The organism is Dyadobacter chenhuakuii, assembly GCF_023821985.2.
Lineage (GTDB): Bacteria > Bacteroidota > Bacteroidia > Cytophagales > Spirosomataceae > Dyadobacter > Dyadobacter chenhuakuii.
The window spans coordinates 4,810,858-4,868,528 of the sequence record NZ_CP098805.1 but is presented as its reverse complement, the minus strand read 5'-3'; the positions used below and the strand labels follow the sequence as shown (position 1 = coordinate 4,868,528).

At 44.2% G+C, this 57,671-nt stretch carries 47 protein-coding genes and 1 tRNA gene (2 of these 48 only partly in view); 18 read left to right on the top strand and 30 right to left on the bottom strand.

Annotated elements, in window-relative coordinates:
• From NFI80_RS20330 to NFI80_RS20270, 13 genes are all read left to right on the top strand, one after another.
• Window positions 1-385 carry the 3' portion of a TolC family protein gene (locus tag NFI80_RS20330; RefSeq protein WP_233798968.1) on the top strand. 977 nt of this gene lie to the left of the window's left edge, so only the last 385 of its 1,362 coding nucleotides appear in the window; the start codon falls outside the window, past its left edge; the stop codon is at window positions 383-385.
• A 49-nt stretch (window positions 386-434) separates the two neighbouring features.
• The gene (locus NFI80_RS20325) at window positions 435-1,571 is read left to right on the top strand and encodes an efflux RND transporter periplasmic adaptor subunit (RefSeq protein ID WP_235166038.1); all 1,137 of its coding nucleotides are present in this window, start codon (window positions 435-437) and stop codon (window positions 1,569-1,571) included.
• 32 nt (window positions 1,572-1,603) lie between these two features.
• On the top strand, window positions 1,604-5,035 hold the full coding sequence (locus NFI80_RS20320; RefSeq protein WP_235166037.1) for an efflux RND transporter permease subunit: 3,432 nt from the start codon (window positions 1,604-1,606) through the stop codon (window positions 5,033-5,035).
• 185 nt (window positions 5,036-5,220) lie between these two features.
• A complete protein-coding gene (locus NFI80_RS20315; protein ID WP_235166035.1) occupies window positions 5,221-5,466 on the top strand; it encodes a GIY-YIG nuclease family protein in 246 nt (81 codons plus the stop codon).
• Between the two features lie 3 nt (window positions 5,467-5,469).
• A tRNA-Pro gene (locus NFI80_RS20310) sits at window positions 5,470-5,543 on the top strand.
• A 2,086-nt stretch (window positions 5,544-7,629) separates the two neighbouring features.
• The gene (locus tag NFI80_RS20305) at window positions 7,630-7,869 is read left to right on the top strand and encodes a hypothetical protein (protein WP_235166033.1); all 240 of its coding nucleotides are present in this window, start codon (window positions 7,630-7,632) and stop codon (window positions 7,867-7,869) included.
• Window positions 7,870-8,142: 273 nt separating this feature from the next.
• Window positions 8,143-8,331, top strand: coding sequence for a hypothetical protein (locus tag NFI80_RS20300; protein WP_235166032.1), 189 nt, complete (start codon window positions 8,143-8,145; stop codon window positions 8,329-8,331).
• A 15-nt stretch (window positions 8,332-8,346) separates the two neighbouring features.
• Window positions 8,347-8,847, top strand: a complete 501-nt coding sequence (locus tag NFI80_RS20295; protein ID WP_235166031.1) for a hypothetical protein — start codon at window positions 8,347-8,349, stop codon at window positions 8,845-8,847.
• A gap of 297 nt (window positions 8,848-9,144) precedes the next feature.
• Window positions 9,145-9,297, top strand: coding sequence for a hypothetical protein (locus tag NFI80_RS20290; protein WP_235166030.1), 153 nt, complete (start codon window positions 9,145-9,147; stop codon window positions 9,295-9,297).
• Window positions 9,298-9,399: 102 nt separating this feature from the next.
• A complete protein-coding gene (locus NFI80_RS20285) occupies window positions 9,400-9,963 on the top strand; it encodes a hypothetical protein (protein ID WP_235166029.1) in 564 nt (187 codons plus the stop codon).
• Window positions 9,956-10,186 (top strand): hypothetical protein, encoded by a 231-nt coding sequence (locus NFI80_RS20280; protein WP_235166028.1) that lies wholly within the window; start codon window positions 9,956-9,958, stop codon window positions 10,184-10,186. The genes NFI80_RS20285 and NFI80_RS20280 overlap by 8 nt, the downstream gene beginning before the upstream one ends.
• A 3-nt stretch (window positions 10,187-10,189) precedes the next feature.
• Window positions 10,190-10,615, top strand: a complete 426-nt coding sequence (locus NFI80_RS20275) for a protein-export chaperone SecB (protein ID WP_235166027.1) — start codon at window positions 10,190-10,192, stop codon at window positions 10,613-10,615.
• 104 nt (window positions 10,616-10,719) lie between these two features.
• Window positions 10,720-10,974: a hypothetical protein gene (locus tag NFI80_RS20270; protein WP_235166026.1), complete on the top strand. Its 255-nt coding sequence runs from the start codon at window positions 10,720-10,722 to the stop codon at window positions 10,972-10,974.
• Between the two features lie 228 nt (window positions 10,975-11,202).
• Here the strand turns inward: NFI80_RS20270 and NFI80_RS20265 are convergent, their stop codons facing one another.
• The 11 genes from NFI80_RS20265 to NFI80_RS20215 all read right to left on the bottom strand — a co-directional run bounded on the left by NFI80_RS20265 (window position 11,203) and on the right by NFI80_RS20215 (window position 25,527).
• Window positions 11,203-11,472 carry a hypothetical protein gene (locus NFI80_RS20265; RefSeq protein WP_235166024.1) on the bottom strand — a complete coding sequence of 90 codons (270 nt, stop codon included), beginning with the start codon at window positions 11,470-11,472 and terminating at the stop codon, window positions 11,203-11,205.
• A 429-nt stretch (window positions 11,473-11,901) separates the two neighbouring features.
• Window positions 11,902-15,702, bottom strand: a complete 3,801-nt coding sequence (locus tag NFI80_RS20260; RefSeq protein ID WP_235166023.1) for an nSTAND3 domain-containing NTPase — start codon at window positions 15,700-15,702, stop codon at window positions 11,902-11,904.
• Between the two features lie 245 nt (window positions 15,703-15,947).
• Entirely contained in the window at window positions 15,948-16,835 is an 888-nt protein-coding gene (locus NFI80_RS20255; RefSeq protein ID WP_235166021.1) for a hypothetical protein, read from the bottom strand.
• A gap of 1,660 nt (window positions 16,836-18,495) precedes the next feature.
• Window positions 18,496-19,080, bottom strand: a complete 585-nt coding sequence (locus NFI80_RS20250) for a hypothetical protein (protein WP_235166019.1) — start codon at window positions 19,078-19,080, stop codon at window positions 18,496-18,498.
• Window positions 19,077-20,012 carry a relaxase/mobilization nuclease domain-containing protein gene (locus tag NFI80_RS20245; protein ID WP_235166017.1) on the bottom strand — a complete coding sequence of 312 codons (936 nt, stop codon included), beginning with the start codon at window positions 20,010-20,012 and terminating at the stop codon, window positions 19,077-19,079. Before NFI80_RS20245 ends, NFI80_RS20250 begins: the two co-directional genes overlap by 4 nt.
• On the bottom strand, window positions 20,002-20,379 hold the full coding sequence (locus tag NFI80_RS20240; RefSeq protein ID WP_235166015.1) for a plasmid mobilization protein: 378 nt from the start codon (window positions 20,377-20,379) through the stop codon (window positions 20,002-20,004). The genes NFI80_RS20245 and NFI80_RS20240 overlap by 11 nt, the downstream gene beginning before the upstream one ends.
• 123 nt (window positions 20,380-20,502) lie before the next feature.
• Entirely contained in the window at window positions 20,503-21,432 is a 930-nt protein-coding gene (locus NFI80_RS20235) for a DUF8464 domain-containing protein (RefSeq protein WP_235166013.1), read from the bottom strand.
• 331 nt (window positions 21,433-21,763) lie between these two features.
• Window positions 21,764-22,855, bottom strand: coding sequence for a primase-helicase family protein (locus NFI80_RS20230; protein WP_235166011.1), 1,092 nt, complete (start codon window positions 22,853-22,855; stop codon window positions 21,764-21,766).
• On the bottom strand, window positions 22,845-23,144 hold the full coding sequence (locus NFI80_RS20225) for a helix-turn-helix domain-containing protein (RefSeq protein WP_235166010.1): 300 nt from the start codon (window positions 23,142-23,144) through the stop codon (window positions 22,845-22,847). The genes NFI80_RS20230 and NFI80_RS20225 overlap by 11 nt, the downstream gene beginning before the upstream one ends.
• A 72-nt stretch (window positions 23,145-23,216) precedes the next feature.
• Window positions 23,217-24,236, bottom strand: a complete 1,020-nt coding sequence (locus NFI80_RS20220) for a hypothetical protein (RefSeq protein WP_235166008.1) — start codon at window positions 24,234-24,236, stop codon at window positions 23,217-23,219.
• A gap of 52 nt (window positions 24,237-24,288) precedes the next feature.
• Window positions 24,289-25,527, bottom strand: a complete 1,239-nt coding sequence (locus NFI80_RS20215; protein ID WP_235166006.1) for a site-specific integrase — start codon at window positions 25,525-25,527, stop codon at window positions 24,289-24,291.
• A gap of 511 nt (window positions 25,528-26,038) precedes the next feature.
• Here NFI80_RS20215 and NFI80_RS20210 point away from each other — a divergent pair.
• A complete protein-coding gene (locus tag NFI80_RS20210) occupies window positions 26,039-27,487 on the top strand; it encodes a baeRF7 domain-containing protein (RefSeq protein WP_235166005.1) in 1,449 nt (482 codons plus the stop codon).
• Between the two features lie 102 nt (window positions 27,488-27,589).
• Here the strand turns inward: NFI80_RS20210 and NFI80_RS20205 are convergent, their stop codons facing one another.
• Window positions 27,590-27,973: a hypothetical protein gene (locus tag NFI80_RS20205; protein ID WP_235166003.1), complete on the bottom strand. Its 384-nt coding sequence runs from the start codon at window positions 27,971-27,973 to the stop codon at window positions 27,590-27,592.
• 42 nt (window positions 27,974-28,015) lie between these two features.
• On the bottom strand, window positions 28,016-31,441 hold the full coding sequence (locus tag NFI80_RS20200; RefSeq protein WP_374759699.1) for a ThuA domain-containing protein: 3,426 nt from the start codon (window positions 31,439-31,441) through the stop codon (window positions 28,016-28,018).
• A 148-nt stretch (window positions 31,442-31,589) separates the two neighbouring features.
• On the opposite strand from NFI80_RS20200, the gene NFI80_RS20195 reads away from it, so the two are divergent.
• Window positions 31,590-32,318, top strand: coding sequence for an NUDIX hydrolase (locus tag NFI80_RS20195; protein WP_255699631.1), 729 nt, complete (start codon window positions 31,590-31,592; stop codon window positions 32,316-32,318).
• 57 nt (window positions 32,319-32,375) lie between these two features.
• Here NFI80_RS20195 and NFI80_RS20190 read toward each other — a convergent pair whose 3' ends face one another.
• The 9 genes from NFI80_RS20190 to NFI80_RS20150 all read right to left on the bottom strand — a co-directional run bounded on the left by NFI80_RS20190 (window position 32,376) and on the right by NFI80_RS20150 (window position 46,382).
• A complete protein-coding gene (locus NFI80_RS20190) occupies window positions 32,376-33,842 on the bottom strand; it encodes a Gfo/Idh/MocA family protein (RefSeq protein WP_026631804.1) in 1,467 nt (488 codons plus the stop codon).
• A gap of 226 nt (window positions 33,843-34,068) precedes the next feature.
• Window positions 34,069-35,247: a dienelactone hydrolase family protein gene (locus tag NFI80_RS20185; RefSeq protein ID WP_235166001.1), complete on the bottom strand. Its 1,179-nt coding sequence runs from the start codon at window positions 35,245-35,247 to the stop codon at window positions 34,069-34,071.
• Between the two features lie 80 nt (window positions 35,248-35,327).
• Entirely contained in the window at window positions 35,328-37,103 is a 1,776-nt protein-coding gene (locus NFI80_RS20180; protein ID WP_235166000.1) for a RagB/SusD family nutrient uptake outer membrane protein, read from the bottom strand.
• An 18-nt stretch (window positions 37,104-37,121) separates the two neighbouring features.
• The gene (locus tag NFI80_RS20175; protein ID WP_235165999.1) at window positions 37,122-40,250 is read right to left on the bottom strand and encodes a SusC/RagA family TonB-linked outer membrane protein; all 3,129 of its coding nucleotides are present in this window, start codon (window positions 40,248-40,250) and stop codon (window positions 37,122-37,124) included.
• A 239-nt stretch (window positions 40,251-40,489) separates the two neighbouring features.
• A complete protein-coding gene (locus NFI80_RS20170) occupies window positions 40,490-41,527 on the bottom strand; it encodes an FAD:protein FMN transferase (protein WP_235165998.1) in 1,038 nt (345 codons plus the stop codon).
• Between the two features lie 3 nt (window positions 41,528-41,530).
• A complete protein-coding gene (locus tag NFI80_RS20165) occupies window positions 41,531-42,745 on the bottom strand; it encodes a Gfo/Idh/MocA family protein (RefSeq protein ID WP_235165996.1) in 1,215 nt (404 codons plus the stop codon).
• 116 nt (window positions 42,746-42,861) lie between these two features.
• Window positions 42,862-44,163, bottom strand: a complete 1,302-nt coding sequence (locus NFI80_RS20160) for an alpha/beta hydrolase family protein (protein ID WP_235161114.1) — start codon at window positions 44,161-44,163, stop codon at window positions 42,862-42,864.
• 12 nt (window positions 44,164-44,175) lie between these two features.
• The gene (locus NFI80_RS20155) at window positions 44,176-44,925 is read right to left on the bottom strand and encodes a glucosamine-6-phosphate deaminase (RefSeq protein ID WP_235161113.1); all 750 of its coding nucleotides are present in this window, start codon (window positions 44,923-44,925) and stop codon (window positions 44,176-44,178) included.
• Between the two features lie 41 nt (window positions 44,926-44,966).
• The gene (locus NFI80_RS20150) at window positions 44,967-46,382 is read right to left on the bottom strand and encodes a Gfo/Idh/MocA family protein (RefSeq protein ID WP_235161112.1); all 1,416 of its coding nucleotides are present in this window, start codon (window positions 46,380-46,382) and stop codon (window positions 44,967-44,969) included.
• A 128-nt stretch (window positions 46,383-46,510) separates the two neighbouring features.
• On the opposite strand from NFI80_RS20150, the gene NFI80_RS20145 reads away from it, so the two are divergent.
• A complete protein-coding gene (locus NFI80_RS20145; protein WP_235165994.1) occupies window positions 46,511-47,527 on the top strand; it encodes a LacI family DNA-binding transcriptional regulator in 1,017 nt (338 codons plus the stop codon).
• A 108-nt stretch (window positions 47,528-47,635) separates the two neighbouring features.
• Here the strand turns inward: NFI80_RS20145 and NFI80_RS20140 are convergent, their stop codons facing one another.
• Window positions 47,636-47,998, bottom strand: a complete 363-nt coding sequence (locus tag NFI80_RS20140) for a hypothetical protein (RefSeq protein ID WP_235165992.1) — start codon at window positions 47,996-47,998, stop codon at window positions 47,636-47,638.
• A gap of 125 nt (window positions 47,999-48,123) precedes the next feature.
• On the opposite strand from NFI80_RS20140, the gene NFI80_RS20135 reads away from it, so the two are divergent.
• The gene (locus NFI80_RS20135) at window positions 48,124-49,428 is read left to right on the top strand and encodes a YihY/virulence factor BrkB family protein (RefSeq protein ID WP_235165990.1); all 1,305 of its coding nucleotides are present in this window, start codon (window positions 48,124-48,126) and stop codon (window positions 49,426-49,428) included.
• A gap of 101 nt (window positions 49,429-49,529) precedes the next feature.
• Here NFI80_RS20135 and NFI80_RS20130 read toward each other — a convergent pair whose 3' ends face one another.
• Window positions 49,530-49,841 (bottom strand): hypothetical protein, encoded by a 312-nt coding sequence (locus NFI80_RS20130; protein WP_235161109.1) that lies wholly within the window; start codon window positions 49,839-49,841, stop codon window positions 49,530-49,532.
• 254 nt (window positions 49,842-50,095) lie between these two features.
• Between NFI80_RS20130 and NFI80_RS20125 the strand changes: the two genes are divergently transcribed.
• The gene (locus tag NFI80_RS20125) at window positions 50,096-50,347 is read left to right on the top strand and encodes a hypothetical protein (RefSeq protein WP_035361827.1); all 252 of its coding nucleotides are present in this window, start codon (window positions 50,096-50,098) and stop codon (window positions 50,345-50,347) included.
• Window positions 50,348-50,446: 99 nt separating this feature from the next.
• Here the strand turns inward: NFI80_RS20125 and NFI80_RS20120 are convergent, their stop codons facing one another.
• The 6 genes from NFI80_RS20120 to rpoC form a co-directional block, all read right to left on the bottom strand.
• The gene (locus NFI80_RS20120; protein ID WP_235165989.1) at window positions 50,447-50,842 is read right to left on the bottom strand and encodes a hypothetical protein; all 396 of its coding nucleotides are present in this window, start codon (window positions 50,840-50,842) and stop codon (window positions 50,447-50,449) included.
• Window positions 50,843-51,179: 337 nt separating this feature from the next.
• Window positions 51,180-52,145, bottom strand: coding sequence for an aldose epimerase family protein (locus NFI80_RS20115; protein ID WP_235165988.1), 966 nt, complete (start codon window positions 52,143-52,145; stop codon window positions 51,180-51,182).
• Window positions 52,146-52,154: 9 nt separating this feature from the next.
• Window positions 52,155-54,299, bottom strand: a complete 2,145-nt coding sequence (locus NFI80_RS20110; protein ID WP_235165987.1) for a xanthine dehydrogenase family protein molybdopterin-binding subunit — start codon at window positions 54,297-54,299, stop codon at window positions 52,155-52,157.
• A 2-nt stretch (window positions 54,300-54,301) separates the two neighbouring features.
• Entirely contained in the window at window positions 54,302-54,763 is a 462-nt protein-coding gene (locus tag NFI80_RS20105) for a (2Fe-2S)-binding protein (protein WP_233798992.1), read from the bottom strand.
• Between the two features lie 140 nt (window positions 54,764-54,903).
• Entirely contained in the window at window positions 54,904-55,233 is a 330-nt protein-coding gene (locus NFI80_RS20100; RefSeq protein ID WP_026631783.1) for a DUF3467 domain-containing protein, read from the bottom strand.
• 136 nt (window positions 55,234-55,369) lie between these two features.
• Window positions 55,370-57,671, bottom strand: partial view of a DNA-directed RNA polymerase subunit beta' gene (gene rpoC, locus NFI80_RS20095; protein WP_235165983.1) — the 3' portion only. 2,021 nt of this gene lie beyond the right edge of the window; the window shows 2,302 of its 4,323 coding nt (coding positions 2,022-4,323); its start codon lies beyond the right edge, outside the window; it ends in the stop codon at window positions 55,370-55,372.

Genomic DNA, 57,671 nt, shown 5'->3' with positions numbered 1-57,671 from the left:
GACCGTGAACCTGAACATTCCGATTTTTGATGGTTTTTCTAAAAGATACCAGATCAACCAGAAAAAGATCGCCATTGATAAGGTCAAAAACAGCCAGACACTGCTGAAACAGTCGATCGATCTGGAAAATAACCAGGCGAGCATTAACATTAAAAATGCATTTGCAACCCTGGAAACGCAGAAACGCAACCTGACGCTGGCGGAGGAAATTGTAAGGGTTTCAAAAATCAAATACAAAGAAGGCGTTGGGTCAAACATTGAGGTGATCAATGCGGAATCTTCCCTGAAAGAAGCGCAGACCAATTACTTCACCGCATTGTATGATCTGATGATCGCAAAAGTGGACCTGAGCAGAGCCAAAGGCGAACTTTATACTGAAAAATAAGCATCACATTAACACGAAACAAAACTTGAAACTGCTATTTACCTACATCATGAAACGACATATTTTAATTATTACAGCCATGACCGTCCTGCTTTCAGCATGCGGCGGAGGAGAAAAGAAAGAAGGCGTGGCAGGGAAAAAAGAAGAATTGGCCAAGCTGAAAGCGGAGCGTTCGGAAACTGAGAAAAAGATCAAGGCTCTGGAAATCGAGATCACAAAAATGGACCCGAACAAGGCAGCCGAGGCAAAGGTGAAACCCGTTAGCATTGATACATTGAATGCTGAAACATTCCGTCATTATGTAGAATTGCAGGGAACGGTTGATGCCAAAAATAATGTGCTGGTAACTCCGAAATCCGGTGGCGTGGTGGTTGCTATGAATGTTAAAGAAGGCGATTACGTGAAAGCCGGAGGCATTATTGGTAAAATCGACAACAGCATTCTGACGGAATCTATCGAGGAGTTGAAAACGCAAATGTCGCTTGCCAACACAATCTATGAAAAGCAGAAAAACCTTTGGGACCAGAAGATCGGAACGGAGATTCAATATCTGCAAGCCAAAAACAACAAAGAGGCTCTGGAAAGAAAGATGAGCACTTTGAATGCACAATTATCGCAGACCAACATTGTGTCGCCAATGGCCGGTGTTGTAGATATGGTCAATGTGAAAGTGGGAGAAATGGCTTCTCCGGGCGTAGGTGTGGTTAGGATTGTGAATCTGAGCAATCTGAAAGTAATCGCAAAAGTATCTGACACTTACGCTGCCAGCGTGAAAAAAGGCGATGAAGTGATCGTGAAATTTCCGGATTTGAAAAAGGAATATAAAGCCAGGATCACTTTCGTAAGCACGGCTGTGGACCCATTGTCGCGCACATTCACGATTGAAGCCAATCTGCCAACGAGCAAGGACATTAAGCCGAACATGATGGCGCAGGTGCAGATCAATGATGCGATCAGCAAGAATGCATTGGCGATTGATCAGAATTATGTTCAGAGCACGGAAAAAGGAAATGTTGTATATGTGGCTGTAACCGAAGGCAATAAGAAAGTAGCCAAGGCAAAAGAGGTGAAAACGGGATTGAGCTACAACGGAAAAGTTGAAATTCTTTCGGGCCTCACCGCGGGCGACCAGCTGATCACATTGGGTTACCAGGAAGTCTCCGACGGTCAGCCGATAAGCTATTAAGGGCTATTTATCTCATTCAACATTAGCTATTTATGAAATTCGAAGAATATAAGACCTTAGGCTTTACCAACTGGTGCGTAGAGAATCGGACGACGATTTACATCTTTACGTTCATCATTACGCTTGCCGGGTTTATGGTCTATAATAACCTGCCCAAAGAGCAGTTTCCGGATATCAAGATCCCGCAGATCTATATCAACACGATTTACTTCGGAACGGCGCCAGCGGATATTGAGAACACGATCAACAAACCCATCGAAAAGCAGCTGAAATCGCTGAATGGTGTTAAAAAGATCAAGTCGAATGCATTGCAGGATGTTTCTGTAATCCTGGTAGAATTTACGCCGGATGTGGCCGTGGAGGTCGCATTGCAGCGAGTCAGGGATGCGATTGACAAGGCTAAAACCGACTTGCCGCAAAACCTGGATTCGGGCCCCACGGCGCAGGATGTGAACTTCTCGGAGTTCCCGATCATGAACGTGAACATTGCGGGTAACTTCTCGCTGAAACAGTTGAAGCAATACGCAGAAGATTTGCAGGACGGAATTGAAGCATTGCCGGAAATTACGCGTGTGGATATTTTGGGTGCATTGAACCGTGAAATTCAGATCAATGTAAACCTGGACCGCATGAAATCATCCGGTCTGACATTCTTCGACGTGCAAAGTGCCATTCAGAGTGAAAATATCAACGTTTCGGGTGGTGAACTGAATGTTCAGGGTGTGCGCAGGACGCTTCGTGTAAAAGGGGAATATACCAATGTGGCGGATATGGCGAACATTCGCATCCGCACCGCAACCGGCGCAACCGTTCGACTGGGCGACGTAGCTGAGGTTTCCGACAACTTTGAAGAACAGCAGGATTTTGCACGTTTGGCCAACAAAACGGTAATTACGTTGAACGTTATCAAACGCTCCGGTGAAAACCTCGTGGACGCTGCCGACAAAATTGAAAATGTAATTGCCGACTTTAAAGAAAACCGCTTCCCTCCGGGATTGGATGTAAAAATCACAGCCGATCAATCCATTCAGACGCGCGCTGATCTGCATGACCTTATCAACACGGTTGTGCTTGGATTTATCTTCGTGGTAATGGTGCTTATGTTTTTCATGGGTGTACGTGACGCGATTTTCGTGGGACTTTCCGTACCGCTTTCTGCATTGGTTGCCTTTGTAATGATGCCGATCATCGGGCCGCTGGTAGGAACCGAATTTACATTGAATACAATCGTTCTTTTCGCCTTCCTGCTAGGGATCGGGCTTGTGGTGGATGATGCGATCGTGGTTATTGAAAACACGCACCGCTTGTTCAACAACCATAAAGACTGGACAATCCAGCAGGCAGTAAAAGCGGCGGCGGGTGAAGTGTTTATTCCCGTACTTTCCGGAACATTAACGACCATTGCGCCATTCTTCCCGCTGCTTTTCTGGACCGGCATAGTCGGGGAATTCATGAAATTCATGCCGCTGACGCTCATTATTACGCTCGGAGCGTCGCTGTTTGTGGCTTATGTAATGAACCCGGTTTTCGCCGTTTCGTTCATGGGCCGCCATGATGATGAGAAGGAAGCGCATGACACCAGCTTCAAGGGAATCCGTCGGCCATTGATTATCCTGGCAGTGGCAGCCATCATCGGTTATCTGATCGATCGCGGTGTGGGTAACTTCTTCGTATTTATCCTGATCCTTTGGATTTTCAATCATTATATTCTGACACCAAGAATCCTTGTTCCATTCCAGGACCGCTTATTACCAGCTTTGAAAAACAACTATCGTAAGCTGATCGACTGGCTGTTGCGCGGATGGAGACCGGTTGTCGCGATTGCAGTTGTATTCGGACTTTTGATCTTCACATTTGTCCTGACCGGCATTGTGCAGCCCAAAGTACTTTTCTTCCCAAGCGGTGACCCGGATTATGTGTATGTGTACAATAAAATGCCAATAGGCACTGATGCGCGTGTGACGGATTCTGTGACCAAGATCATTGAAAAGAAGGTTTTTGATGTTTTGGAAAAAGAAAAAGCCATGGATATGGTGAACTCGGTAATTGCCAACGTGGGTAAAAACGCCGGTGACCCTTACAACCCAGACCGCGCCGCAACCCCGCACAAATCGAAAGTTACCGTAGCATTCGTTTATGGAACGGAACGCGGCGGACGTTCATCAGAAGCCATTTTACGCAAGATACGTGAAGCAGTGAAAGGCATCCCGGGAGCAGAAATCTCGGTAGAACGCGAAGCTGTCGGACCACCGACGGGTAAGCCGATTTCGATTGAAATTTCGGGTGATGATTTTGAAGTGCTTCAAAAGCTTGAAAAAAGTGTTTTGCAAAAAGTACAGCAATCGGGCATTGAAGGGATTGACCAGCTGCGTTCGGATTTGGTAACGAACAAGCCAGAGATCGTCATCGACATCGACCGTGAAAAAGCTCAGCGCGAAGGCATTAGTTCGCAGCAAATCGCCCTAGCCGTCCGCACCGCACTTTTCGGTCTGGAAGTTTCCAAATTCCGCGACGATAAGGACGAATATCCGATCATGGTAAGGCTTGAAAAAGACGATCGCGAGCAAATTGAGAAGCTTTTGAGCCTGAACGTGGTTTACCGCGACATGAATATGGGCGGTGCATTGCGCCAGGTTCCAATCACGTCGGTGGCTAACATTCATTATTCCACAACATTCAGCCAGATCAACCGCCAGGACCAAAGCCGGATCGTAACATTAGGCTCGGACGTTTTGCCGGGTTACAATGCCAACGAAATCGTGGGACAAATTCAGGCATTGATTGAGGATATGGAAGTTCCGAATGGTTATATTATCAAAATGGGTGGTGAACAGGAAGAGCAAAACGAATCCATGGCGTTCCTCGGAACCGCATTTGGTGCCGCGATCCTGCTGATTTACCTGATCCTCGCCACGCAGTTCAACTCGGTTGTGAAGCCATTCATTATCTTCTTCACTATCCTGTTATCACTGATCGGTGTATTGCTCGGCTTTATCATCTTCAAAAAGGATTTCTCTGTGATCATGTCCGGTGTGGGGATCATTGCACTGGCTGGGATTGTGGTGAAAAACGGGATCCTGCTGATCGAGTTTATAGAAGAGCTCCGCGGGCGGGGTTACCCGATGCGCGAAGCCATCATTGAAGGCGGAGCAATCAGGTTAACGCCTGTATTGCTGACAGCATCGGCAGCCGTACTCGGTCTTGTTCCGCTTGCATTGGGTATAACAGTCGATTTCGTAGGACTTTTCAGAAACCTCGAACCGCACCTCATTGTCGGCGGCCCGAGCTCCATTTTCTGGAACATTCTCGCCTGGACCATCATCTTCGGACTAACATTCTCGACGATACTTACATTGATCATGGTTCCGTGCATGTATTATGTAAACGAGCGTGTGCGGGATAAGTGGTTCAGAAAAGGGAAGCAAGAGGTCGTGAACCCAAATTGGCAGAACGAAACCATTTAGCAAATAAAAGATTTACTGCCTGTTTCAATTTTTTTCAAATTGGAATAGGCAGTATTCCAAAAATTCCTAGATTTGCAACCCCAAAGAGTTCGGGATCTGAGTCAGCTCAGTCTCATTTCGGGATGTAGCGCAGCCCGGTAGCGCATCCCGCTTGCAGCGGGAGGGGCGCAAACACACTATTGGAAATGAGCTTTGTTGTATATGTTTTGTTTAGCGATTCGCTAGGTAAGTTTTATGTAGGACAGACTCAGGATCTGGATAGTAGGCTGAGAAGGCATAATGAGGGGCGTGTCAATTTTACCGCCAAAGGAATTCCTTGGAAATTAGTACATACTTTTGAATGCGCGGACCGCTCTACTGCAGTACAATTAGAAAGTAAGATTAAGAAAAGAGGAATCAAAAGACATTTGCAAGACCTTGGTCTGCAATAATCTCGGGATGTAGCGCAGCCCGGTAGCGCACTAGCATGGGGTGCTAGGGGTCGCAAGTTCGAATCTTGTCATCCCGACATTGATTATCAGCAACTTACAAGTCAAATTGTAAGTTGCATTTTTTTTAGGTCGAACATAGGTCGAACATTTTTTACCACTAACATTGAGTTTTTGTTGGTTTTGATTGAGCTCGCGGTTATATTTTTTCTAATTATTTAGCTCTTTGGCCGCGATATAAGTCCGCACATTCCTGTTAACAGGAAGATCATTGTTAACTACAAACGACAAAATCAATGCAAACACTTTGCTAACAAAGCTCCTCCTTCATAGTCGACGGGCTAACAATAATTTCGCCATCAACCTTTGTTAGCAGGCATTTCTGAAAATCAGCGTGTGTAGATTCCGGAAAAATATTATAATAATTGGAGCAGAAGAAGGTGCTTATCTCGCAGAGGCTGAGTCGCACACTGTTTTAACATAACGCCAGTTATACAACAAGCTGTATTACACTGAAATAGCTTTGACATTAATTTGCAATGGATTGCAACAATTTATGAGAAGTGTCGAATAAGTCAAAAAACTGGTTTGATCAATTATTCCGTGACGTCGTGTCGGCATTTCGGTAAAACGAAGATGTAAAAACCCAACAGCATGTGCGGTTAAAATTATCACCCGCGATGCTATGGACTGTGGTCAATGTGAGATATGAAACTGGGCAGGTCTTGTGATACCCTAATGATTCAGATTAAAGTGTTGAAGCAGCTAAATCGTATATTAGTAAACGGATTTCAATGGCAGAGAGTGAACATCACTCGGAGAACAGATAAATACCGGACTTATGCATGAGTCGTAACTAGTATGAAATTAGGGCAGCAGACGAATAATTTGACTTGAGAGCGTACCTATATAACTAATCTAGATGTTGTAGTGGTAATAATTAAGCTTTTACTAAAAAGTGGGTGGGATCGTCAAAATACCGTCTAGATAAAAGTGTTTGTTTTCAGAGTTGTTGAGTGATATATTCGGAAACATGCACAGGAAACTGCGAGATGTCCGAAAGAGGACTGATGTACATTTAGAACATCTAAAGGATAAAATGCTTAATGAATGGCTCATATCCCGCTACCCAATCAGAGCGACGTAAATTTGGATCTTTTCTAGGAGCATCCTGCTTCGTAGTAATATCAGCGATCATCCCTATCCAGAACATCATGACATTGATAATTACAGAAATCTTTTATGCAACAGTAATAAGAATTCCCGCACGATGTATATTACGATAATATTCTAATAAAGCAGTTAGTAATCTTTAAACATTAAAATAATTATGAATCATTTTCGTCATTCAACTACGATGGGAAGTAATGAACCCACACCCACGCCAAGGCCCACGCCCACGCCGACTCCTAGACCAAATCCCGCACCGACGCCTACACCAACGCCTAGACCGACTCCAACACCGACAAGCAAGCCATAATAACAAGCCCCGAAAGGGGCTTTCTCTATTTTCCGGCAGTAGCCCCAAATTGCGCTGCTTTTGTTGCGTCTGATTGTAGTTTTCTGCCTGTTTTGTTGACTTGAACCCTTCTTTCGACCACGGTTTTTCTTTGTTGTTATTACACGCACCACGATGGTTGTTTTCTGCCACCACCCCCACCATTGGCAGTAGCTGCGACGAAATACTTGACTTCCTCGGTGCCTGCAGAGGCTTTGATCTTGTCCACTCCAGGCAGGTTTTCAATCGTCAATGTCTTCGTCGTCGTTATAATCGACCTCCATCTAGCCTTAAAAAATTGCCCTGACATCCTTTTGCATGTGTGGAGCCAAATTCGCTTTATTAATAGCAGCATCGGCAACTATATGAGTTGGGACAAACTTGACAGAACGCTTGATTTTCAGTAGCTTGCCTAAAAATTAAATTATTATGAGAGAGATACTTCATTGGACTGGGAGGATTTTATTTTTTCCTTTCCGCTTACTTGGCAAGACCGGAGGACGAAGGATTATTTATAAATAGTTAGGTGTAGAATCATGAAGAACAAGATCGTAAGCTGGATCGTTTTTATTCTTTGCTTTCCTTTCTACATTCCTATGAGATGGAGGAAGTGAGAGAAAGGATTTTTGGAAGAATATTCAGATAGGCTAATCTCTAAAACACATTTTATGACAAAGCAAGAATCAGATCAACTAATTGCAGAAGCAAGAAAGTATATAGGACAATTATACCGAGCCTCGGATGGTAACGGCAATGTTCTAGAGGTAAGTGAATTTGTAGCGACAAATGAAAACGGGTCAAATGGCAACTACGAGCCGGAAGCACTTTTCAGAAGTGACACTGGGGAATTTTGGGCGAGAGACCTAAGAAACACAGTTGCTTTGTATCGTGTTTGGTTTACAAACTAGATTTATGACAAATTTCAGAGAGACTAAGCACCTCTTTTGTGCTCCTACTAATTGTGATGGTCTTGTTAGTGATCCTACTTCAAAAGATGCTATTTTATAAACTTAAACTATGAAGATGGTGTTATAATAGATGAAACTATATAAGAGGCTACTGTAATGTAGAAATTTGTGGAAATACGTTGAACTTTTTAATTACTAGATAGTTATATTTCAACTATTGGCATAGATTTGTACCATCAAATGCAATCACCACATAAGGCTAATCTCAGAATAATGGAAATAAAACAATCTTTTAGAGAAATCTCTCCTGAAAGGCTGGCTATCTTCGGTAAGATTAAAAATAAAGAAGTCGATTTATCAACCGTAGACTTTTTAGATAAAGACCGCGCCGACAAACTTGTAAAGGGCGTGTTAACTAACGTCTTTGACAAAAATTTAGCTCCCTTTCGCACTGACGACTAACTCCCCCCTGTTTTAATGTTAAGAAATATTGAAAAACGCAGACAGGAGTTAAAAGATGCAATAGATTCCTTCAAAGAAAAATTGTTAAGTGACGGTTACGAATTTGAAATCAGCGACAACATTGTTGAAGAGGTCCTAAAAACGTACCAGATGTTGCTGACTGGATTGCATGATGTACATGCAGAAGGGACTAACTTGCATATTTCTAAGGTGGCTTCTGGCTTAGAAATTTCAATAAATTATATGCAGCCTATCAAATGCTCACAAATTGCAATGAATATTGCATTAAATGCTCAGCTAGCATTGACTGTCGCATTTACCTTCGTTTTCTCAAAAATTATTGACAATTTGGATTTCAAGCTAAGCGGTCCGGAAGAAGATTTGCTTAAGGAGCATCACAACTGGCTTTTGCTAACGCTATCTGACTCTCCCTTTGATTATTCTATTATTTGTAATTCTCTTTTTTGGAAGGCCTTTTTACTATCAGTTACCCAAAGGCTTCAATTAGAAGGCTAAATTGTTATTAAACCACTGCTTACTGGTATTTGAAAAAGAGGCTCAACGCCTCTTTTTTTGTGAACTATTTTTTAGGTTGGATTGTAAAAACAATGGTAAGTGCAACGGCACTTGAAGATTTTGGCGTTTTGCAGCATCTTGGGTTTTGATCTGCTACCGGGGGTTATATTAGGAGTAGTTGTGAGTGCGATTGAGGAGCTAAACAAAACTAAAATAACGATTATGAATACAAACGTAATGAACTCAGTAGTTAAGTTAATTGGTATGGCGTCCCTTCCGTGGCGGCTTTGATAAGCTATGGCAAAAGAAAAAGAGCCAAAGAAGCGAGCGGATAAATACGAAACGAAGGTTGCCGTAAAGGGAACCTTCGAAGGTATGATTGCTGCTGCGATCAAGCCCCAAAAAAGCAAATTGAACAAATCCGCTTCCAACAAAACAACCGTTAAGTAACTTTATTCGACAACTTTCCTGATTTTTAAAATGGAACGAGTAGAGCTCAACTCGGTGTTACTCTTTAACCTTTTATATAATTATTGTTCTTAATAAGCGTTAGTGGAGCGTAGAATAATTGATAGCGTGCCTCATATAGTTGGCTACCATACGCAGGAATTTCGACCGATGTCGCAACCCTTGGAAAAGCCAGTAAAATGTATTGCTAAAAATGCATGGCTAGGAATAGGATTTTATTTTTGGACAGAAATAGAATTTGCTCATTACTGGGGGTTAGACTTCAAAATCAGAAATACAGGCTCATATGACGTATACATTGCACATTTAGACACATCTACATGCGTAAATTCCGTCTTTGACGAAGAAGGATACTTTTTCTATAAAGAAAAAATAGAAGAGACCATAAATCATTTCCAAACGAGTGGAATGAACGTATCCCTTGAGCAGGTCAATCGTTTTTTATCAGATAATATTTGGCCTCAGATAGGAGTTGAGGGTATAATTTTTGATGACAAGCCAACCAACCCCGGTAGAAATCCGAACAGGGTGTATTCTTTGATACCTGAACTGTATTATAAAAAGAGGATTCAAATAGTAATGTTTAATACAAAAAGAATTCGTAATTTTGCGATCCATTTAGAAAACGTAGAACAGCCAGATGCTTAATTATAAAGAACTTAGCGAAAAATTTACCAATGAATTGGTTAAATTCGATACTGATAGTCTGTCTGCTTGGGTAGAGTATGATTATCAGAGAGAGGTACTTCGTAAGTTGTCTATGGGAGCCCATGTTTGGGTAAAAAGTGAAACAGTAGTTAGAAGTAAGCCAGAACTTAAAACAAAGAGTAGCGAATTTGAGGTATCTATGATTTATTCTTTCGCTGCTTAATTTATGGCTCCTAAGATAGTATTGAAGCTATTTCAGATAACTAATTTATCTCTGGAATCAAAAACGGTTGAAGAAAATGTTACTGACGATCTGGAAGCAAATCTTCGATATGGAGTAGCATTTCCAACAGACTCGCATCATGATTTTGCAATTAAGTTCAACGTGTTTTTTGGTGCCCCGGATAAGGATATTGAAATCAAGGTAGAAGCGACTGCGCACTTTCAAACTGATTCTATTATTGATGACGAATTCAAGGAGTCTACCTTTATTACAATAAACGCGCCTGCTATTGCCTTCCCATATCTCAGAGCGTTTATTTCAAATCTCACACTCAACTCTGGATATAGGCCTCTTATTCTGCCTTCATTTAACTTTATGGCTCTTGCAGATTTACGCCAAAAAGAGGATATCTCTAACAATGCAGAATAAATATTTACTAATCTCGCTACTAACCGGAGAATAAGTCAATCCTGCCGCTTATTCATTTCTTGTCCCTTCTAGGCGTCGAAACTGCTATAATGCCATAAAAAGCTATGGCACTACACGGTAATCACTTTATCCGGGAGATTGAGAAGTTTAATCCTGACCTCTATATTGCACATCTTGGATGGGTGGCAATGGGTATCACTACGATTAAAATCTATTCAAAATTTAACTCGATGCTATTTTATCTGCACGACGAAGTGCAGGATAGATTATTTGAGTTTTCAGCGGAAGATCCTAAAAAGCTGAAATCTGCGGAAGAATACAAAAAGGTTATACAAGCTTATTTGGAGGCATATCCGTAAAATAGCAAGTTTGTTATTTTTATTGAATTTCAATTCTAAGACACTTAAACGCCTAACAGCGCCCATGACAAGGGAGTGGCGACTATCTCGTATCTACGCTTTTAATAGAGCACTTCTATTGATTGATAATAATCCTTAAATTGTAATATCCAACCCCGGTACTGACCGTATCCTAGGAGTTCAGCGCAAAACCGCAAAGACTATTAGGAGGTTGATCCGCTCTTTGATTTAAAGATGTGTGTCCCGACCATGAGAAGGTCTAAGCGTATTGACGCTAAGGGATTTTTCACCTTCTTCCAAAAGCTCACTTTTAGGGCACTCGCCTTTTGTTGTCCTCTTGTCCCAAGTGGTATATAGTTGCCGCAGCATCAATTGCGTTATCGCGAGCCAACCGTTTGCACGAGCCTTAAAGCTGTAACATTCGCCTTCGACTTTTGACTCAAGCATTTTTTTCAGCGCGCAGGCAATTGCCTTGATCAGCCAGGTGCGGGTCGACATTGCCTATACCAGTGTCTCCTAATCGGTTGTTTTTATCTACGCTGAATTCTTCCGGCAGAAAGCATAACAGTCAGTCAGCTCAGTAACCTTGGTGTCCGTTGCTTTCTTCCCAGTCCAAGGGGCTGGCAAGGGGAGTTTTCTGGCCTCTGACATCCGGCTGATCATCGATTTCCTCTACGCTCATAAAATACTTCCATGCTTCTACTCGTAATATCAAGCAGTTATTTTCAAATTTTACATCCATCTCATCGCCTACCTATCTAATGCGAACTTACAGCTAGCACATGAGTTGGAGCCACTGATTATTATCATTGATAATCATAAACGCGATAGGCAATGTTTACTAGACCAATGATTGATGATGACTGACATCGGTATTCCTTCAACAGCTGAATCCAAAAGGTCTACACATGAGATATGGGAGCAATATCACTCACCTCTTTCAACAAAATCACTTCTCATATGCCGCAACTTATCTCGCTTTGAATATTCAATCTCACGCTCCCATTCTCGGATGTATTCAAAATAGTCAAGTGGATCAGAGAGTCCTTTAACCAACTCAATGAGTGATTTAAGAAATATAATGTGCGCCTCAATCCTCGGTACCCGGCTACCGGAGAACACTCCGTTAATTTCTAACCAGGACACCTCTAAAAATTTGGGTTCCTTATTTAATGTAAGAAACTCTTTCAAATAATGTGGCAACTTGTTTCTGAATTGGTACGCGATTACATTAAAGATCAATCTGATATGTTTTCGTGACTTATGATTTTTGTTTATAAATAGGCTTATAAATCCTTCAACCCGATTAGTTAGCTCTTCGATATTGTTGTCTATTCTGAAAAAAATCCCTGCCTCTCCTTCAAAGTTTAAGCTTAACGGATACTTTTTCATTATCAATTCTATTGCAGAATCTACAATTTGTATATAATCAGGCTCGCTCCAAACGAAGCTTAGATCCAAGTCACTAAGCCAATAGCTATTCTGTAACTCCTTCCGAGATAGCCTATCTAACAGCTTAATTATAAATCGGTTATCAATTGACATTAATGCTCTAACCTCGTTTCCACTATGATCATAGTGTGGATAGTGATCTTGTTGATAGTAAAATATTTCTTGTAAAAGATCTGGCCTATCCGAAAAATATTTAGTACTGAATTCGCAGATCTGACCTTCAAATACTAAGTTCTCTTTCTCTAATTTAATCAATAGATGCTCGACAACATAAGTCACAATATTGGGGTTTGTTGCCAAATTTTTGTCAGAAAGCAATGATGTAGATTTATAAAGTTTGTCGAAACGTTCTAAATTTTCAAAACTATAAAAATATAATTTCTCGGTTGTGCTAGACAGAAAATCTATATAGCTGATTAGTAACAATTCGTTAATGTTGTTTTCATCAATGAAATTGTAGTAAGAAAGTATCATTTGATCCCTGCGAATATACTTTCGGTTATCTATCAATTTAAATATTTGATCATGAGGTAGTAATTTCAATATCAGAGGATATGATATCAATCTACCATATTCAATTTCAAATGAGAATGAATTAGTCAGCATCAAGTGTAATGAACGATAATAAGAAGGTGGCTGTGTTTCTGCTAGCACGTCAAATAGGTAATAGATCCCTGAATTTACCCAGTGGTTATTATCACTGAGTATGTTTGATGACTCACATATCTTATGAAAATTTTGGATTATACTTTCAACTAATTCGAAGCCTGCGCCTTCTGTTCTTTTCTTTATCGTTTCCTTCAATATGTCATATCGTCTCAAAGCAGGTAGATTCGAATCCCTTATTAGTGATTTAAATTCGTTTGCAAATATAAATATCTCAGATTCTTCAAATTTACTGAATCTGTTACCTACAGGTTTGCTATGTCTCGTTAGAACGTTTTTGTAAGTAATCGCTAATGCACAGTGAGAGTATTCGTCGATGGAAAAATTTGTATCAATAAATTCATCAACTAATGACTTTTCCTTATCTGAAATATTCTCATCAAAATGCTTTAGGGTTCGTAGATATTCATTTAGCATGTTAAGTACCTTAGCAGAGTAATGATTAAATAATGAGAATAGGCGTACAAGGATCAGGACACGGAGCTCAATAAGCTTATCTGTTTTAACAGGCTTAAAAGTGTAGATAACAAAATGCCCTCCTGGTCCTCCTTCGTTTTCTCGATATTCACCTTCCAAAAAAGACCGTGCAGCGGACAAGAATATACCATCACTTATCTCCTTTTGACCTCGCCCAGAAACAGGTTTGCTCAAACATTTGAAAAGCGAAAACTGTCTTACATACTCCCTTTTATAATCGTAGCGTTTGAAGGAGGTATGTTCTACGAGAAATTTAAGCGTCTCCGGTATTCTCGAAGGGTGTTTGTGTACTAGCTTGATACCTAAGTCAATCGCTTGCGACGTATATTGTGTATCTGTCCGCCAGAACTTTATCAGAAGGCTAATGTATGCTGGTGCCGACATAAATTCGTTTGCCTCATAGTCGTACTTTATTGCTTCAGATGAAATGGTGTCATCTGGCAAATTATCTATCCAGCGCTTCACAAAATGCAGTGTGTCGATCTCTCGATAAAACCAAAAAATATCAAAGAATTTATGTAGATCACCATTCCGAAACTCCACAACTTGTTGCATTTTTAAAATTTCGCCTTCGAGAGAGGGTTTAAGTTCTTCATATCCAAATGTGTTAATAATGTCGTGGATCGTTCTGTCTACCTTGTATGAAAACCTTTCCAAAAATTCACATGTCCATGTCGAGTACCTAATTGAAGCGGTATGGCTATCGACAAATGTTTTATACATTGCATAAACAGCTAAAACTTGATCACTTACTTTTGCAGTCTCTCGATTAAAAATATCGACCATTTCAGATCTTTCAAGGTCTAGTAGATTTTCCCACAACTCTTTCCAGCTTAGATTAAACTTTGTTTCCAAAATTTGCCTCGTCGACTCATCATTTTTATCGAGTATTCCAAAGAATGACAGAATGCCTAAAGTTTGAAGCTTTGTCGATTGTTCAAATGTTGATATATCTAGTCTGACATTTTTGAAATATTGATCGTAAAGTGAGAAAATGTCACTCAGAATTCCAACGTCCATTTTTTGCAGGATGGACGTAATTGCCATTATTGCAATTCTGGTATTGCCCTTTGAAATCGACAAGATACGATCGATCACCTCTTCACTGATATAAATGCGGTCTGGTATAAGCTTGTCTATTATTTTTCTTAAGTCAGATTCATTTTGAGGGAACAAACTAATGGTTTGATGAGAAAGGTTTATCAAGCTTTTTTCTAGCTGGTAGCTAACATAATCCCGAACCGTGACTAGGATTTTTATTGACCCAATTTGCTTGCGTTTAACGAACTGCACAAGATAATCTAGATTGGGAAGTGCCTTATTTGCATCGTCAAAAATCAATACATATTTGTGTTCAGGTAGAAGAAAGGTTTGAAGATCGTCCCAAATGGGTACTGGACTACTATCTATGACCCTTATTTCGTATTCCTGCTCTTTTTCCAGATGTTCTGCCAAATGAATGGCAAATTTCGACTTGCCTACGCCTTGCCCTCCTTTTAATACGAGTAAGTCACTAGATGTAAGCATGGCAAGCGCCTCTTGAATCTCGGCCTCTCTTGCAACAAATGGATTAGTCAAGGCAGGTTGAATGCCGCGTTCAGAAATTGCTAGAAAATCAGGCAACGTATAAAATGTCCCCTGGGTCGTTTTTACACCAGGAATGTATTTGTCTGCAAGACCCGGATAATACAGTAAGCGGAAAGGAATCTCTTGAATCGAGTATATGACTAGTTCTGAAAGTGAATTATATTTCTTGACTAGATTATTGAGTTCCTGAATTTCATCCGCCTCAATCTTTTGATTGAATGCTAGTATGACTTTTGCAATGTGCTCATTTGCAATGCTAGTTTCGCCAAAATTGAAACAGTGAAGAATGTCGTTTCGTAATTTCTTCTGGAATGTCTCGCCAATAGCGAGCTTCTCTTGTGTAGTCATTTCACAAAAAACAAATAAGCCCTCACTTTCAGCGAAGACGCTGTCAGGAGCTCCTTTACTCGTTTTATTCTTACCTACTACTGATCCCGGAGAAGAGATGAACTTATATCCCTCGAGGAATAAAAGATGATTCATCATCTTTTGAAATGTCGCTTGATCTATGCTCAGCAGATACCGTTCTATGATAGTTGTTAACATTTTTCCACTTTTGCTTATATTTGGTAAAACCTAGATCGAGAGAGTGCTTTTGCATTTCTTCAGGGGTGGTGCAATTTAGTGAGAGGGTGTCAGCATTCACACTTGTTAATGCTGACAAGAACAAAAGAATTGTAGCAGCAGTCGACTTAAGACTTATACTTTAAAAATGACGTGGCAGTTGCAAACTAACTTAGGCAGGAGCAGCGGAGAAAAGCTATAAGGTCAAACCCCTATTGGCTGTATTTTCACTTTTCATCTTTAAGTTTATTTTGCTTATCCGATTCTTCTTGTACACTTTTTTTTCTATCAATAAATGGAGCCATGAATACTTTACCTAGATGAATTTTCAATTTACTCAGTTTTGAATCTTCCCAGTTGAATGGTATAGACCTAAAATTGAATTTATCTATAACTTTGAAATATTCTTTGTGTGTTTCGGTTTCATCTTGCGGCATATATAGTTCGTGATCAACTATACCATAAGTTCTAAATTTATCTGCAACAATACAGCCATATTGAATACATCCACCTACCGTCGAGATATTTTCATCTTTGATGATTTCATCAAGCAAATGAAACTCAGTATACGGATACTTTATTTTCATTTTAAGTTTTTCTGCCATTTCAATTGCACTAGCGTCCCCAAGATATATTAACTGGTTATTTTCCAATTTAATATCTTCTCTTTTAAACTCTAAAATTCCCTCTTGACCTATTTGCGAATAAAATTTAGACAAGTTAATTTCACCTGTTTCTGGGCAAACACCTGTGAAAAAAACTTCTGAAACTCCTCGTTCTCTATTTATCCCAACTAAGTGCTTAGAAATGTGTTCATATAAAATAAATGATATTTCAGATATTTTGTCAAAGTTGATTATTTCGTCACTATATATTTTAATGTTAGAGGTTAATTCAGAAATTGTGTTTGCTAGATTACTTCCATTCAAATAGCTACCTGCAAAACACATTCCGTAGGTAGATTCAAACACAACATCTTTATTCTTTGAAACCGTTACGATTATTGTGAATACTTTGTTTGCGTTGTCTGTAACAATACCATTAGGTCCTGTAAGCCTTGAGTCCGACATTAGGCTTAAATTTTCATTATTTTTCCAAGCTAAACAAAGTGTCATATGTTAAGGGCATTTAAAAAATTGTAGCTAATGTTTAGGAGCTTTGCGATGTTGGGCACTCATTGAGCTTCAGACCGACCAACACCAGTGCCTTTATTGAAAAAACAAATGTACAATGCTTTGTATGTCCTCCAAATATTGCAACACCCATGTTGGGAACAGTTTTCTTCTATGAACGGATAAATTTTATGGCTTTGCCTGTCTGACACAAAAGCTAAGAGATCAAAAGTCAAGTTGTCAAGCAAGCTACATGATGACCAATGCGTCCAAAAATTGCTGTTAAGTTTCTGATTGCCAGACTTTCAATACAAATTACGCATTGCGTAGGTCGTATTGTTTAGAGGAAGCATATGGGAACATATGCTTATGCCTGTGTGCGATTAAATTACAAAGCCTTTAAGGAAGAATAAAGTTGTACATACCAACGAAATGCAGTATTTTGAGTTTACCACAACACAAAGTTTGACGTGCAAGACTTGGAAGCGAATTTCTAGATAATTTTGGAAAGAGCCAGGGGATTACTTGTAAAATGTTTGAATGGATTTGAAAATCCGTTTTGGCATTCCACGCGGCCGAAACATTCTGACTTGGGCATAATGGTACTAAGTATATCAGCCGATACAATAGTATTGACTTAGAAAACTACCTGTATAGAAAGCTAGGATCAGACCACCCAAAACTATTGTAAACTGCAAGACCTCAGTAATTAGAATAGGAGCGACGTCGTCTGACGACGAAATTGAATCGAGTGAGCAGTCAAGTATGAGGTTTAGTCAATAATGGCTGCATACATACTTAATCGAGTTAACGCCTGTGCCCATCAGTGGGCAAATTCGTGCTCAAAGCCTTTAGATCACGGCCGAAGATCTGCAGTTACTGCCAAAAGCCGGCTATTCAGTCATAGATATTTACTCTACCAGCTACAAACTATATGTTTTAGCATAACATTGAGCTTTTGAACCCGCTGAGAAGTAAATCAATTGGGAGAACAAAAATGGACATGTGTGCATCACAAAAAAAGAAAGGAAAATGAGCCATCGTTTTTTCTGCTCTGAGATCAGTTTACTTTCTCATAGGCTATTCAAGATACACTCATTTTTTTTGCGGGTGAATCTATCTAAGATCCGTGGTAAGCAAATCCATACTCGCAAAACGCTTTACCTTTATTTCAGTGTTCTGCTTGAAAATAAGCGTGTAACCATCTTTGCCTCCGCGCTGGAGCCGATTACCAGAACTTAGCACATAGTTACCTTCAACAACAAACGCTACACGAATTTTTTCGACAAATCTTCAATGTCGGATACTTCTATACCCACAACAACTATATACCGTCAATGACGCTTAGCTGCTTTTCCCCTTCTTTCCCTTGCAGCTTCTGCAATCTGTTCCAAAATGGAACAGATTGCAGAAGCATCTAACTCACACGTGTATATATTAACTATGTTTACTAAAGCGGGACGCTAAACGGAAAATATTTCAGGTAAGAATTGGAGCTATTCGATAAAGAAGTAAGCAATCCACCTTTATTCAGCTCCCTTTTTTTATGAGCAAGTCAAGTACAAAGGTTAACTAAGTATCCAATAGCAATTTCATAAACTTTTGTTACAGAATTCACGCTTTTAAATCAATGAATACGATTATCCCTCAGCAAAAGTCAAAATCAATCCCTTTTAAGCTTATTAAGCAACTCCCTCGCTTGCCTCGCCTCATCTTTCCTCTGTCTCAAAACTTCTTCGGCTTCTTTGACTGTTAGCTCATGCGCCTCGCGCTTCTGCGTTTCAAGTTCCGCCCGCTCAGGATCTTCATAGTAAATACTATCAACTCTCGCCGTAAGCGCCGGACTGAGCTGCCGGGCAATGCGGAATTTGAGATCGGCTTCTCTGAGTCTACTGCTTTCGCTGTAATTGCTAAAAGCCACTGCAACGCTTATAGCCGTTGTGAGCAATAGGGATGCTGCCGAAATAATAAAACCTTTCGAGCGAAGGTCAAAATGATGGTGGTGCCTCACCTGTGATATTTTTGGGATACTTTCTACTGCTTGCTTGATTTCAGAAAAGTCAGCTTCCAACTGTTGAGCTGACGAATTGGATTTGAAATCGTTTTTCAATTCAATCATTGTATCGGCAACCATCGTGTTTTGAGATTCAATTGCCGTTTGGATCAGACTCTCAATAGATGCGTTTTTCCTGATCACACGTGATAGCACTTCTTCAATCGATTCGAGTTGTTCTTCTATCTTTTTCATAAGCTTTGTCCTAAGTATTTTTTACGTTTCTTCTTTTTTGATGGATTCGAACTCTGCTGGTCATATTGCTGAACTGGTCGGAGCAAGTCATCAAGTATTCGATCGTCCGGGATCTGCTGTGAGAGGGTTGCTGCCCGAAATCTTCCTTCTGGGTGGTTGGGCACATATCCTGGCTGCTTTCGAAACTGCTGCACCATCGCCAATTTATGGTTCTGCCGGATCAACGCATCCAGTTTGCCAAAGCTTAAACTACGATCGATCTTTGATCCTTTAAATTGCAGATCGTCTTTGGCGAAGCTGACACCTTGGATCTCACTTGTGCCCGATTTGTATTTGAAAGTTGTCACGATGCCTTGTCTTTCCAGCGTTGCGGTCAACTCATTCCAACTGACAGCGTTAGCACTTGCCAATTTGATTGAATCATATAATTCATATCTGACTTTGTCTGCCCCTTTCAACTGCTGCCGGTTAACTTGCTGTTTGCCCTTACCCAAATGATATCCGTATCTGAGCGTGATCTTCTTGCAGATCTTGCGGTTCCTTTCTTTTTGAAACCGGTCTGTGATCGTCTTGCCTTCGTTATCCACCCGGTTGTAGATAATATGCAGATGCGGTTGATTTTTCTCCCGATGCTCAACCAGAATAAACTGCGTTCCGGTGATCTTCATCTTTTCCATGTATTCCAATGCACGCTGCCTCATAATCTCAGGCGATAGTCTAGCGGCATCTTCCTTACTCCAGCTCAGCGAGATATGCCCGACAGCTTTTGTTAAGTCCGGGCTTACGTTCCTTTGCATGTTAAAATCTTGGATCATAGCCTGTACTTCACCTGTTCTCACACCTTCCGCCAATAGCAAAATTGCATCCTGCTTTTCCATAGCATACCTGATCACGCCACCAAAACTGCTACCAATTGTTACCTTACCGATCACCTCTGCTTAGCTTTTTCAGGATCAAATCGATTTGTAAAAGCAGCTCCTTGCAGGATTGCCGGATGAATGTCAGGCCTTCCTTATGTGCAAGGTGCGTGAGCTGGTTTAGGTTGTTGGCCGTGCCTGTAAGTGTCCTGAGATATTTAAGGTCATCAGGTTTTAACCTGGCTAAAACTTTCGCTTTCTTAGCCGATTGCCGCAGCCAGGCGCTTGGTTTCATGCCTGCATCCCTCGCTTTCTCTTCAATCAAGAAACGCTCGGTTTCTGTCAGCCTAACCATCAGCTGGCTCTGCCTTTTTACTTTTTTAGGTGGCCTGCCGCCTTTGGGATTATAGGGCTTTGGGTCTTTGATTTCTGTCTTTTCCATCTCACATTCCATTTTCTGTTTTAAACCTTTGCGACCAACGGGAGTAAAAGGCAAGTTTCCAGTCGCGCGGGAGCGGGACGGGTTTTTGCGAAGCGAAAACACAAACTTGCTCTCTGAAGACTTTTACAAATGCAGCCCGCCAGACTTTTTAAAAATCTGCTGCTTTTTGATCTGTTTTTCCGGCGATTTGCTTGCCATCAGAAGCTCATTTAGATCCTTGTGGTTATGATAAATACCCGAGGAGTCCACGCAGTTTAGCCCTGCATCCTGATATTTTTCCATCAGCTTTTTTCCTGCTTCGTCCCGGTCTGGATAAATGAAAGCGGTCCGGTAATCTTTGAGAATATCCAAGCTTCGGTCTGCCAGACTGACGGAATTGAGCACGAGAAAATCGCTTTGGACCGGCATGTGTTTTCGCAGTGTTAAAAGGGAAAGGAAATCCATGAAGCCCTCCAATACACACACTGACTTGTGCCCGCTATTGATATGGGTAATGTCCTTTGGGGATGATGAGCCCTTGAAGTGTGAGCTTCTAAGCTCATAACCTCCTGAGCGGTTTTCAAACCCTGCGGCATAGTAGCTCTTATCTCCAACCTGGTAGTAAACTTCCTTGCAATATTCCCGGGCAATAGAGAGGTCAATGCCGCGATTTTGTAGGTATTGGCTGATAGCGACGTTACTATCCAAATCCTTTGTGCTTGTTATCTGGATTGCCGATTGTTTGGTTTCAGGCGTAACGTTCCTATCTATATACGCATTCCGTTCAACGGACTGTTGCGGGTGAAACAACAAATGTTCAGACCCAAGTTTTTGCAGCAATGCTTTTGTATCGCATTGGAAAAGCTGACGGCCCAAGTCGATGATATCGCCTCCCTGGCCGCTGCCGTGGTCATAGTATAGGTTCAACTTCGCATTGACCTTGAAAGACGGCGTCTTCTCGTCGCGTAAAGGCGAGAGATACCAATGGTCCTGACCGCGGACGTAGTGGGGATGGATGTTACAGTTTTGCAGGAGTTCGACAATGGAATTCTCCCTGGCTTGTTCACAAGTCATAATTTACAGGTCTTTAAAGTTTGAAAAAGTGATGAAATGATGCGAGAGTCACGTAAGTGACCCTAAATCAGGGGCTTATGCCCGCATCGAGAAAGCATCAATTTGCATCAACAGCCGCATCGTATATTTTAGGTTGATGCGCCTTGATGCTTATTTTGATGCGCCGTATATATTTACTAATCAATGTGTTAAATATGATGCGCATCAATTCATCAAAATTAGAGCAGTTCATTGAGCTCGTAAACGCGGCTTCGGGAAAGGCAATAATATCGCCCTTTTCCTGTCTGCTCGTAGACGGTCCCATCCGTCAAAAATTTGAACTGTGAGTACGTTAGTGAGTTTTTCGCCGGGGTAAGTTTCCAGGCATTTTGCAGAACCCGTTTAATTTGCACCACGTCTTTGTATCGCACATGCTTCTTATGAGCCAGTCTTGAACATCTCCTGTGCAAAACCGCAGTTCGTCAAGATCCTTCTCATCGCATATGGTTAGCAAAATGTGGGCAATCTCCACTTCCAGCTTGTTCCTATTTTGGTTAAGCAGCTTTTTTAGGGCTTGCGTGGCGATCTGCTCTGGGGTAAACCACATCCTTGTTCTGTTTGGATGGGCAAAGTCCCGGCTAGATAGGAAATGGATAAAGAATGGGATCTCGCTTCGAAGCTCATTCAGTAATTTGTGATTATCTGATTTTAGTGGCGGCACCTTCCTGACCCAGTACCGAATCTCTCCAGGCTCGGCAATAATGAAATGATCTTCATTGTTGCTGCAAAGGATAAACTTGCCAAAAAACTCTGTTTCCTGCCGGTCGACTCCTTTTGCTTCAACCTTGTAAAAACGGGCGGTGCTCAGGTTCTTAATGCGCTCTGAGTCTTCCTTTCTGTCGAGGAACGTTTCATCGACTCCTATGACCAGCTTTTGCGCCCATTCGATGTTGAAGTTTGAACGAAAATCTTCATTGCTGTTGATGGTCATGTTCTCTCCAAAAATCGACTTGACAAAATGAAGAAAGGTCGTTTTTCCTGTTCCACGTTCTTCACTGACCAAACATAGAATCGGCAGGATCTGGGTAGGCCGTTCAAGCAAGATCTTGAAGTAGTCATAGCCCATTTCGATCTGCTCCCCGAAAATATGTTTGAGAAAATGAAAGACCGTAGAAGCGTCGCCCTGACGGGCCACATGCTGAAACGGCTGGTAGCGGTTGTAAAACCCGCCTACTTTCTGCTGGTAGTCCAGATGGCTTGGAACGAAGCAAAAGCCATCGTAACATTCAACCCGGTCTTTCAGATAATCACGGCTATGGTCCAGCCGGATGCATTCGGCTGACCAGGGAATTAAGGTCGTCATCGAATCTCCGGAAGATAAAGGACGGTTCACCTGTTTAAAGTAGCTGGTGCCGATGCGGAGATAAAGCGGTTCATCTTTCATGGCTACCTACGGTTTTTTGTTGTCCGTTCGCTATCCATTCCAGGAGCTCCTTACGGGAGAAAAGGAGTTTACCTTCCATTTTGCAGAAAGGGATCTTCTTTCTTTTCACCAGCCCATATATTGAAGTCTCCTTGTACTTCGTAAGTACTGCCGCCTCTTTTGTATCAAGAAGCGTGTCGCTGGTGTCTGTAACCGTCGCAGGTTTTGTCTCTAAAACCTTTCGCAGTGAGGATTCAATCAGGTCAGCGAATTGCTGATCATTTAATGAGACTAAAACTGTTGTGCTCATCCCTTTTGTATTTTGGTGATGAGCAAAGCAAGGCCAGAAAAGCGTGAAAAAACAATATGAAGTTGACTAAGTCTATTCTCTGATCCTGTACTCGTTGATTTTTCTTAATGTTTTTAAAACATTTTTAGAATAGGGGCTATCAGTTAAGTTGCTGATACTTTGTACAATGTTGCCGCGCTCCTTATTGATGTTACTTCGAAGGCTTTCAAGCTTGGTCTTCGAGTAGCACGAGAATGTATCAATTAGAAGTTGACAGTAACGCTCCAAGCCAATGTTGTTGCGGTCAGTATTTAGCTTGTAGGTTGCATGCATCAAAAGATTAAGGACCCTTTCATAATTTCCGGGCGGCATTTCAAAGTATTTGTGGGCATGCCTTTCAAGTTTGCCACCCTTGTCTTCAAACAGCATTCCCAAAAGCTGCAATACTTCCACCTCCGATGTAAACACCTGTATCGAATTGACAGGCTTACATTTCCACGCATCAACTAAGATCAACCATAGCGAGATGATTTCATCGACGGAATAATCGAGTGGAATCCGGTCGTATTCCCCCGGAACTACTATAACAGGTTGTTGGGGTTCATTGGATAACACCACAGCTGCTGGCTGATGCGGCATTATCCGCAAAGTGTTTTCACGTTCCCCGCAGGCACGGACAAGATAGGCTTGAATAAAGCCCAAAGCGTACATGCAGGATGGGACCGCAAAACCCTCAAAAAACAAATGATCAGCGCAGAATTTAATGAAGTGATCAAGTTGCTTGATTTTCTGATAAAGATCCGGATTCAAGAGGGCAGATACGATTTGACCCGGGTAATCCTTCATTCCTTCAAAATAACCTTGCTCGAATTTACCTCTCAACTCGTTGACATAATTCTGCCCAACTGTAAAAAGGTGATCAACGATGATGTTGTCCAACTTGCTTTGTTTGCCGAAAAGAGCTAGCAAATTGGGTTCGCTGACAAAAACTGGGGCCACATCATCACCTGCGATATTTTGAAAAGGAAAATGGAAAGAGAGATAGTCGGTCTCGGCTTTAGCAAACACGCGATCTTCAAACCTAAGAAAAGGGTATTTTCCTTGCTCATCCAAATCTATCCCAAGATTAGGATGAAAACCCTGTAAATTGAAAAAGTACATTAAGCTAGATTGTTGAGTTGATCAATTCATCTAACAACGGATCACCGATGTCTTCTAAATAGATATCTGTCGTCTTAAGGCTATCATGCCCCAGGCTTCGACCGATGGTTTCCTTTGATATGCCATTCCTGCGGAGAGCTGTTGCATATGAGTGCCTGGCCACGTAGGTGGTTATTGGTTTTAAGATACCAAGGGATATTCCAAGTTCTTTAATTTGCTTGTTTACTCGTGTGAGTATTTTCTTCTTACGATCTCGGATGGACTGGATAGTTGCATGCCGCTTATAAAGAATGGGGAATAAATAGCCAGCATCGCTATTCCCCTTCAAATCTCTGTAGTATTCTAAGATCTGAATTGCTGCTGGATGCAATCGAAACCTGAACTCCTCCTTGGTTTTAGATCTTACATAGTGAAGCTCTTCGTCTACGATGTTAGTCCATTTGAGTTCAGCCAAGTCAGTAAAATTTAATCCCCTGCAATAAAAGCTGAAAAGGAAGTAATTTCTCGAATTGATTAAGGAGTCGTTTTCAGGATCTATCACCGCAGATGCAATCAGTTCAATCTGATCCCTGGTTATAGCCCTTTTCTTGGTGCGAGGATTATTATACTTAGAAAATGAAAAGTCCTTAAACGGATAATGTGTTTCAGGGTAATACTTTTCCTTGATCCCAGCTTTCCAAAGTGTACGGAATGTTCTCAAGTAAAAACTTCTCGTAACTATAGAGCAACCCCTGTCAATCAGCCAGTTCTCATACTTATTCAAAAATGAAAGCCCAATTGACAAGATATCTGGGTCCTTTTGGTTTGTAAAATTTTTTAGGCTTTTCAAAGTTGAAACATAGGACTCTGCGCTTCCCAACCGGTTCAAACTACGAAGCTTGGCGATATGTTCTTCGAAAAGTACAAAGAGCTTCTTCTTCTCGCCTTCCGTTTGGCCTCCGGTCAGCTTTTTTACCAGAGCCTTGACATCTTCGAACGATGGACGTTTGCCTTGTTTGCCAAAGGAAATTATCATAAAATCAACTTCTGACTCTATCGTCCTAAGCAAAAGGTTGATTTCCTTATGTTTTGGATGTATTTTGCTTACAGATTGAGATTTAGGCTGCCATTCCTTTTCACCCGAATATCTCCTTGTACTAACCAGCAGGTTCTTTCTGTCGATAATTATTTGAAGCATTATCGCAAACTGATCTTCCGCTGATTCTTGTTTCTTTCTTAGGACAAACTTGGTTGAAATAGCCATGATGCTGCAACTTTAGGTCGAACATAGGTCGAACATTTCGTGTCTAACGTAAGTTAACCAAAGTTACAAAAAATAATGAAAATGCTCATTTAGAGATGCTTAGGATAATCCTACATAGAGAAACTTCTTGGAATAATACAAATTTGCTCCGATGGGGTGCTAGGGGTCGCAAGTTCGAATCTTGTCATCCCGACAAAAGCCTGGTCTAACGACCGGGCTTTTTCGGTTTTATACGCACTAGCCTGGGGTGCTAGGGGTCGCAAGCGGCCGCCGCGCGGCCGGCGAGGCACGGTTCGAATCTTGTCATCCCGACAAAGCCTGGTCTAACGACCGGGCTTTGTCGGTTTTAAGGCGCACTGGCAAGGGTGATAGGAATCGCGAGCGGACGGAACGAATATCGGTGTCGTCCAGGTTGCAGACAAGAAAATCTATCTCATTTGCCCGAGCCAATGTTGGCATAATTTTTAATGCATCGCCAGCCTAACAGTAAGTATCAAAATCAGTTTGAATTATGGGAAAAGATCAATCAGGTGGATTTCATCCGCCCAAAGGAAAACCTTCAACCATTAACAAAGTGGAGGGATTAGGAATTTCCAATGCGCCAGCTGAGAAGTTGGATGAGTTTTTGGAATTGGATAATAAATATGTCGAAGACGACCTGACCCTGGATCCGTCGCTGCCGATCCGGCACCCGAACAGGAACACCTCAAAAGGCGAAAATTCTTTCAAGGGTAAGGAAAATAAGCCTGAAAGTGATAAAACAGCCGAACTTTCGATAGATGACGAGAATAAAACTGAGCCCGAAGAGCTTCCGCAGGTGCTTGATAAAGAGTTGTTTATTGAGCTAGCCAGTTATCAGGCGCCCTGCTGCGTTACCATGTACATTCCTACCCATAAGTCGGGTGTGGAAGTGAACGAGAAAAAGGATTTGATTAATTTCAAAAATGCTCTTCAGGATGTTTCAAAACGATTGGCTGATAGGGAAATTCCTCAGGCGGTAATCGAACAAATGCTGACGCCAGGTTATGAGCTGCTGCAAAACGATACATTTTGGGCTGGCATGAACGAAGGGCTCGCAGTCTTCATTTCGGAGGGCTATTTCAGGTATATTAAAATGCCGGTTGCTCCCGAAAACGAGCTGATGTGCGAAAAAAGCTTCTACGTCTCCCCGTTGATCCCGATCATGGCCAGCAAAGAGCATTTCTTCCTGCTCGTCATCAGCAAGCAGAAATGCAAGTTGTTCAGAGCGGATGCATTTGGAATGGAATACATCAATGTGCCCGACCTGCCCGAGGAAATGATGGACGTGAAACGGATTTCCGAAAAAGATGCGAGCACGGTTCGTGTAGCAAACAGCTCGGGAGGCGGCGCCAATTTTCACGGAATGGGCGGAGGCAATCCGGACGAGAAAGCCAACATTGCCACCTATTTCGAGCATGTGGATGATATTTTGTACAAACAAATATTGCATACCGAGAATGTGCCGCTTCTCCTGGCCGGGGTGGAATATCTGATCCCGATCTACAAATCCGTTTGCGACTACCATAATGTATGCAGCGAATCCATAACGGGCAGCCATGAGCACGATGATAAGTATGAGCTGTACAAATTGGCCAAGGAAATCATGTTGCCTTATTTCGAGCAACCATTGGACAAAGCGCTGACGATCTTCGCCAATCAGTCGGCTACGGAACTTACTTCATCGTCTCCCAACGAAATCATTCCCGCAGCTTATTACGGCAGGATATCCCACATTTTCGTAAAAAAGGCAAATCACATTTGGGGCACATTTGATGAAAATTCGAACGAGCTCACACTTGGTGATTCAGAAAGTGCCGACTCGGAAGACTTGCTGGACGAAGCATTGATTAAGACGATTCAGAACGGTGGCGAAGTGTATGTGTTGGACGAGGATAAAATGCCCGCCGAATCGCCTGTTGCGGCGGTGTTCAGATATTAGAATTATAGAGAGCTGAACATTTGTGAAGTTAACATATGAAGTGGCCCGTCGAGTTGATGCTCGGCGGGCCGCTTTGTTAATTACTCAGCTATCAACTCAAACCTACTCCTTAATCCGGACCGCCGTAGCATCAAACATTCCGTTCATTACCGAGCCTTTCAAATGGTCATCATCTACTTTTGCCAGGTCCAAAGACACTTCCGTTCCTTGCGCTTCGAAGAAAATGGTCATTTTGTTTCCTTCTTCCATAATGTTTGAGATTGGCAAAGCATTTGGGTTTTTTCCTGTGGGATCTTTCAGTTCACCGGTCATTTTGCCGTCTTTGCGGGTTAATTCGGTCACCAGTTTAGAATCTCCGTCGGGAGTGCCTACAACCAAAACTTCCCACTTACCCAGGAAAAAGTCGTTCGTTGCTGCGGTTTGGGAAAATCCGTTAATAGCAAATCCTAAAAATAAAAATACGAAGGCGATACAGGTTCTTTTCATTGTTCTGGTTAATTAAAATTGAGAGACTGACTATTATTTTCTTTAATTACTTATTTCCGCAAGCTTAAACTCCGCTCCAAGCACAACCATCAGCGAATGTCCATCGGCTTTGGGATTGGTAAATACAAGGTAAACATCGTGCAGTTTGCCATCCGGTTGCCCTGCCAGTTTGATTGGAATACTTAGGATGTTTGGTTTGAAATCCATTTTTTCGGTCGGTTCGAGGAATTCGGACGTTCCTACTACCGGGCCGGTAGGGCTGTCGAGCCGCAGCTCTACTTTTCCACCGGCAGCATTAACCTGCGGCTTTGGTGCGATGGCTTGCAACTGCACCTCCGAAATTCCGCTCAGGTCTGTTTGTTTAAGCACAACATAAGATCCTGATTTCGAAGCAATAGCCAGGTTCATACCACCATTTGATATCTTCATCATGTCTTCATACACATCGAAATTGTGCATATCCATTTTTGCATTTTTCAGCACAAGCGTCTTCTCCGACTTCAATGATGGCAAGCCGCTTGCACCACTATCCTCATAAGCAGCCCTTACAATGAAAACGCCCTTGCCTTTATCGCCTGCCGGAACTTTGGCCACATAGCTGCCTTTTGCAGGCATTGATTTCTCCTTCGGCTTTTCGTTGGTCACATTCAGAATGTATTTCACCATTTCGGAAGCGTCCGCCGCTGAAAGCTGGGGATGTGCAGCCATGGCCGTTTCACCCCAAACACCTCCCCCACCGGCGATCACTTTCTTAGTCAGCTTCTCAACGGCCGAATTATCGCCCTTGTATTTGGCTGAAACCTCGCGGTAAGCAGGACCAATCGACTTTTTATCCACACTGTGGCAAGCTTTGCAATCACTGGCTTCGATCAGTTTTTTTCCAGGAGCAAATGCGGCGCTGGCATCTGCCGAACGGTGTCCCTGCGCAATGGCAATTTTATCAAAACCTTCGGCCAGGTAATCAATGTTCACTGCAAGGCGGTCTGCTTCAATGCCTTTTTCCAATGTTCCGTCTTCTTTGTCAGAAACTTTTACATCATAATTAAAAGGTTTGTTGGCAGCATAAAACGACTTGTTACCCATTGGCATATCCAGGCTTAATACCGGCGGCTCGTTGCCAACCGTAATTTCCATCGACTGCGTGTTGACGCCGCCTTTACCATCATTGACGGTCAAAGTAGCTTTATAAACACCCAGCTTGGTAAGTGTCAAATTCGCTTCCGGCGTGTTGATCTGCTTTGAGAAACCATTTTTCGAAGTGATTTTCCATGCATAATTCAACATATCGTTGTCTGCATCAACCGTTCCTTTTGCATCCAGTTTCAAAGCAAGCGGTGCAGAGCCGCCCATTTTGTTAGCAGCCATCTGGATCTGCGGTTTGCGATTGCCACCGTTATATTCAATGCGGATTAAGCGCGCATCATCATTCGCTGAAAACCAGCCTGTTCCGTATTCCAGCATATACAAATCTCCGTTTTCCGCAAATTCCATATCCATCGGATTGGAGAACTTGTAGCTTGGCATGAACCGCTCCATAGCAGCATAATTACCTTCCTGGTCCATCGTCACAGACATAATCCAGCCGCGCATCCAGTCGTAAGTAAGCAGTTTGCCGTTATAGTAAGCCGGAAATGCATTAGTCGCATTTCTGAACCCATCCGAATAGAAAACCGGCCCAGCCATTGCATTTCTACCACCGCTACCCGTTAAAGGAAACTCCTTCGAGGCGCCATATGGATACCAGATAAATGCCTTTTGAGCCGGCGGAAGCACTTTCAAGCCGGTATTGCTCGGCGAATTGTTGGTAGGCGCAGCAACGTCCCACTTTTCCAAAGACTTGCTTGCCGTAAAATCAAACTTATTATATGCCATATTGTCTCCCACAAAATGCGGCCAGCCAAAATTTCCCGCCTTACGGGCTTGTCCTACTTCATCGTGCCCGGCAGGTCCTCTGCTGGAATCCGGCTTGGCTGCGTCCGGGCCAACCTCACCCCAATATACGTAACCCGTTTTCTGGTCCACGGATATCCTGAATGGGTTTCTGTGACCCATTGTGAAAATTTCCGGCCGCGTCTGCGGGGTTCCTTTGGCAAAAAGATTGCCTTCCGGAATGGTGTAAGTTCCGTCCGGCTGTGGCTTAATGCGTATGATTTTGCCACGAAGATCATTTGTGTTGGCAGAAGATTTCTGCGCATCCCAGGCTGACCTTCCCTCGCGCTCATCACTCGGGCTGTAACCATTCGAGCCATGTGGGTTAGTGTTATCCCCTGTCGATAAATACAGGTTACCCGCTTTGTCCCAGGCAATTGAACCACCCGTATGGCAGCATTCTTCACGCTGCGTTTCCACTTCCAGCAGCACCTTTTTGGTTGCAAGATCCAGCTGGTCTCCCTTCATTTCAAACCTTGCCAGCACATTCTTAGGCGCTTCCGGTATGGAATAATATAGGTAAATCCAATGATTCTGAGCAAAGTTCGGGTCTTTGTTCAAACCCAAAAGCCCATCCTCGCCTGTCGATTCCTTACCTTCCTTATTTTTGTACTTCGTACTGACCGGAATGTTGGCAATGTTCTTCAATTCTTTCGTTTTGGCATTATAAAGCCGCACTTCTCCTTTACGCTGAATGAACAGGATTCTGTCTTTGTCCAGCACGCTCAGCTCCATCGGTTCATCCAGCTTTTCTTCCAGGATCACCTTTGTAAAGCGGTTCTCCTCAGGTCGGGATTTGGAGAAATCCACTGTTTTCGGTGAATCACCGCCAGCTGTATATTTAATCCCGGCATACAGATGGTTCAGGAAAAGAGGGTCAGAGAATGTCTCGTCCGTATGTCCCATCGCCGTGTAAAACGAGCGGCCGCCGTCGAATTCCTGATACCATCCCATCGGGTGAAAATCAGGGTTTTTGCCGCCTGTATAGCTCTTTTCATCAATTTTAAGTACAATTTTGATATTGGGTGAAATGTCTTTGAAGCTGTAAAACTCATCCGTTCTTTCAAATTCATCCGGCATCCCTTGCGTTGCCCAATGATTTTTTTCGGTCACGATGAATTTCCCTTTTTGCACATTGCTGGGTATCATGGGATGATCCAGGAAAAAGGCACCTGCAAGTTGTCCATACCAAGGCCAGTCATATTCCGTATCAGTGGCCGCATGTATGCCCGTGTAACCTCCGCCCGCCTGAATGTATCGCTCAAACGCAACTTGCTGCTCATTGGTCAGCACATCACCTGTTGTGTTTAGAAAAACGACAGTATTATATTTTTTCAGGTTAGGTTCGTTAAACTGGCTGGCATCTTCCGTGAAGCTGACACCGAAACCCTTCTCTTTAGCCATTTTGGTCAATGCTGTTTTTCCGGCAGCAATGGACTCGTGCCTGAAAGAAGCGGTCTTACTGAAAACCAACACATTCACCTTTGGGGTTTGCGCGTCAGCAGATTGAAACGTCAAGCAAAAACTCAAAGCGAGCATGCTTAGTAGTAGAGACTTTACTTTCATCCGTTATCTTAGATTTGATTGAGTGGAAGCAAAGCTATGATTAATTTATTTATTGTCTTAAATTTAGACAATAAATATTTTTCTATTTTACATTTGTATTGTACTACATCCCTAAACCTACATGATACGTAATCCAAGTGAACAAAATTATATTGAACAGCTGTCTATCGACTGTGTGATATTCGGTTACCACAATAAGCAACTCAAAGTTTTAGTGCCTAAGCTCAATTTCAATGGTGATTTCTGGGCCCTGCCAGGTGGTTTTGTTTCGCAAGACGAGGACATTGATACAGCAGCAAACCGCATTCTTCAGCAGCGGACCGGCATTAAGGAAATTTACCTCGACCAGTTTCACATTTTTGGAAAAGCTGCGAGGAACAGCTTGAAATTCATGACTAAGCTTATTGAACTTAATCCGCAGCTCCTGAGCGAAAACGGGCAGTATGGGAAGGAGTTCAATTGGTTTACAAAAAGATTCGTTTCAATCGGCTACTACGCGCTTGTGGACCTGAACCAGGTCGTCCCCGAAAAAACGGACCTTGACTCGTCGATTGATTGGTACAACATTAAAGAACTGCCAGAAATGATCATCGACCACAACGAAATCGTCACCAAAGCGCTTGAAACGCTTCGCTTCCACCTGGACGAAAAGTTGATCGCATTCAACCTGCTCCCCGAAACATTTACGATGAAAGATGTCCAGGAACTTTACGAAACCATTTACGACAAACCTTTTGCCAGAAACAATTTCCAAAAGAAGATCCTGGATCTGAATGTGTTGGAACGCCTGGAAAAGAAATTCACCGGCGCCGCTAACAAGGCGCCCTATCTGTATCGCAGGAAGAGTTAGGGCACAAAAAAGCCGTGATCTTAGCCACGGCTTTTTTGCTAAAAGTTAATGAGATTCTTAAACCCCCAAGCTCCAACCTTCCCGGTAATTCCGGCGGACGAACTGGTTTACTTCGTCGAAGTTGGTAACCTTCATGTTTTGAGCGTCCCAGAGCATTTTCATGTTGCTTCCCGGATATGTGAAGCCTTTGCCGTCTTCTCTTGCCTTTGGCATATCTGCGCCGCGGATGGCGAGGTTGGCACCCAGGATTGCTTCGGTTAGCGGACCTGCCAGTTCGAATGGTGAGCTTAGCTCCATCTTACCGTAACCGGCGATGCAGCCTTCCACCCATTGTGCGTAGTGACCGTCTGCGCTTCCTGGTACGCGGGCAAATTTTTGTTTTACTTTCACTTCCTGCATTTTGGTTAATGGCAGCAAACGAGGGTTAGCAGCATATTCGCTGGCCATCATTTTGCCTTTTGAGCCAACAAACAAAATACCGCTGTTGCCATCTCCGAATAATTCATTCGGGCCAAGTTCCTCCGGACGCTCCGGCTTGATGCCGCCGTCCATCCAGTGCATGGTTACCGGGCCTTTTGTTTTGGCTGTTTTTGGGAAAGTTAATGTTGCGTGGCTTGATGGCGGGCAACTGTCAGGGAAAATGCCTCTCTTGCCAAAAGCAGTAAAAACGCTGCCGACACTCGCCTGCATATCCGTTGCATATTTCAATCCCAGCACGCGGAACGGAGCTTCCATCAAGTGGCAGCCCAGGTCGCCCAATGCGCCTGTTCCGTAATCCCACCAGCCTCTCCAGCTTCCGGGGATCAGGTTTTCTACATAGTCTTTTTTTGGTGCTGTGCCCAGCCAGAGATCCCAATCAAGTTCCTTGGGAACCGGTGGTTTTTCGGACGGCCAGGGGATGCCTTGTGGCCATATCGGCCTGTTGGTCCAGATATAAACCGTGTCGACATCGCCAATGATGCCTGCGTCGTACCATTCGTGCAATGTTCTTACGCCGTCGCCTGATGAGCCCTGGTTTCCCATCTGGGTCACCACTTTATATTTTGCTGCAGCTTCGGTGAGTTTTCTTGCCTCGTAAATATCATGTGTCATCGGTTTCTGCACATAAACGTGCTTACCGAGCTGCATGGCCGCCATGGCTACAACTGCGTGCGTATGGTCGGGCGTGGAAACCGAAACTGCGTCAAAGTTTTTGGATTCTTTTTCAAACATTTCCCGGAAGTCCTTATAATACTTGGCTTTGGGATAATTGGCAATGCTTGTAGCAGCACGGCGGTCGTCTACATCGCATAAATAAGCAATGTCGGCCTTCCCGCTTTTTGCAAAACTCGCAAGATCTGATGTCCCTTTTCCGCCTACTCCTACACCCGCAACCGTGAGCCTGTCGCTGGGTGCAGTGAAGCCTTTTCCACCCAGCACGTGCCTTGGGACAATCATAAAACCTGCCGCGGTCACACCTGCAGCTTTAACAAAGTCTCTCCTGGAAGAGGTTGACTTTTCACTTGTTGTACTCTTTTTTTCCATCACGGGTTTTGGTTTAGTGCTTTGCCAGCAACAATTCAGCCTCTATCCAACAGTTTGGACAGGTTTATTATTTTGTTAAGCAGGTTATTTTCATAATTTACTCGAAAATAATTCACTGACTTCCTGCCTCTCTAATGCTACTCCAAAACCGTGTGAAAAGACTATTTAACCTGTCCAGCGTTTTCCTCCAACCGTTTGCATTTCGTGTTGCGACCGTTTATCGTTTTTATGCCAACCATTTATCGAACCAGTCAAATGCGTCAGCCTGCATTTGTGCATCGAACTTGTGTGGGCCATCGTAGAAACCTGCCTTATACTTTTCCGCAGCGCCTGCCTTTTTGAAAATCTGTTTTAAAATATGATCTGCCTGCTTCATTTCTGACAATGTAAACAAGGCATCCTGGTTATTGTTCTGGACCAAAGTGGGCAACGGAACGCGCAGACCTAGTATTTCGGGAAAATCCATATAGTTGGCCAGCAATGGCGCAAAGGTCATCCAGGTATGATTGTAGGACCGGTTAAGCACAAGATCATTGAATGTGGTCATAAAACCAACGCAAACGGCACACTTGATACGGTCGTCCAAACCAGCCAGATAAACAGTCCGGACACCACCCCCGGACAGTCCCGCACATCCAATACGCTCGTTATCAACATCGTTCCGGGCGCTTAACACAGACAATGCTGCCTGGTCCTCAGCCAGACAAACGCCCGGCCAGGTTGTTCCTGCACAAAAGAGGGATTTGGACATTACATGCTCATGCTCTTTGGACCATTCATTATAGGTCAGAATGTGCGTTTCCTCATCCGGATTCTGGTCCGTTTTATCCTGCGTTTTCAACGGCCCGTAGTCCAGGCCAGCAACATCACCATAAAATACACGCCGACTCCCAAAAGCAAATGTGTCGTGCACCAGCACAGCATAACCGTGCCTGGCAATGTCGTTGGCCCATGCGTTACCGCTGTAAACCGCAGCCTGGTGTTTTACGATCAGCGGATGTTGCTTGTCGGAAGTCTTTACCAACTTCGGATAGCCAAAATACTTTTTCCCCGCATGATCATGCAGCGCAAGAATGGCTGGCAAAGGCTTCGAGCTTCCCTGTGGCTTTAAAAAAACCGCCTTGGTACGCTTCCCATAAGGCAATTGCCAGGACAGTTCCTCAATATCCAAGCCATCGTAAACATACTTTTCTTCCAACTTCACCACCGGCATTTTTCCCGTTCCAGGCGCAGAAAGCAACTCAGCAGCTTTCGCCCTGGCTTTCGTCTTCCAGTCAGATAGGTTTTCCCAACCGGCATTCCGGAAGGATAATGTTCCTGGCTTCTTTGCAAGATTGGCGAAGTAGTTTCCGTATGCGCCGATAAGGCTTTTTTCGGGTGGCTGGGTTGGATGGTCGTGCTTCATGGTTCATGTTTGATACAGGTGCTGGGTTGGGATCATCGTGCTTGCGCTTCGGCTCCGCTCAGCGTAAGCACAATGCCCCCCTACTCAATCGTCATCAGCGGTTCCACATTTCGTTCAGCTCCGTCATAGCCTGCGTTCTGATTGATCACTCCCTTGGTATTGGCTGTAATAACCAGAGAAGGAATGGGCCATAGGACATGGAATGGAGCCATATTAGCGGTGTTACCCAGCAACTGCACCTTTTTCTCGTACGTATTATTGTAACGCATGACGCGGTCGTAGAAAAAGTTTTTCTCGCTGAAACTGGCCAGATTGTAGCCGCCCAGATTGGATTTAGCCATAATATAGGAAACTCTTACCAGTTCCGAATGTCGCGGCTCTTCGGCGAACAACTCGCGGGCGCGCTCGTTCATGATGAAGTCGATTGTTACTTCGCCAGCGGATGTGGGCAATGCTTTGGCCCGCTCCCGGACTTTGTTAATGTCTGCTGCTGCCAATGCATGCTGATTTTTCCAGTAATATGCCTCGGCTCTCAGCAAATAAGTTTCCGCTAACCTGAAAATATACCAGTCCCCATTGCCGCCCACAGTGCGGGCGAGCGGATCGTCCATGGGATTGTACATAATGTAATGCGGCATTGCGTACACGTGCTTGAATGTATCGATCGGATTAGCGAGGAATGCGGTGTTGATCACTTTTCCATAATCGACGGAAGCGGGATTGTTGTAGCGTAACTCGTGCTTATCCACCCAATTGATGTCGCTTCTGCGTAAATCCGTTGTGTTTTTCCAGGTTTGCCCTTTGTAAGCCCAGATATCATATTGATAGTAACCCGTGAGCCGCACATTTGCATTGCCAATGCCCAGCGAATCCAGCATAGGCCCGCTCCTGACCATGCCGGGTTTCCCCTGACTGTCCAGCACCTGTGGCTGAAAATACTGGCAATTGTACATCCGCATGGTGTAAAGTCCTTCCGAGCGGGCTCCAGGAGGCGCTTCATAGCGATCAATGGATGCGAGGATGGTTTCCGTATTCTGTGCAATGCTGAAATTCTTGGAGCGGTGCAAATCCCAGATCAGATTGCGGTAAGCTTTGTCCGCATCCAGGCCAAAACGCTGGTTCATTAAAGCATAGGGGCCATTAATGACTTTCGTAGCAGCTTCAATGGCCTTATCAAATTCCAGGTTGGCAAGATAAATTTTTGCCAGTAAATGATGGGCAGCGCCTTTGGTAATGACACCAGGCTTGGCAGCAACGGGCAGCCATTCCGCCGCATACTCCGTATCCGACTGGATTTTGGACAGGATCGCCCAGCGGCTATGCGTGCGAAAATCGAGCTTGGCACCCTGAATTTCCTCATTAATAAAAGGAACATCTCCATAGGAATTCACCAAACGATAATACCAGTAAGCGCGGTGCCAGTAAGCCTCGGCCAATATCGCATTCCGCTCCAGCTCGGACTTCCATTCAATGTCGTCAATCCTGGAAATGAGCACATTCGCATTTTTAACAGATGAATAAATGACCGTAAACATCGACAGATAGCGGTAATACATGTCGGTGTTCGGGGTGAGATTATAAAAATCCAGCTGCGACCATGGCGAGGCCAGATCCGATGCTGCAAATTCCATGGTCAGGTTCGGCATGATCGTAGATGTGGACGCCGTGCCTGTGTTCTCTGTTTTGAGATCCTTGCGCATGGTGATGAGCAAAGATTCGAAACCGGCTTTGTCTGTAAATACATTTTCAGGACTGAAAAAAGACAATGGTTCCGGTTTCAGCCAGTCTTTGTCGCAGGACGATTGTGTCAATAGCAGCACAACCATTGCCAGGGATATGTTAATGAGACGTTTCATGATTTTAATTTCTTCTGATTACAATGACAAGTTCAAACCGAGCGTAAAATTCCGGGGCATGGCCACATTAACCGACTCGGGGTCCCAGCCGGGCCATTTATCAAAACTGTATAAATTGCGTCCAGATGCAAATATCCGTAAGCTGCTCAATTTCAACCGCTCAGATATTGCCCCGGGCAATGCATAGGAAAGGTTCACATCCTGGATCCGCACAAAAGAAAGGCGTCTGTAAATCTGGATTCCGCCGCCAAAAACGTTTGTGTTGGTGTTAAGCCGCGCATATTCGTTGTTGCCGTTTTCCGGCGTCCAGTAAGGGAAATCATTGGTATTGCGGCGATCGTAAGTGTCTGATCCGCCTGATCTTAAACCTTCCTGGAAAGGTGCGATGTGACCAAATTCACCCCGCAAAAACACGGATGCCGAGAAATATCTGAGGAACGTAAATTCATTCCGGAGCCCAACCCTGAACCGGGGCTGGCGGTAACCGATGAACATTTTGTCTGCTAATGCCTCATATTTGCCATTTCCGTCTGCATCCGTTGCCTTGAAATCGCCCGGTTGCAACTTATAGACTTCTGCCGCTTCCTTTTCATTCAACTGCCAGATTCCCGTCACGTCGTAATTCCAGACGCGGTCTAATGCTTGTCCTGGAAACCATTCATTGGAATAATCCGGCAGCTCGGTGGTAACGGTCTTTCCATCCACGGTTTTTTCTTCATAATCCCCAAAAAGACGCTTTATCTTGTTTCTGTTAAAGGAAAAAACCAAACTCGACCGCCAGCTGAAATTGCGTTTTTCGGTGTTAATGGTGTTGATTGTCATTTCAAAACCTTTGTTTCCCAATTCACCCAGGTTGGATGTAATGTTTTTAAAGCCTGTGATTTCAGGGAGTAAGCGGTTCATTAACAGGTCCGTAGTGGTCATATCATAATATTCCATACTCAGATCCACGCGGTTTTTCAACAAGCTCAAATCCATCCCGAAGTTAATAGAGCGCGTTTTTTCCCAAACCAGATCGGGATTAGCCAGCGAATTGTTGTAAACCCCCACCTGCACATTGGAACCATCATAATATTGGGTTGAAAGAAGTTGCGCAAGGGCAGAATATGCGCCGATATCGCGGTTACCATTCACTCCCCAGGAGGCACGGAGCTTCATTTGACTTACAAAATCGAGGTTAAAGAATTTCTCTTCCGATATTTTCCATGCAACCGCCGCTGCCGGGAAGGTTGCCCTTGGTTGTTTTGTTCCAAATGCGGAAAAGCCATCTCTCCGGAGCGAAGCTGTGATCAGATATTTATCCAATAATGTGTAGTTCAATCTCGCCATTGCAGCGTCGCCTGTGATTTGCGTATCATTGGTCAGTAATGCCGGGTTTGTGCCATATTGCAGGCCGTGGTATCCGAGGTTTTGATTGGGTACAAAAGTCTGATTACTGATCGTGGAAGCCCAGCCGCGGTTTCGTTCGGAGCTGTAAAGCAATGTGAGATCAAAACGGTGCGCGCCAAATTCCTTATTCCAATGCAGCAGGTTGTCCAGTATCCATTCGTAAGTGGAAGAATCATCGCGTGTTCCATAACCGTTACTGCGTGTAGAACCGCCATCAAGCGTTTTGGACGACCAGAAACTATAATCTTTCAGCGTTTCATAGCGCGGCTGGAAAGAAATTTTGTAGTCGAAACCAAAGGGCAGCTTGATCTTTGCATACATGGACGCAAATAATGTGTTGATCTTTCTCATTTTTTCCTGCCCAAAATAATTGATCAGCGGATTGGCTGTTGCGAAGCTGTTGGGATACCAGGAAACGTCGCCATTGTCTTCAAACATGGACCCGTAAGGGCTCATAATGAACATTTGGCCCAGATTTGCCGTCACAGCGCTCTCATCCCGGTCTGCAAACTGCGTGTTTACACCCACATTCAGGAAGTCGGTAACCTTGAAATCCACATTCAATCGTGACCGGATGGTAGAAAATTTGTCCCCGCGTAAAACGGCTTCGTTATTTTGATAACCCAATGACCAGTAATATGTTACTTTATCCGATCCGCCCCCGATGCTGACATCGTAATTTTGTCGCTTACCTGTCCGTATGACCTCATTATACCAGTCCACAGACTTGCCTTCGAGGAAATTTTCAGTTTCAATAGGAAAAAAACGCAGGCGTCCCAGCCATTCCTGGGTGTTGTCCTGCTGCGGATTGTTACTCGCATTCCGCCATTGGTCAATGGTCACGCCAGCAGGCAGTTGGGTCGGGTTATCATAGTAAAATGTGGGATTATTCGGGTTCGTGGCTTTGAGCAGATCCCTCCTGAATGTAAGATAACCGTCCTTATCGAAAGGCTTGAAGTCATTGGTGGGCTCGGTAATGCCCACATTTGCAGAAAAATTAATGATTGGCTTTCCGGTTGCGCCTTTTTTGGTTGTAATCAAAATGACGCCACCTGCTGCTCTTGCCCCAAATACGGCCGCCGAGCTGGCATCTTTCAGAATGTCCATCGTTTCAATGTCGGCCGGGTTAATGTCCGCAATGCTGCCGTTGAAGATCACTCCGTCCATCACGACCATGGGATTTGTGGACGCATTCAGCGATTTGGGACCGCGTACTTGCAGCGAACTTCCGCCCGCAGCCGTCGCGCCCTGGTTGGCATTGAAGCCGGCAACGGTTCCGGTCAGCATGTCGGTAAGCTGGGTCATGGGCTGATTTTTAAACGTTTTGGCATCAATCCGGATCACCGCCCCTGTTAAATCACTCTTTTTCATCGTGCCATAACCGACCACAACCAGCTCATCCAATGCATTCACACTCGGTTGCAGCGTGGTTTCTATCACCGATTTCGTTCCTACGGGAATTTCTTTAAGATTATATCCGACAAAACTGAAAGTCAGCACCTCCGAACCGGCCGCCTGAATCGAAAAACGACCCTCGGCATCGGTGGTGGTTCCACGCTGGGTGCCCTTCACGATCACCGAAACGCCAGGCAGGCCAACCGTGGTCACGCTATCCAGGACACTGCCCGAAATGTTTTTCAAATCTTGCGCATGAAGATTCTGCCCAAGCCACATGGGCCCGATCCACGCCAAGCTCGTCAGCAATGCGAGCATCAGGCAGATTTTCATGGATTTGTTCTGTCGTAATTTTAGTTTCATAAGAGTTTGGTTATCATTTTTTTCGCATAGCAATTCTGCTTCACAATAGGAGATTGTGAAAATTTAAAACCTGCATTTCGCCGTTAGTCAGAATTTAATTTGGAGGCAGAACAATGTTACAATGAATTCATTCTGGTTCAATGACATTTGCTGAAAATAGTAGCGAGAACGTTACCGTTAACGTTCTCGAAAATTGCAGAAGCAGTTTTGAGGAAGGTTTGGGAATAAAAACGCTGCTATCAGGGCTTTAAAAACTTGCTGAATCCGGCGGTGGTTGTGTCGGCAATGGTGCTGTCCGGCCTTTGGAAAATGAAATAGGCGTGCAGGTTTTTACGCCTTTTCAAAAATTCCATTGCATGATCTAAACCCATGAGGAGCAATGCATTATCATATCCGTCGGCAGTTATCGCATCGTCGGCGATCACGGTGGCGCTGATTATTTCTGTCGATGCGGGATAACCTGTTTTGGGATCGATAATGTGGGAAATCCGCCGCGAACCGAGCTTGCGGAAGTTACGGTAACTTCCCGATGTGGTAACCGCGCCATCCGGGACCTGGATAACCTGCCGGATGCCTGCGGCCTGAAATTCATTTTCAGCTGGCTTTTCAATGCCGATGGACATGGCCGTATTTTCGGGATACTTTCTACCCTTAACCCTTATTTCTCCTCCTATTTCGACCAAATAGTTTGCTATACCATTGGATTCCAGAAAATTAGCCATTACATCTACGCTATAACCCTGTGCAATACCATTAACGTCAATTTTAACGCAAGGCAAATCCTTAGTAAGCCGGCTGCTGCTTAAGTGCAGCTTTTCCGAACCAATGCAAGGCATTGAAGATTGAATTTTAGCAGCGTCCGGAATGGCACTAACCCGTTCATTCCCAAATCCCCACGCCCGAACGAGCGGATAAACGGTTATGTCAAATGCGCCCTCCGTTTCCTTGAAAATTTCCTGCGATTTCCTGACCACATTGTAAAAGTGGTCATCAATGTCCACACCGGAATCGGATGCATTGAACCGGCTGATGATTGAATTGGGATTATAAATGGAAAGTGAATGATCCAGCTGGCCGAAAATGCTGTCGATCTGCGATTTTTTTACCGATTCAGATTCAGCATAGTAAGTGACCGCATAGCTCGTTCCCTGTGCTAAACCACTGATCTGAAAACGCTTGAACGATTTAGTTTCCGGAATATCCAGAATGCAAAAAGCAGGCAAGACCAGAATGGCTATGCCTGCGAGCAAAAATTGTTTATAGTTTGAAAGCCGCATGGCTTAAACGGAGTATTCCGGTTTCCAGATCTGCACAGCTTCCGTGTCCGCAGCCGCATTGCCCATATGGATCGCAATAGAGCCATCGCGGCCCGTTTCGACATTAGAAATCGGCTGTTTTTTATCCTTAATGCATTTTATAAAATCCTGCAAAGCATAAACGGTGGGTTCCAGACTTTCTTCCCCGGGTTTTCCGTAAGCTACTTCCATGCCTTTACCTTGCGTGGTTACAGCCAATGTTGCGCCAGTGACGCCATCCACAGTTCCTTTGGCATTGTTGGTGGATTCTGCGTAGATGTATGCTTTATCGCGCAGGATTTCCACGGTCGCTTTATCTCCTAAAATCCTGATACTGTAACCATTATAAGCATTTGATAACACCGAAGTTACGCTGGCTTTCACGCCGCCCGGATAATCGTAAACCGTCCGGATGTTGTCGTAAGTGTCGCGGCCATCTTTCCAATAATTAATGCCTCCCAGCCCAACCACCTTCGTGGGATGACTGTCGACGAGATAATTTACGACATCAATTTCGTGCGCGCAAAGCTCAGAAAGCGGACCGCCGCAATATTCTCGATACATTCGCCAATTGATCTGGCGCTCCATTTTCGGGTCTTTCACAGGAAAACGCCAGTTGGAATTTCGGTTATACTGACATTCAAAATGGGTGATTTTGCCCAGCCAGTTTTCCTTGATTATTTCCTTAACGCGATGATAAAGGCCATAGTAACGATATTGATAGCCGATTTGAAAAATGAGTTTCGAATCACGCACTTTTTTGACTAGATCAATGGCTTGCGGAATGTCGTAAGTCATTGATTTTTCGAGATAAATGTGCTTTCCAGCCTGTATAGCGGCAACAGCCATGGGATAATGCAGGTAAAGCGGTGTGGCTATAATGACCGCATCAAGGCTTTTATCTTCAAGTAACTTGCGATAATCCGAATATCCTTTTGCTCCTTTTTCGGCCAGGCTTAATCCCTTTTGCAGATTTTCAGGAATGGTATCGCAGCATGCAACCAGCGCAATTTCCGGCATTTCCTTGATCAATGTGCAGAGGCCGGCTCCCCGGGAACCCGTGCCTATGATGCCCAAACGAATCCTGTCAGCGGCTCTTGACCGCGCTGCAAAAAGCGGATTGGCGATCACCGACAACCCTGCGGCCGCGGTTAAGCCAGTTGTAATGAAATGTCTGCGGGAAGTGGATCGAGCTGCCATGATTGATATAAGTTACGGGCACGTGCCCGTAAATGTAAACATTTTTGTGATTCATCCATAATGATGAGTCTCATGATTACCAATTTAATTATTGCCTATGACTCTGTCCATCAGCATTATTTAAGCCATTTATCAAACCAGTCGAATGCGTCTTTCTGCATTGCAGCGTCGAACTTGTGTTCTCCGTCGTAGAATTTGGCCAGATACTTATCCTGTGCACCCGCTTTTTTGTACACATCTCCTAAAACTTTATCCGCCTTTTTCATTTCAGGAAGCGTGTAAAGCTCGTCCTGATTGTTGTTCTGAACCAATGTTGGCAAAGGCACTCTCAGGCCCAGGATTTCGGGAAAATCCATATACTTGGGCAAAAGCGGCGTATAAGTCATCCAGGTGTGGGTTACGGATTTTGTTAAGATCAAATCTGTCCAGGTGGTCATGAAACCAACGCATACTGCACATTTAATACGCGGATCCATTCCACCGAGGTAAACAGTCCGCAAACCGCCGCCCGACAAACCGCCACACCCTATACGTTGGGGATCCACGTCCTTACGCTGTTCCAAAATATCGAGCGCGACCTGATCTTCGGCCAGGAAAACACCCGGCCACGTCGTCCCGGCACTGAAAAGTGACTTGGACATGACATGCTCATGCGCGCCGGACCATTGATTGTAGGTTTCAATGTGCTCACTTTTTTCAGGATCCTGGTCCGATTTTCCCGTCGTGTCCACATCGCCCCAGGTTAAACCTTCCACATCTTCATACATAACGCGACGGCTCCCGAATGTGAATGTGTCATGGACCAGCACCACATAGCCACGCTTGGCAACTTCATTGGCCCAGGCTATCCCGCTATAATCGGTTGCGCGGTGCTCCACCAGCAGCGGGTGCTGTTCATCTGCGGTTTTGACAATTTTCCGATATCCAAAATACTTCTTACCACCATGGTCATGCAAGCCCAGGATAGCAGGAAGCGGCTTGGTGGTGCCTTGCGGCTTCAATACAATGGCCTGGGTTTTGCGGCCGTACGGCAACTGCCAGGAAATCTCCTCGATTTCCAGACCATCGTAAATGTATTTTTTATCGACCGTAACTTTTGGCAAAGCTGACTTCGGCGGGCTGGCGATCAGTTCCTGCGCTTTGGCATAGGCTTCTTTTTTCCAGGTTGCGAGATCTTTCCATTTGGGATCCCTGAACGAAAGCGGCGGAACGGGTTTCAATAATGAGGCAGCCCAGCTTCCATAGTAGCCGATAATGCTTTTGCCAGGTAAAGATGCGTTTTCAGAAACCATGTTTTGCGCCGGGATAAAATTTGAAATTGCATGAATGTCAAAGCTAAGTGGAATTGCCATGGCAGTCAATGACGCTTTCAAAAATTCCCGCCGCTCATTGTTTCCCTCCGGATTTTCAGGTTTCATATCATAGTTGGGTTAGGCAATCACACTTTCGGGCAGCAGGGATGCGGAGCTTTTATCCAGGAAAAATGTGCAATGTGCATGATTTTGCAAGATGCTCGCCGGATAAATGTTGCTTACTTCCTCCGTCAGACTATTCCTCACAGCCAGCGCCTTACGCTCATCCGGCACCGAGCAGACAATGTGTTCCGACTTCATGATCTGCTTCACTGTCATGCTAATGGCCTGCAAGGGCACCTCGTCCAGCGAACCAAACCAGCCCTCGCCCATTTGCTGCATGCGGCAAGGTTCGTCCAGGTTCACGACGTGGTATGGTTTTTCATTTTCAAAATCTGCGGGCGGATCATTGAATGCCAGATGCCCGTTTTCACCAATGCCAACCAAAGCTACATCGATCGGGTGGTGGCTGATAATGCTGTTCAGATTCTCAATCTCCGCCGTAATGTTTCCCTCGCCATTGATCAGGTGAACGGCTTTTAACGGAGGCACTTTGTCCAGAAAACGTTCCTTTAGATATTTCCTGAAACTGGCTGCATGGGCCAACGGCAAGGCGATGAATTCATCAAGATGGAACATGGTAACCTTGCCCCAGTCTATATTTTCCTCTCTTATTAATTGTTCCAAAGTTTGAAACTGACTGGTTCCTGTGGCCAGGATAATGTTCGCAAAACCCTTTTCTGCGATGGTTTTGCGGATTAGCTCTGCTGCAAGCGTTGCCGCTTGTGTTCCTAACTCTTCCTTAGTCTCCGAAATGACAACTTTCATTACAATCTGTTCTTGATTAAGATTTTATTTTAACTCAGAAATTACGATTTCACACCCGTATTGCCGCCTTGCGAAAGGGCAATGTCCACGGGCTTGTTGGATTTCCAGGCCCCGGCGGTGAAATCGGGGATGTCGATGGAATTGGAGCGATGCGCTACGGACCATTCGCTCAGCGGCGAGATCACGCTCCATGAAGCGGCGTCATAAACGTCCTGATCCAGGGGGAGGCCGTTTCTGAGGCAGTCGATAAGGCGCCAGTCCATTAGAAAATCCATGCCGCCGTGACCGCCTACTTTCTTCGCCAGCTCACCGATTCTTTTCACGATTTCGGGCTGGTACTTTTGTTCCAATGCTTTGAATTCTGCGTCTTTTAACCATTCATGACCCTTGGCAATGCGTCCTTCGGGAGTTCCTGCCGGGCCTTCGGGCAATGGATATTTTTGCGCGGAGCCTTTGGTGCCGCTGATCACATGCAACCTGGAATAAACGCGCGGCGAAGTTACGTCGTGCTGCAACATGATCGTTCTGCCTTTTGCAGTCCGGATGGTTGTCGTGTTCATGTTCCCACGAAACTTCTTCCCTTTGAATTGTTTGAACTCGGGATCTTCGGCGGCCAGTTTTTCAGCGCGGGCTTGCAGCATAAAATCGTTGCTTGCCATGCTTACCAGATAATCCATTTTATCGCCCCGGTTAATGTCCATGATCTGCGCAACAGGTCCCAGCCCGTGCGTCGGATAGAGGTTACCGTTACGCTGGTTTTCTTTCAGACGCCAGAGGTCGAAACGTTTGGATTTATCAAAAAAGGAATCATAAATGTCATGTATATAAGCACCCTCGGCATGAATAATGTCGCCAAAATAGCCTTGTCTGGCCATATTAAGGGTTAGTAATTCAAAAAAATCATAGCAGCAGTTTTCGAGCATCATACAATGCTTCTTTGTTTTTTCTGAGGTTTCAACCAGCTGCCAGCATTCGTCCACTGTGACGGCGGCGGGGATTTCTACGGCCGCGTGCTTGCCGTGCTGCATTGCAAAAACGGCCATTGGTGCATGCAGGCTCCATGGCGTGCAAATGTAAATGAGATCGAGATCTTCCTGCTCGCACATTTTTTTCCAGGCATCGGCTGTTCCGGAATACACTTTGGGATTATGGCCTGTTCCTTCAAAAGTCTTTCTTGCTTCCTCGGCTTTTTCTGGCCGGATATCACAAAGTGCGGTAACATGCACATTTTCTAACTTTTTGATCCTTTGAATGGCTCCGCCGCCTCTGTTACCAAGCCCAATGTATCCGATGCGAACGGTTTCAATTTTCGGCGCGGCATAACCGCTCATGTTGAACTTCGGAGCCGCAGGAACGATCCTGGCAGGCAAATCGAGCGGGCTGGCACCTGCATAACCGGCATTTAGCAACCCGATGCTGCTCAGCCCGGTAAGTTTGAGGAAATCTCTTTTTTTCATGGGTTTAGTTTGATATACTTACAATTTTACAACGATTCGATTAGCTATCGCTGACATTGCAGTTAATTATTAACGAGAACGTTATCGAAAACGACTGACGTTTTTTAAAGCTTTCAGACCCTAAACCCATGCGAAGACCAGCCACCATCAAGGACATTGCAAAAGCACTCGGCATCTCCGTCGCGACGGTTTCCAGGGCGTTGCGGGATGCCTATGACGTGAGCCCGCAGACGCGGACGCTGGTGCTGGAAAAAGCGGAGGAAATGCATTATAAGCCTAATTTTAATGCAACGGGTCTGGTCAAAAGCAGCACGCATAAGATTGGCGTGATCATCCCGGCTATAACCAATTATTATTTTTCAACGGTCATTACCGGCATTCAGGAAGTAGCTCAGCATAAGGGATATAGCATTATTTTATACATAACAAACGACTCGCCGGAGCTGGAAAAAAAGATCGTTCATGATCTTTCATTAAGCAGCCTGGACGGTTTACTGGCTTGCGTTTCTTCACCTTCCGACGCTTGCAAGCATTTCCAGGAACTCATTGACGACGGACTTCCCGTTGTCTTTTTTGATCGTGTTCCCGAGGAGATCAGTATTTCAAAGGTCATGCAGGACGACTATAACGGCGCCTATCAGGCTGTAAATCACCTTATTGAAAGAGGATATAGAAAAATAGCGCATATTACCGGCCCAAAGGGTGTGTTGCTGACTGAAAACAGACTGCGCGGCTATCAGCACGCACTCCGGGAGCATAACCTGGATTTTGATAATGATTGGGTAGTTTATTCGGGGTTTTCTCAAAAAGACGGAGAATCGGATGTTGCGCAGTTGTTTACAGAAAATACTGAAAAGCCTGACGCCATTTTTGCAGTTAATGATCGTAAAGCCATTGGGGCGATGGTGGCTTTGAAGCGTAAAAACATTCGGATTGGGGGAGAAGTCGGTGTTATTGGGTTCACTAATGATCCTATCTGTGAAATTATATCACCGACATTGTCCACCGTAGCTGAGCCTGCTTACGAAATCGGTCGCAAGAGCTGTGAATTGTTGTTGATCCACATTAAAAAAGCAGGTTTTGCAGGCGAAGAAGTTGTGCTTTCGGGAGAGCTTATCGTACGCGAATCCACTTCAAGGATTTAATACATTATCACTGACCAATTTTCAAGCTTGACTCTCAAAAGAAAAGTCCGCCCCAATGCCGGGACAGACTATTCTTAGCAATTTATTTTATCAGTTTCTTCCTTTCGATCAGTTCTCTTTCTTCGGAGTTGATTTGTTTCCTTTGTTCAATGTAGCGTCTCCTTTGTTCATTTTATTCACATTGGATTTGCCATTCGCGCCGTTACCTTCCTTACCTGTTCCGCTGGTTTTGTTAGAGCCATTCACTTGTCCGGCTTTGCCAGGTTGGGTAGCATTCGAGTTCCCTACCTCGTGATTGGCGCCTTGCGTAGTTCCCTGCGTATCTGTTCCTTCATTTTTTCCACCGGTTTTGCTGCTGTCCGCAGTGGCAGTTCCTTGTTGTTTCGGATTGGTCGACTGCGTAGTAGATTGTGCATATACCGAAGCAGAAACGGCGAAAGTAACTATCAAACTTGCGATTACCTTTTTCATGATTGGAATTATTAGTTGTTGAATGTTGATGCCTGCTTCTTTAAAAATCATACCCGCAACAATGCGACCCAAACTGGCATGGATATTTACCAGTGGTTGGCGTTTACACGAAAGCATGCTTCACCATGGACGCTACTACATCAAAACCTAAGTTTTTCTTATCGCTTTTTAAGGACAGTTTTTCAGAGTTTATGGAAGACAATTGCCTTAAATTAAGCGCTGCGCTATCCTATTACACTATTTTTTCCCTCGCTCCGATGCTGCTGGTGATCATCTCGATCGTAAGCATTGTATTTGGGAAGGAAGCATTTCAAGGTGAACTGTTTGGGCAAATAAGTGGTCTGGTTGGCAAGGAGGCTGCCTTGCAGTTGCAGGAGTTGATTAAAAATGCAGAGCTTTCCAATAAATCAGGACTTGCCGCCACAATCGGGATTGTGACGCTGCTCATTGGTGCGACCGGGGTTTTTGCCGAGATACAAGATTCGATCAATTACATATGGTCTATCAAATCCAAACCCAAAAAAGGATGGCTGCAATATCTTAAAAACCGGCTGCTATCATTCTCCATCATTATCACATTAGGCTTTTTACTCATCGTTTCCCTGGGTGTGAATACTCTGGTTGATTTGATGAGTGCGCGTTTGGAGCGCTATTTCTCAGAAGTGTCTGTGATCTTTTTCTCAGTATTGAATGTCGTCGTGGTAATGGCGATCATTACGGCACTTTTTTCTGTCATATTTAAAATATTGCCCGATGGCCATGTACGTTGGAAAGAGTGCATTGTCGGCGCGGCATTTACAGCTATCCTTTTCGCAATTGGTAAATTTGGCATCAGCTTTTATCTTGGAAAACAGGATCTTGGCGCAACCTATGGTGCTTCCGCTTCAATCGTGATCCTTTTGACCTGGGTTTATTATTCCTCTATTATTCTCTATTTCGGGGCGGAGTTTACCAAAGTTTATGCAAAAACCGACGGTGTCGGGATTTCGCCTAATGAGCATGCGGTGCTCATGGTAAGGAGGGAAATGGAACAGGATAAGCCCGAACAGGCTATGGCGGATGCACAGCACGCCACAACCTCCGTAAATCCAAAGGAAGTGACGCATAAAATGATGGACACGGTCACCCAGTTCATCGATGACAAGCTGAATGCGATCAGGGCTGAGATCAAGGCGAAAATTGCACAGATCACCGCACCTTTTTCCTACTACGCATTTGTTGCGATCATTGTATTTATGATCGTGATCATGGTGGTCGTTTTGCTGGGCCATTTCCTGAACAATGCATTTAACAGCGATTATCTTGGTTTCGTAGTGTTGCTCGGCTTTACATTAGTCCTGTTCTCACTATGTTTTATTTTCAGGGAAAGGTTGCTGGGAGGCATTAAAAAGGCAGTCGCCAAAAAGGTGCAGTCTGGGAACGAACCGTGATATCTATTACTATGGTTAGCAAAAAAAGGGGACATCTGTCCCCTTTTTTATTACCTATAATTCGCTACTGATTTATAAACGGCTTGTGTTAATCTGCTCGTTCAATTATCCCTCTTTTGAATAACCCACATCCAATCTGCCGGCCACGAATTGGAGCGAATGCTATCGTGCCTCACGAGCTTCTCATCAATCACCTCATAGCCAATCAATCGCCCTCCCTGACTTTCCACATCTGCACGGGCATAATTATGAAGCTGGATCCAAACTTCCGGCGCAATCAATTCTACGGAAACAAAGCTTAGCCTCTTCCATTTCGGATCGCTGGAATCATCTACATAACGAAGCAAAAGATAGTGTTTGAAACTTTCGTTGCTCAAAGACAATATCGTCTTTCTAGTGTCTGCATGTTTCATGATACGCTAATTTAATTGTCCTAAAAAATACTCAAATAATACAATGAATAAAATTCAGCATTTGTACGCCGCATATCGGTTGTAACCACGGTATACAACGCGTGTTCTATATAATATAAAATTCTTGCCACAGCATTTATAAAAGTAATTCTACCCTTCTACATGGTATTTTAAAATTTTATATTTATGTTTTCGCTGACTTTAAAAAGTGGCATAAAATTTTAAAATACCATCGGACGATAACACATAAACCGATGGTCACATTGAACTATATGAAGGATGACTGGGTGAAGGAGAAGAACGGAACCCGTATTATGCAAGTTGATGAATATCAAATTGTAGACATTGTAACCTATGTAAATGGTAACTCAACGCCTGTAACGAAAAGAAGTTATAACGGAAAAGTTTGGTGTACTTGGGTAAATGAAAATAAAGCAGTGGTTACCCAGCCTTTTTTGGAATCAGATCTTGAACCGGCTGTACCCCAGCAAGTTGCGCATTACTGATTTCACAAGAACTTTCGTCTCCCGACCCTTCAAGCAATTGCATTGAATCAAAATGCCCGAAATTGAATTTCGGGCATTTTAATTTTTGTTTGTTGATGATTATGGTTTTCTGTCGGCTTCGATTACTGAGCCAGATGAATTTGTATCGGTTGCATTCGCGTCTTTTCTATTTTTCTTACGATTTTTCCTATCCATCTTTTTATCACTCGCCGGCACAAGCGAATCCTTTATTACTGCACCGGACGCGCCCTGGGATTTAATCAAGGTATCTTCCGACGGTGTATTTGAAGGCCTTACGGGAGATTGAGGAGAGTTAAACTCTGCCTTTTTCTCAGTCGTCGGATTAGATGATGAGGGCGTTGTGGTGGTTGGATCCTGCGTAGGCACACTCTGTGGCTGCGATGGGGATGTTGGCGTTGTTGGAACAGTTTGCGCATAGCTTGCGGCAGAAACTCCCAGCGCTGCAATCAGGATAAATGCTTTTAAAGTTTTCATCTTAGTTCAGTTTAGTTGTCGATGGTCTGATACTCGCAGTGACATCCAAAACTATTCCTAAGAGTGACATTTTCGTGCTATCAAATATTATTTCAATATTGTTTGTTTAAAATTAATCAGAGGCATTTTTCGACCGATGGTCTTACATATCCAAATAGTTATCTTATTAACAATAAGTATCTTATCCACAAATTGCGCATTGGTTTACCCAAACTGCCTGCGTTAAGATCATTGGAACAGCATTAAATAAATTTTTCATATACGAAGTAATTCTATTGAGAAAGGGTTCTCTTTTGCACGCATCAAAAATAGAAATATAACGCTAAGGTTTAGCAGGTCAAAAAGTGTAGAACTCGTAGTTGACGTTCCACTTTGTTTCCTGACCCGGTTTTGCACTGATGTGAATGTAGGGCTCAGGGCATGAGGTGGTGGGATTGGCCCAGTATACCAATTTCTCCAAAGGCCTGTCACCCGTAATTCTTACGCCAGCTGATGTTTTTGTATTTTCAATGCGTATATCATAATCTTTCGCGGTTGCCCCGAAGCCTTTCAGGCCACTGGAGAATATCTGATCGCCATTTACAACCGGCCTTGCATAGTTAAGCGTTTTGCCTTTTGCATTGATAATGGTCCCAAATCCTGCTCCTTCCCCACTTACTTCGAAAGGAAAAACGATCCGTATATGCTCGTTCGTTGGCTCTTTATCGATCATGAAAAAGTTGTGATTGTAAGTGCTGGTTGAAATTTCTTTCGAGCCGGTATTTTTAAGGCTGTGTTCTAAAACAAGTTGGGGCTTTCCTTTAACCAGTTTTAATGTCTTTGTATATACATAACCGTAGCCTGTTGCGTCTTTCAATGTATGCGTGAATGTTACGTGATCCTTTTTCTTGTCAACGGTCCATTTACCGGCATCTTTCACCTCATAATTCGTTGCGAACGAATAGTTTTTATCATCAGGCTTAACCAGCACTCCAACGCCGATTTTCACGAATGTTTCACCTGGCTTTACCGCATCAAAATCCAATGCGACGAACTCCTCAACCGGCCCCATAATGGCGTCATGCAATTTGGGATCATAGGTGCTGTTCCATTGCCCAAAATAAGAGTGCCCCTTGTAATCAAGGCTGGCAACCTGTCCTGCCCAGTCGAAACGCACGCCACGATAATAGCCTGAGCTGGCATCCGGCATCATTAACTTCGCATTAATGATGCCGTTTGAAATGACTGCCTCCGGGAAATCGGCGAATCGGAATGCAGTAATGAACAGGCATATGGAGGCAATGAGCAATAGGGTTTTCTTCATGATAATAGGTTAAGAAATGCCTTTGAAAGCTTCCTCGTTTACAAAAGGCTGGTTGCGCAAGCGCTGTTTTGTTGCTTTATAAAAGGCATTGGCCATAGCAGCGCCAGCAGGCGGCAATGCCGGTTCGCCCAAACCTGTGGGAGATATGCCGTTGTTGACAAAATGCACATCCACTTCCGGGATTTCGTTCATCCTGATCAGGCGGAAACCATTGAAGTTGGTCTGATCCGGTGCGCCGTCCTTGAATGTCATGTTACCATACATTGCGTGGCCCAGGCCATCTACAACACCGCCCCTAACCTGCTGCAAAGATCCGCTTTGGTTAATTACAATGCCGCAATCGACTGCTGCAATCACATTTTTAAGAACCGGCTTGCCTTTCTGCATGACGATCTCACCTACTTGCGCTACGTAAGATCTGTGAGAAAAATAAACGCTGAATCCTTGGTAAACGCCTTTCTTTTTGCCCCAGTTACTTTTCTCAGCCGCCATTTTTACCACAGCGATCATTCTGTCCACATCATATTTAACCGCATTAACGGGTGACTTTTTCGCTTTTTCAAGCAATTCCAGTCGGAATGCAACCGGATCCTTGCCTGCTGCCTCAGCAACTTCGTCCAGGAAGGATTGTTCTGCATAAGCCAGGAAATTGGTAATTGGCGCACGCCATGGACCCGTTGTGATCGGGGATTTGTGCTCAACAGAGTCTATTAGCAAGTTGTCTACGGATCCGGACGGGAAATTGTCTTCCCTTGTTGAATTTCCGGAGTTCATGCCGACACCACGCAGCTTATAACCGATCATGGTTCCGTCTTTGTCCAATGCGGCTTCGAAGCGGTAACGCACTGCGGGGCGGTAAGTGCCGCCTGTCATATCATCTTCCCGCGTCCACACCACTTTTACCGGCGCTTTCACGAGCTTGGAAACGTGTGCGGCCTCAATTACAAAGTCTGCTGAAAGCCTCCGACCAAATCCACCGCCCTGACGGGTGATTTCGACCGTTATTTTTTCGGATGCTATGCCGGTGATTTTCGATACTTCCGTACGCGCGCGCTCGGGCGTTTGCGTCGGGCCCACGAGTTCTACGCCGTCCTCACGCACGTGCGCAAAGAAGTTCATGGGTTCCAATGGGCTGTGCGGCAGGAACGGGCATTGATACTCGGCTTTGATGACTTTTGCAGCATTTTTGAATGCTGCATCCACGTCGCCGTCTTTGCGCCTTACGGTTGCTTCGCCATTGTCCATCAACTGAGAAAAAATGCGATTATGATCGGCAGTACTTTCGAGTTCTGCTGCTTTCTCATATTCGATTTTCAAAACGTCTTTGGCCTTTTTCACCTGCCAGGTTGATTTACCCACAACGGCAACGCTGTTTTCAAATGTTACTACATCCACAATGCCGGGCATAGCCTTGGCTGCTGCGGAATCGACCGATTTCAATTTTAATCCAAATGCTTTTGGCCGCTGGATCAAGGCGAACAGCATTCCCTCCTTGTAAAAATCAAGTCCGAAAAGTGGCTTGCCCGTGGCTATATTATGGTTATCAACATTACGAACGGATTGTCCGATCAGCTTGAAATCTTTTTCATTCTTTAATTTGATCTCCGTTGGTGCAGTCAGTTTCGAAGCTGCTTCTGCCAGTTCGCCATATGTGGCAGATTTACCTGAGGTTTTATGCAGGACTTTACCATTTTCAGTGGTTAGCTCAGCAGCGGGAACATTCCATTTTGTTGCGGCTGCCTCTATCAAAAGATAGCGAGCGGTTGCTCCTGCTTTGCGCAGGCGTTCCCAGGAATGTGGCACTGCGCCGCTTCCGCCAGTAACTTGCCTTTCAAAAATTCCTGTATCCAGATTTCCCTGAACGGTTTTCACCTGTTTCCAATCCGCATCCAGTTCTTCGGCAACGACCATTGGAAATGCTGTTTTTATTCCTTGACCGATTTCCGGGTTAGGCGAGACAATAGTAATGATGTTATCTGTGCCAATTGACAAATAACTGTTAAAATTTATCGAGCCGGCGGCAATGCTTTTCGCATCTACAACCACAGGAAGCGCAGTGGAGTTGGTCCAATGGAAACCCAAAAACAGTCCACCACCTGCTGCGGCCGCAATTTTCATAAAATTGCGCCTCGAAGTTTGTTCTAATGTCTGCATGGTCAGTTGGTTTTGGATGCTGCTACTTTCACTGCTTCACGAATGCGGTGGTAAGTGCCGCAACGGCAAATGTTGCCGCTCATGGTGGAGACGATTTCTTCTTCGGTAGGCTTTGGTTTTTCTTTGAGCAATGCAGCAGCCGTCATAATCTGGCCAGCCTGACAGTAACCGCATTGTGCCACGTCCACCTCGTCCCAGGCCTGCTGAACCGGATGATCGCCTTTCTCTGAAAGTCCTTCAATGGTGGTCACTTTTGCTTTTCCAACAGCTGAAACGGGCAGCACGCAAGAGCGCACCGCTTTACCATCTATGTGAACGGTGCATGCACCACATTGTGCAATCCCGCAGCCGTATTTGGTGCCTACAAGTCCGAGATTATCGCGGAGCACCCACAAAAGCGGAGTGTCCCGCTCCACATCCGCATCGTAAGCGCGGTTGTTAATTGAAAGTTTAAATAACGCCATGGTGAATTGATTGGGTTCGGAAATGATTGTTCCTGATGCAGATACCGAAGTTACAAAAAATGTCAAAAGGATGGTGACTGTAAGCAACTTAAAGTTAAATCGCTTATCAGAATAAGTCAATAAATGCTGCAATGAAATGCTTATGCTTCGCCGCCTGGCCCTCCGAAACTGATTGGAAAATTAAATGATGGCTCGTTATCCTGTGAGCTTTGGATCTGGCCGTATTGGTCTTCGTATTTTTGAATATTGTCCTGTAATGCTGCGATGAGGCGTTTTGCGTGTTCCGGCGTGATAATGATCCGTGCCTTTACTTTTGCGCGGGGAACGCCAGGCATTAAGCGAATAAAATCAAGGATAAACTCGCTGTTTGAATGTGCGATCATCGCCAAGTTGGAATAAACTCCTTCGGCCATTTCCTCTGACAATTCTACATTGATCTGCTGTTCGTTTTCTTTTGTGTTATCTTCCATCGGTTGGTTTTATTGGCATTACAGTGCTTGGCAGCAAATGATTATCTCTGCGGAAATTACTAAAATTTAGTATTAAAACAGCAAAAAGCCGGTTCCACATCGCAGAACCGGCTCTTTTTATTTTACTTGAATTGGCCTATACTAATTCCTTTTTCTTGCGAGAAAGCTTCTCACGAGATTCAGTCAAAGCATCGAACTCTTCTTTTGATCCAACGATCAGGCTTTCGTATTGACGCATTCCTGTTCCGGCTGGGATCAAGTGACCGACGATCACGTTTTCTTTCAAGCCTTTCAGTTCGTCGCGTTTTCCACGAACAGCCGCTTCGCTCAATACTTTGGTTGTTTCCTGGAACGAGGCCGCAGAAACGAAACTTTCAGTACCCAATGAAGCTTGTGTGATACCCATCAAAGTAGGTTTCGCAACAGCTGCCTGCGCATCACGCGCAGTAACCAGTTTCAAGTCACGACGTTTCAAGCTTGAATTTTCATCACGCAAACGACGAACTGAAACGATCATACCCGGCTTCAGAGTCTCAGAGCTACCAGCGTCTTCAATCACTTTCAAATCCAGGATCTTATCATTTTCTTCACGGAACACAACACGGTCAACCGGTTGCATTTCAAGGAAGTTGGTATCACCTGCATCCAGGATCTCTACTTTCTGCATCATTTGGCGTACGATACATTCGATATGCTTATCGTTGATCTTCACACCTTGCAGACGGTATACTTCCTGAATTTCATTTACAAGATATTCCTGAACCGCTGTTGGTCCTTTGATAGAAAGGATATCAGCTGGTGTGATCGCTCCGTCGGATAATGGATCTCCTGCTCTTACGAAGTCACCATCCTGAACCAGAATGTGTTTCGAAAGGGCAACCATGTAACGACGTTGTGTTCCGTCTCTTGATTCGATATGAATTTCACGGTTACCGCGTTTCACACCTCCATAAGAAACTACACCATCGATTTCAGAAACAGTTGCTGGGTTAGACGGGTTACGAGCTTCGAAAAGTTCAGTTACACGTGGCAAACCTCCCGTAATGTCGCGTGTTTTACCAACTACACGTGGGATTTTCGCCAATGGCTGACCTGCCTTAATGTTCGTTCCGGCTTTCACCACCAAACGTGCTCCAACAGGAAGGTTATAACCTTTTTCTGTCTGATCTTTCAACAACGTAGACTTACCTTTTACCACGATAGCCGGGTTTTTGGTTTTATCACGTGTTTCAATGATCACAGATTCCTGGAAACCAGTTTGCTCATCAAATTCTTCACGATATGTAATGCCTTCTTCAATTGCATCGAAAGATACTACTCCGGTGAATTCCGAAAGGATTACTGCGTGATATGGATCCCAAGTACAAAGTTCTTGTCCTTTCTGAACCTTCTCACCGTCTTTTACCAAAAGGTGTGCTCCATAAGGAACGTTGTTTGAGATCAGCAATTGACCTGTTTCAGGATTAGTAATTTTAACCTCTCCTGAACGACCCATTACTACTGTTACTTCATCTCCTTCTGAGTTAACAGACTGAACAAGACGAAGATCTTCAAAACCAATTACACCGTCGAATTTCGCCTTGATGTTTGCTTCAACAGAAATGTTAGAAGCTGTACCACCGACGTGGAATGTACGAAGTGTCAACTGCGTTCCCGGCTCACCGATGGACTGCGATGCAATTACACCCACAGCTTCACCAATGTTAACCATATGCGCAGATGCCAATGAACGTCCGTAGCATTTCGCACAAACACCATTACGCGTTTCGCAAGTCAATACCGAACGGATTTCAACTGTTTCAATGCTCGTCTCATCAATGTAAGAAGCGATCTCTTCCGTAATTTCCTGACCGGAAGCCAAGATCATTTCGTTAGACAAAGGATCAAATACATCGTGAACACTTACACGACCCAAAATACGCTCAGAAAGCGGCTCAACGATATCTTCGTTGTCTTTCAAAGCAGAGATTGCAATTCCACGAAGGGATCCGCAGTCTGTTTCGATCACAACAACATCCTGTGCAACGTCATGCAGACGACGTGTCAGGTAACCCGCATCAGCCGTTTTCAAGGCTGTATCGGCAAGACCTTTACGTGCACCGTGTGTTGAGATAAAGTATTCAAGAACGTCCAAACCTTCTTTAAAGTTGGAAAGGATCGGGTTCTCGATGATTTCACCTGCACCACCCGCGATGTTTTTCTGAGGCTTGGCCATAAGACCCCTCATTCCACCCAACTGACGGATTTGCTCGCGCGAACCACGTGCACCTGAGTGCATCATCATATAAATTGAGTTGAATCCGCCTTGGTCAGTTTCCAATTGCTTCATCAACGTTTCTGTAATGCGTGAGTTAACACGAGTCCAGATATCGATAACTTGGTTGTAACGTTCGTTTTCAGTGATAAGACCCATCAAGTAGTTGCTCCAAACGTTTTCC

Bases quoted from the DNA above. Each gene is read 5' to 3' on its own strand.
- NFI80_RS20325 (WP_235166038.1), top strand. From the start codon at position 435: ATGAAACGACATATTTTAATTATTACAGCCATGACCGTCCTGCTTTCA.
- NFI80_RS20320 (WP_235166037.1), top strand. From the start codon at position 1,604: ATGAAATTCGAAGAATATAAGACCTTAGGCTTTACCAACTGGTGCGTA.
- NFI80_RS20315 (WP_235166035.1), top strand. From the start codon at position 5,221: ATGAGCTTTGTTGTATATGTTTTGTTTAGCGATTCGCTAGGTAAGTTT.
- NFI80_RS20305 (WP_235166033.1), top strand. From the start codon at position 7,630: ATGACAAAGCAAGAATCAGATCAACTAATTGCAGAAGCAAGAAAGTAT.
- NFI80_RS20300 (WP_235166032.1), top strand. From the start codon at position 8,143: ATGGAAATAAAACAATCTTTTAGAGAAATCTCTCCTGAAAGGCTGGCT.
- NFI80_RS20295 (WP_235166031.1), top strand. From the start codon at position 8,347: ATGTTAAGAAATATTGAAAAACGCAGACAGGAGTTAAAAGATGCAATA.
- NFI80_RS20290 (WP_235166030.1), top strand. From the start codon at position 9,145: ATGGCAAAAGAAAAAGAGCCAAAGAAGCGAGCGGATAAATACGAAACG.
- NFI80_RS20280 (WP_235166028.1), top strand. From the start codon at position 9,956: ATGCTTAATTATAAAGAACTTAGCGAAAAATTTACCAATGAATTGGTT.
- NFI80_RS20275 (WP_235166027.1), top strand. From the start codon at position 10,190: ATGGCTCCTAAGATAGTATTGAAGCTATTTCAGATAACTAATTTATCT.
- NFI80_RS20270 (WP_235166026.1), top strand. From the start codon at position 10,720: ATGGCACTACACGGTAATCACTTTATCCGGGAGATTGAGAAGTTTAAT.
- NFI80_RS20265 (WP_235166024.1), bottom strand. From the start codon at position 11,472: ATGTCGACCCGCACCTGGCTGATCAAGGCAATTGCCTGCGCGCTGAAA.
- NFI80_RS20260 (WP_235166023.1), bottom strand. From the start codon at position 15,702: ATGTTAACAACTATCATAGAACGGTATCTGCTGAGCATAGATCAAGCG.
- NFI80_RS20255 (WP_235166021.1), bottom strand. From the start codon at position 16,835: ATGACACTTTGTTTAGCTTGGAAAAATAATGAAAATTTAAGCCTAATG.
- NFI80_RS20250 (WP_235166019.1), bottom strand. From the start codon at position 19,080: ATGAAAAAGATAGAAGAACAACTCGAATCGATTGAAGAAGTGCTATCA.
- NFI80_RS20240 (WP_235166015.1), bottom strand. From the start codon at position 20,379: ATGGAAAAGACAGAAATCAAAGACCCAAAGCCCTATAATCCCAAAGGC.
- NFI80_RS20235 (WP_235166013.1), bottom strand. From the start codon at position 21,432: ATGACTTGTGAACAAGCCAGGGAGAATTCCATTGTCGAACTCCTGCAA.
- NFI80_RS20230 (WP_235166011.1), bottom strand. From the start codon at position 22,855: ATGAAAGATGAACCGCTTTATCTCCGCATCGGCACCAGCTACTTTAAA.
- NFI80_RS20225 (WP_235166010.1), bottom strand. From the start codon at position 23,144: ATGAGCACAACAGTTTTAGTCTCATTAAATGATCAGCAATTCGCTGAC.
- NFI80_RS20215 (WP_235166006.1), bottom strand. From the start codon at position 25,527: ATGGCTATTTCAACCAAGTTTGTCCTAAGAAAGAAACAAGAATCAGCG.
- NFI80_RS20210 (WP_235166005.1), top strand. From the start codon at position 26,039: ATGGGAAAAGATCAATCAGGTGGATTTCATCCGCCCAAAGGAAAACCT.
- NFI80_RS20205 (WP_235166003.1), bottom strand. From the start codon at position 27,973: ATGAAAAGAACCTGTATCGCCTTCGTATTTTTATTTTTAGGATTTGCT.
- NFI80_RS20200 (WP_374759699.1), bottom strand. From the start codon at position 31,441: ATGCTCGCTTTGAGTTTTTGCTTGACGTTTCAATCTGCTGACGCGCAA.
- NFI80_RS20195 (WP_255699631.1), top strand. From the start codon at position 31,590: ATGATACGTAATCCAAGTGAACAAAATTATATTGAACAGCTGTCTATC.
- NFI80_RS20190 (WP_026631804.1), bottom strand. From the start codon at position 33,842: ATGGAAAAAAAGAGTACAACAAGTGAAAAGTCAACCTCTTCCAGGAGA.
- NFI80_RS20185 (WP_235166001.1), bottom strand. From the start codon at position 35,247: ATGAAGCACGACCATCCAACCCAGCCACCCGAAAAAAGCCTTATCGGC.
- NFI80_RS20180 (WP_235166000.1), bottom strand. From the start codon at position 37,103: ATGAAACGTCTCATTAACATATCCCTGGCAATGGTTGTGCTGCTATTG.
- NFI80_RS20175 (WP_235165999.1), bottom strand. From the start codon at position 40,250: ATGAAACTAAAATTACGACAGAACAAATCCATGAAAATCTGCCTGATG.
- NFI80_RS20170 (WP_235165998.1), bottom strand. From the start codon at position 41,527: ATGCGGCTTTCAAACTATAAACAATTTTTGCTCGCAGGCATAGCCATT.
- NFI80_RS20165 (WP_235165996.1), bottom strand. From the start codon at position 42,745: ATGGCAGCTCGATCCACTTCCCGCAGACATTTCATTACAACTGGCTTA.
- NFI80_RS20160 (WP_235161114.1), bottom strand. From the start codon at position 44,163: ATGAAACCTGAAAATCCGGAGGGAAACAATGAGCGGCGGGAATTTTTG.
- NFI80_RS20155 (WP_235161113.1), bottom strand. From the start codon at position 44,925: ATGAAAGTTGTCATTTCGGAGACTAAGGAAGAGTTAGGAACACAAGCG.
- NFI80_RS20150 (WP_235161112.1), bottom strand. From the start codon at position 46,382: ATGAAAAAAAGAGATTTCCTCAAACTTACCGGGCTGAGCAGCATCGGG.
- NFI80_RS20145 (WP_235165994.1), top strand. From the start codon at position 46,511: ATGCGAAGACCAGCCACCATCAAGGACATTGCAAAAGCACTCGGCATC.
- NFI80_RS20140 (WP_235165992.1), bottom strand. From the start codon at position 47,998: ATGAAAAAGGTAATCGCAAGTTTGATAGTTACTTTCGCCGTTTCTGCT.
- NFI80_RS20135 (WP_235165990.1), top strand. From the start codon at position 48,124: ATGGACGCTACTACATCAAAACCTAAGTTTTTCTTATCGCTTTTTAAG.
- NFI80_RS20130 (WP_235161109.1), bottom strand. From the start codon at position 49,841: ATGAAACATGCAGACACTAGAAAGACGATATTGTCTTTGAGCAACGAA.
- NFI80_RS20125 (WP_035361827.1), top strand. From the start codon at position 50,096: ATGGTCACATTGAACTATATGAAGGATGACTGGGTGAAGGAGAAGAAC.
- NFI80_RS20120 (WP_235165989.1), bottom strand. From the start codon at position 50,842: ATGAAAACTTTAAAAGCATTTATCCTGATTGCAGCGCTGGGAGTTTCT.
- NFI80_RS20115 (WP_235165988.1), bottom strand. From the start codon at position 52,145: ATGAAGAAAACCCTATTGCTCATTGCCTCCATATGCCTGTTCATTACT.
- NFI80_RS20110 (WP_235165987.1), bottom strand. From the start codon at position 54,299: ATGCAGACATTAGAACAAACTTCGAGGCGCAATTTTATGAAAATTGCG.
- NFI80_RS20105 (WP_233798992.1), bottom strand. From the start codon at position 54,763: ATGGCGTTATTTAAACTTTCAATTAACAACCGCGCTTACGATGCGGAT.
- NFI80_RS20100 (WP_026631783.1), bottom strand. From the start codon at position 55,233: ATGGAAGATAACACAAAAGAAAACGAACAGCAGATCAATGTAGAATTG.